The sequence below is a fragment of the Rhizobium sp. PL01 genome, from assembly GCF_033447125.1.
Classification (GTDB): domain Bacteria; phylum Pseudomonadota; class Alphaproteobacteria; order Rhizobiales; family Rhizobiaceae; genus Pararhizobium.
In genome coordinates this window covers 288,358-343,621 of sequence record NZ_JAWQUM010000008.1, presented here as the reverse complement: position 1 = coordinate 343,621, position 55,264 = coordinate 288,358, and the positions used below count along the sequence as shown (strand labels likewise).

40 protein-coding genes and 5 pseudogenes (1 of these 45 cut by a window edge) are annotated in these 55,264 nt (G+C 59.1%); 20 read left to right on the top strand and 25 right to left on the bottom strand.

Annotation, left to right across the window (positions count from 1 at the left end; all coding sequences use genetic code 11):
• Positions 1 to 720 (bottom strand): recombinase family protein (locus R6X40_RS20175; RefSeq protein WP_318415589.1); only part of this gene is annotated, 720 nt, incomplete at its 3' end.
• Entirely contained in the window at positions 707 to 886 is a 180-nt protein-coding gene (locus R6X40_RS20170; RefSeq protein WP_318415588.1) for a hypothetical protein, read from the bottom strand. The genes R6X40_RS20170 and R6X40_RS20175, both read right to left, overlap by 14 nt.
• Before the next feature lie 306 nt (positions 887 to 1,192).
• Between R6X40_RS20170 and R6X40_RS20165 the strand changes: the two are divergent.
• Positions 1,193 to 1,432 (top strand): annotated as a pseudogene (locus R6X40_RS20165) (transposase domain-containing protein); the annotation flags it as partial.
• Positions 1,433 to 1,471: 39 nt separating this feature from the next.
• On the opposite strand, the pseudogene R6X40_RS20160 reads toward R6X40_RS20165, so the two are convergent.
• The 8 genes and pseudogenes from R6X40_RS20160 to R6X40_RS20125 all read right to left on the bottom strand — a co-directional run.
• A pseudogene (locus R6X40_RS20160) lies at positions 1,472 to 1,795 on the bottom strand (transposase); the annotation flags it as partial.
• A 436-nt stretch (positions 1,796 to 2,231) separates the two neighbouring features.
• Positions 2,232 to 2,663 carry a type II toxin-antitoxin system VapC family toxin gene (locus tag R6X40_RS20155; protein WP_318415587.1) on the bottom strand — a complete coding sequence of 144 codons (432 nt, stop codon included), beginning with the start codon at positions 2,661 to 2,663 and terminating at the stop codon, positions 2,232 to 2,234.
• Entirely contained in the window at positions 2,663 to 2,962 is a 300-nt protein-coding gene (locus R6X40_RS20150) for a hypothetical protein (protein ID WP_318415586.1), read from the bottom strand. The genes R6X40_RS20155 and R6X40_RS20150 overlap by 1 nt, the downstream gene beginning before the upstream one ends.
• 389 nt (positions 2,963 to 3,351) lie before the next feature.
• Positions 3,352 to 3,534: a hypothetical protein gene (locus tag R6X40_RS31645; RefSeq protein ID WP_412178427.1), complete on the bottom strand. Its 183-nt coding sequence runs from the start codon at positions 3,532 to 3,534 to the stop codon at positions 3,352 to 3,354.
• Positions 3,535 to 3,821: 287 nt separating this feature from the next.
• The gene (gene kaiB, locus R6X40_RS20140; protein WP_318415604.1) at positions 3,822 to 4,106 is read right to left on the bottom strand and encodes a circadian clock protein KaiB; all 285 of its coding nucleotides are present in this window, start codon (positions 4,104 to 4,106) and stop codon (positions 3,822 to 3,824) included.
• Between the two features lie 62 nt (positions 4,107 to 4,168).
• Positions 4,169 to 5,878, bottom strand: a complete 1,710-nt coding sequence (kaiC, locus tag R6X40_RS20135; protein WP_318415583.1) for a circadian clock protein KaiC — start codon at positions 5,876 to 5,878, stop codon at positions 4,169 to 4,171.
• Positions 5,879 to 6,319: 441 nt separating this feature from the next.
• Positions 6,320 to 6,511 carry a CsbD family protein gene (locus tag R6X40_RS20130; RefSeq protein WP_318415582.1) on the bottom strand — a complete coding sequence of 64 codons (192 nt, stop codon included), beginning with the start codon at positions 6,509 to 6,511 and terminating at the stop codon, positions 6,320 to 6,322.
• A gap of 95 nt (positions 6,512 to 6,606) precedes the next feature.
• Positions 6,607 to 7,509, bottom strand: a complete 903-nt coding sequence (locus R6X40_RS20125; RefSeq protein ID WP_318415581.1) for a hypothetical protein — start codon at positions 7,507 to 7,509, stop codon at positions 6,607 to 6,609.
• Positions 7,510 to 7,642: 133 nt separating this feature from the next.
• Between R6X40_RS20125 and R6X40_RS20120 the strand changes: the two genes are divergently transcribed.
• Positions 7,643 to 8,542: a nucleotidyltransferase and HEPN domain-containing protein gene (locus R6X40_RS20120; RefSeq protein WP_318415580.1), complete on the top strand. Its 900-nt coding sequence runs from the start codon at positions 7,643 to 7,645 to the stop codon at positions 8,540 to 8,542.
• A 697-nt stretch (positions 8,543 to 9,239) separates the two neighbouring features.
• Here the strand turns inward: R6X40_RS20120 and R6X40_RS20115 are convergent.
• From R6X40_RS20115 to R6X40_RS20095, 5 genes are all read right to left on the bottom strand, one after another.
• The gene (locus tag R6X40_RS20115) at positions 9,240 to 10,205 is read right to left on the bottom strand and encodes a spore coat U domain-containing protein (protein WP_318415579.1); all 966 of its coding nucleotides are present in this window, start codon (positions 10,203 to 10,205) and stop codon (positions 9,240 to 9,242) included.
• Positions 10,202 to 12,487: a fimbria/pilus outer membrane usher protein gene (locus tag R6X40_RS20110; protein ID WP_318415578.1), complete on the bottom strand. Its 2,286-nt coding sequence runs from the start codon at positions 12,485 to 12,487 to the stop codon at positions 10,202 to 10,204. The genes R6X40_RS20115 and R6X40_RS20110 overlap by 4 nt, the downstream gene beginning before the upstream one ends.
• Before the next feature lie 115 nt (positions 12,488 to 12,602).
• Positions 12,603 to 13,322: a molecular chaperone gene (locus tag R6X40_RS20105; protein WP_318415577.1), complete on the bottom strand. Its 720-nt coding sequence runs from the start codon at positions 13,320 to 13,322 to the stop codon at positions 12,603 to 12,605.
• Positions 13,323 to 13,338: 16 nt separating this feature from the next.
• Positions 13,339 to 13,842: a spore coat U domain-containing protein gene (locus R6X40_RS20100; RefSeq protein WP_318415576.1), complete on the bottom strand. Its 504-nt coding sequence runs from the start codon at positions 13,840 to 13,842 to the stop codon at positions 13,339 to 13,341.
• A 502-nt stretch (positions 13,843 to 14,344) separates the two neighbouring features.
• A complete protein-coding gene (locus R6X40_RS20095) occupies positions 14,345 to 14,665 on the bottom strand; it encodes a ParA family protein (RefSeq protein ID WP_318415575.1) in 321 nt (106 codons plus the stop codon).
• A 477-nt stretch (positions 14,666 to 15,142) separates the two neighbouring features.
• Between R6X40_RS20095 and R6X40_RS20090 the strand changes: the two genes are divergently transcribed.
• A complete protein-coding gene (locus R6X40_RS20090) occupies positions 15,143 to 15,541 on the top strand; it encodes a plasmid mobilization protein (protein WP_318415574.1) in 399 nt (132 codons plus the stop codon).
• Positions 15,541 to 17,925: a conjugal transfer protein TraA gene (locus R6X40_RS20085; protein ID WP_318415573.1), complete on the top strand. Its 2,385-nt coding sequence runs from the start codon at positions 15,541 to 15,543 to the stop codon at positions 17,923 to 17,925. Before R6X40_RS20090 ends, R6X40_RS20085 begins: the two co-directional genes overlap by 1 nt.
• A gap of 443 nt (positions 17,926 to 18,368) precedes the next feature.
• On the opposite strand, the gene R6X40_RS20080 is transcribed toward R6X40_RS20085, so the two are convergent.
• Positions 18,369 to 18,527 (bottom strand): hypothetical protein, encoded by a 159-nt coding sequence (locus tag R6X40_RS20080; protein WP_318415572.1) that lies wholly within the window; start codon positions 18,525 to 18,527, stop codon positions 18,369 to 18,371.
• Here R6X40_RS20080 and R6X40_RS31640 point away from each other — a divergent pair.
• The 10 genes and pseudogenes from R6X40_RS31640 to R6X40_RS20025 all read left to right on the top strand — a co-directional run bounded on the left by R6X40_RS31640 (position 18,526) and on the right by R6X40_RS20025 (position 40,102).
• Positions 18,526 to 26,382 carry a DUF4082 domain-containing protein gene (locus R6X40_RS31640; RefSeq protein WP_412178423.1) on the top strand — a complete coding sequence of 2,619 codons (7,857 nt, stop codon included), beginning with the start codon at positions 18,526 to 18,528 and terminating at the stop codon, positions 26,380 to 26,382. The two genes, R6X40_RS20080 and R6X40_RS31640, sit on opposite strands and share 2 nt — an antisense overlap.
• A gap of 134 nt (positions 26,383 to 26,516) precedes the next feature.
• Positions 26,517 to 26,964: pseudogene (locus R6X40_RS20065) on the top strand (DDE-type integrase/transposase/recombinase); the annotation flags it as partial.
• 153 nt (positions 26,965 to 27,117) lie between these two features.
• Positions 27,118 to 29,907: a bifunctional aconitate hydratase 2/2-methylisocitrate dehydratase gene (locus R6X40_RS20060; protein WP_318415571.1), complete on the top strand. Its 2,790-nt coding sequence runs from the start codon at positions 27,118 to 27,120 to the stop codon at positions 29,905 to 29,907.
• A gap of 525 nt (positions 29,908 to 30,432) precedes the next feature.
• Complete coding sequence (locus R6X40_RS20055; RefSeq protein WP_318415570.1) at positions 30,433 to 31,704, top strand: ABC transporter substrate-binding protein; 1,272 nt, start codon at positions 30,433 to 30,435, stop codon at positions 31,702 to 31,704.
• Between the two features lie 17 nt (positions 31,705 to 31,721).
• A complete protein-coding gene (locus tag R6X40_RS20050) occupies positions 31,722 to 33,626 on the top strand; it encodes an ATP-binding protein (protein ID WP_318415569.1) in 1,905 nt (634 codons plus the stop codon).
• On the top strand, positions 33,623 to 34,951 hold the full coding sequence (locus R6X40_RS20045; RefSeq protein WP_318415568.1) for a sigma-54 dependent transcriptional regulator: 1,329 nt from the start codon (positions 33,623 to 33,625) through the stop codon (positions 34,949 to 34,951). The genes R6X40_RS20050 and R6X40_RS20045 overlap by 4 nt, the downstream gene beginning before the upstream one ends.
• A gap of 160 nt (positions 34,952 to 35,111) precedes the next feature.
• Positions 35,112 to 36,431 carry an ABC transporter substrate-binding protein gene (locus R6X40_RS20040; protein WP_318415567.1) on the top strand — a complete coding sequence of 440 codons (1,320 nt, stop codon included), beginning with the start codon at positions 35,112 to 35,114 and terminating at the stop codon, positions 36,429 to 36,431.
• 156 nt (positions 36,432 to 36,587) lie between these two features.
• Positions 36,588 to 38,264: an iron ABC transporter permease gene (locus R6X40_RS20035; RefSeq protein WP_318415603.1), complete on the top strand. Its 1,677-nt coding sequence runs from the start codon at positions 36,588 to 36,590 to the stop codon at positions 38,262 to 38,264.
• Between the two features lie 18 nt (positions 38,265 to 38,282).
• On the top strand, positions 38,283 to 39,383 hold the full coding sequence (locus tag R6X40_RS20030; RefSeq protein WP_318415566.1) for an ABC transporter ATP-binding protein: 1,101 nt from the start codon (positions 38,283 to 38,285) through the stop codon (positions 39,381 to 39,383).
• A gap of 59 nt (positions 39,384 to 39,442) precedes the next feature.
• A complete protein-coding gene (locus R6X40_RS20025) occupies positions 39,443 to 40,102 on the top strand; it encodes a histidine phosphatase family protein (RefSeq protein ID WP_318415565.1) in 660 nt (219 codons plus the stop codon).
• A 140-nt stretch (positions 40,103 to 40,242) separates the two neighbouring features.
• Here the strand turns inward: R6X40_RS20025 and R6X40_RS20020 are convergent, their stop codons facing one another.
• A complete protein-coding gene (locus tag R6X40_RS20020) occupies positions 40,243 to 40,710 on the bottom strand; it encodes a glycerate kinase (protein ID WP_318415602.1) in 468 nt (155 codons plus the stop codon).
• Positions 40,711 to 40,777: 67 nt separating this feature from the next.
• Between R6X40_RS20020 and R6X40_RS20015 the strand changes: the two genes are divergently transcribed.
• Positions 40,778 to 40,948 (top strand): hypothetical protein, encoded by a 171-nt coding sequence (locus tag R6X40_RS20015; RefSeq protein WP_318415564.1) that lies wholly within the window; start codon positions 40,778 to 40,780, stop codon positions 40,946 to 40,948.
• A gap of 106 nt (positions 40,949 to 41,054) precedes the next feature.
• Here R6X40_RS20015 and R6X40_RS20010 read toward each other — a convergent pair whose 3' ends face one another.
• The 5 genes from R6X40_RS20010 to cyoA form a co-directional block, all read right to left on the bottom strand.
• A complete protein-coding gene (locus R6X40_RS20010; RefSeq protein WP_318415601.1) occupies positions 41,055 to 41,732 on the bottom strand; it encodes an SURF1 family protein in 678 nt (225 codons plus the stop codon).
• Between the two features lie 87 nt (positions 41,733 to 41,819).
• Positions 41,820 to 42,221, bottom strand: a complete 402-nt coding sequence (gene cyoD / locus R6X40_RS20005; protein WP_318415563.1) for a cytochrome o ubiquinol oxidase subunit IV — start codon at positions 42,219 to 42,221, stop codon at positions 41,820 to 41,822.
• The gene (gene cyoC / locus R6X40_RS20000; RefSeq protein ID WP_318415562.1) at positions 42,218 to 42,841 is read right to left on the bottom strand and encodes a cytochrome o ubiquinol oxidase subunit III; all 624 of its coding nucleotides are present in this window, start codon (positions 42,839 to 42,841) and stop codon (positions 42,218 to 42,220) included. The genes cyoD and cyoC overlap by 4 nt, the downstream gene beginning before the upstream one ends.
• Positions 42,842 to 42,854: 13 nt before the next feature.
• Positions 42,855 to 44,855, bottom strand: a complete 2,001-nt coding sequence (gene cyoB, locus R6X40_RS19995) for a cytochrome o ubiquinol oxidase subunit I (RefSeq protein WP_318415561.1) — start codon at positions 44,853 to 44,855, stop codon at positions 42,855 to 42,857.
• Positions 44,856 to 44,885: 30 nt separating this feature from the next.
• Positions 44,886 to 46,043 (bottom strand): ubiquinol oxidase subunit II, encoded by a 1,158-nt coding sequence (gene cyoA / locus R6X40_RS19990; RefSeq protein WP_318415560.1) that lies wholly within the window; start codon positions 46,041 to 46,043, stop codon positions 44,886 to 44,888.
• Between the two features lie 306 nt (positions 46,044 to 46,349).
• On the opposite strand from cyoA, the gene R6X40_RS19985 reads away from it, so the two are divergent.
• Positions 46,350 to 47,717, top strand: coding sequence for an MFS transporter (locus R6X40_RS19985; RefSeq protein ID WP_318415559.1), 1,368 nt, complete (start codon positions 46,350 to 46,352; stop codon positions 47,715 to 47,717).
• Positions 47,718 to 48,211: 494 nt separating this feature from the next.
• Here the strand turns inward: R6X40_RS19985 and R6X40_RS19980 are convergent, their stop codons facing one another.
• The 3 genes from R6X40_RS19980 to R6X40_RS19970 all read right to left on the bottom strand — a co-directional run bounded on the left by R6X40_RS19980 (position 48,212) and on the right by R6X40_RS19970 (position 51,744).
• Complete coding sequence (locus R6X40_RS19980; protein WP_318415558.1) at positions 48,212 to 49,588, bottom strand: aspartate aminotransferase family protein; 1,377 nt, start codon at positions 49,586 to 49,588, stop codon at positions 48,212 to 48,214.
• Positions 49,589 to 49,631: 43 nt separating this feature from the next.
• Positions 49,632 to 51,128, bottom strand: a complete 1,497-nt coding sequence (locus tag R6X40_RS19975; RefSeq protein ID WP_318415557.1) for an NAD-dependent succinate-semialdehyde dehydrogenase — start codon at positions 51,126 to 51,128, stop codon at positions 49,632 to 49,634.
• 121 nt (positions 51,129 to 51,249) lie between these two features.
• On the bottom strand, positions 51,250 to 51,744 hold the full coding sequence (locus tag R6X40_RS19970) for an Lrp/AsnC family transcriptional regulator (RefSeq protein WP_318415556.1): 495 nt from the start codon (positions 51,742 to 51,744) through the stop codon (positions 51,250 to 51,252).
• 106 nt (positions 51,745 to 51,850) lie between these two features.
• Between R6X40_RS19970 and R6X40_RS19965 the strand changes: the two genes are divergently transcribed.
• The 4 genes and pseudogenes from R6X40_RS19965 to ehuC all read left to right on the top strand — a co-directional run.
• Positions 51,851 to 53,236 (top strand): PLP-dependent aminotransferase family protein, encoded by a 1,386-nt coding sequence (locus R6X40_RS19965; RefSeq protein WP_318415555.1) that lies wholly within the window; start codon positions 51,851 to 51,853, stop codon positions 53,234 to 53,236.
• Positions 53,237 to 53,357: 121 nt separating this feature from the next.
• Positions 53,358 to 54,143, top strand: a pseudogene (gene ehuA / locus R6X40_RS19960) (ectoine/hydroxyectoine ABC transporter ATP-binding protein EhuA).
• Positions 54,144 to 54,203: 60 nt separating this feature from the next.
• Positions 54,204 to 55,058 carry an ectoine/hydroxyectoine ABC transporter substrate-binding protein EhuB gene (gene ehuB / locus R6X40_RS19955; protein ID WP_318415554.1) on the top strand — a complete coding sequence of 285 codons (855 nt, stop codon included), beginning with the start codon at positions 54,204 to 54,206 and terminating at the stop codon, positions 55,056 to 55,058.
• Between the two features lie 96 nt (positions 55,059 to 55,154).
• Positions 55,155 to 55,264: pseudogene (ehuC, locus tag R6X40_RS19950) on the top strand (ectoine/hydroxyectoine ABC transporter permease subunit EhuC) (it continues 550 nt past the right edge of the window).

Genomic DNA, 55,264 nt, shown 5'->3' with positions numbered 1-55,264 from the left:
ATAACGGACTGGTGTCCAGACGAAGTTGGTCATGCGCCCTTCATCCGACGGCCGTGGGAAGTGAATCTGATCTTTTGTCATCGACAGCAGCACCTGACGCGCGCTTCCAAGCTCGTGGAAGCGGGCGAATATGGATCGGATCACGTCTTGGAGACGCAGATCGGGGTCCAGTCCAAGCCCCGCATCCCGATGCCAAATGTAGCCGAACGGAACGGAAAGTCGCAATTCGCCGCGTCGCGCTTTCGATCTGGCGGCATCGAGCATGCGGGCTCTCAGCACGCCCAGTTCGAACTCGCTGATACTGCCCTTCATTCCCAGCAGCAGACGATCATTGGGCCGACATGGATTGTAGATACCGTCGTGATCTATGACGCGGGCCTCAACCAGGCCGCATAGTTCAAGCAGATGGTGCCAGTCGCGACCGTTACGTGCGAGGCGTGAGGCGTCGAAGCACAAAACGGCACCAACTTTGCCGGCGCACAACAGGGCGACAAGGCGATCGAAGCCGGGGCGCGCGACCGTTCCGCTGGCAGAGCGTCCCAGGTCGTCGTCGATCACCTCAATGTCGCTGAAGCCGCGTTGTCGCGCCACGTCAACGAGATCATATTGTCGTCGCTGGCCTTCCAGATTGGTCATAACCTGCGACTGCGTAGATTGCCGCACATAAACGACGGCCTTGCGCGCGAGCAGCGCTGTCGGAATCAAATCAGTGCTGGTCATCGCTGATCTCCTCGACGACCAGACCGGCTGCCTGCATTAACAGGCAAGCCAGCGTTGATACCGTCTTCTTGCGATCCTTGTCGCTCAGTCCGTCGAGCGTCCGGGGTTTGAATATCAGGTCGAGCTGCCGGCCTGACGCCGGCACCAGCGTATTGCGGGATCTCATTGTCTTCCTCCTGAGTGATTCTACGTCCACCCAGGAAGAGTGCAGGCTTGTCGGCGCTGGTGACCAGCCTCTTCAACTCGACCAGCGTTGCAAGATCGACGCGTGCAAGACCCATGGTCATGCCGCCGCACACCACACGATCAATCATCCATTCCGAAATCGAGACCACGACACCTGAGGGCCCCAAAACCTTAAGAAACCGACCTGTCGCTCGTTCTTCAACGCGGCGAATGGAAACCTTTTGGCCGAAATAAGGATGCCAACGATAATGGACCTCGACTTCATCGCCGACATGGGCAGAATGAACGGGGCATTGGGATCGGCCGTAAGAACTGGCTCTTCGCCGGCTCGGACAAGGGTGGCGACCGCATCGCCAATATCCTGACCATCATCGAAACGGTCAAGCTACATGGCCATAATCCGGAAGTCTATCTGACCGACGTCATGACCCGGATCCAGGATCACCCCAACGATCGCCTTGAAGAGCTGCTGCCGTGGCGGTGGGCGCTGGCAAAAATCCCGCAGGTGGTCATCCGCCAAGCCTAATCTACGCGCCCACTTCAGTAAAAAATGACTTTGCCGTACGCTTACGATTGTCCGATAATCAGGTTTCAGATGGCGCAGCAGCCAGATCACCTCGATATTACGGCGGGTTTCTGCTTCCAGCTTTCGGCTCGAACGTACCCGATTCAGATATCCGTAGAGATAAAGTTTAAGCAGATCAGCCGGATCGTAGCCGGGGCGGCCCGTCTCTTTTGCCGTTACGCGGGAAAAGCCAGCGGCGACAAGATCAATGCTATCCACAAAAGCCTCTATGAGGCGAACCGGATTGTCCGATCCGACATAATCATCAACCGCTTCGGGGAGAAGCAGCAGCTGCGAGCGGTCTGAGCCAGATAAATGTGCCATGTAAACAACATACTACGGTTCGCTTGCCATAGGAATCCCGTGGAGTTTTTGCACAGTCTGGTTTTTGGTGGACACTTCATGCATCAGAGCACTGCTCTTCAGAAGGCGCATGGAAATTCGCGCTTACTCCGGGTCTACTGAATTGCCTTCTTCTTTGGCGACATGAAGGGAGACCGTTAGCTTTGAGTGGTCGTCCGGTTCTAACCCGGATCGCCAGGTGCCGGAGAGCGTCGCTTTTATTCGAAGCTTTATGGGGGCATTAGTGATGGATGGACTGGTTAGTTCTTCGCTGGTGGAAGGGCACTACCTCTTGGCTAGCAGCGCATTTTGCTCCTACCGTCTACAAGACCAAATTGGCCACTTTGTTGATAATTTGCGCGACTTGTTCCATAAATAGGCGTTACGCCACAAAGCCCAATTTACCGGTAGTAGTGCCTCAGTTAACGCCGGTGCGAAGAGGATTGATCAAATCAACGCCGTAAAAGTCTTTCTCATTATCGGTCACGACAATGCATCCGTTCGCCCGGGCAGTGGCAGCGATGATGGTATCGAGGCCGCTACGTGGTCGCACGCTTGCTTTTCCTTCAGCCATCAACTGCGCCCAAATTAGAGCCGCCGTTTCATCGAAGGGTAGGATACGATCGGCAAAAAGACGCTGCGGCCCATCATCACCTACAAACCACCTCTCGAGGGAGGTTCGCTTCTTACCGGCGGGCTTCTCCAGGATGCCTTTATGGATTTCAGCCACTGTGAGGGAAGCGATAAACAGATCTTCATCAGTCTGATCGGCCATCCATGTCATCAATTCGAAGGATGGCTCTGGCTTGGTAATGTTGCTCAGAATATTGGTATCTAGAAGGTAGCGCATTAAAGATCGATCTCACGACCTTCTTCGCGGCGACGGGCGATTTCGATCTCAGCGCCAACAAGCGGCGAACGGCGAAGTGCCGCGAGAATCCCGCCCTTCTTGGGCGGTTCACCATTGATCGTATCGTTCACAGCAGCGCGCAATCTTACTGACTCTGGGCCATTTTCTGCTAGGCGGCGTGCCAACAACCTGATGAGGTCACGATCGGCGTCACGGCCGAGGACCTCGAAACGAGCGAGCCCACGATCACTTAAGCGGGCTCTGTAGTTCTGAATTGCGCGGGTCTGTGAGCTGGACATTGTGTCCTCCTAAGTATTCCCGGTAATATAGCTGGAAAGATCTTGGTATACAAGGCCACCTCCGAGCTTTGCTAAGTTGGGTGCCGGACAATCTCCGGGTCGAGGTTTCGATACCCTTCAAGGCGTTAAGACGCAAAACGCCTAGTCAGATGTGGAAATTGATCCCGCATCCGAGCGGGAAGCATTTATCGGCGGAAATACGACCGACTTATGGTGTTGACGAAGCGCGGGGACACCCGAAAATGCAGGAAACCTCTCTGTTGCTGCCTTCAAACACTACCGAAACGACAAGCGTTCGCAACTTAATTGGATGCCGCTTGCGCAATGTTTGTTCGACTTCCTTGGGCAAGTGGGACGCATATCAGCCAGAGCTGGAACCCCGCATTTGGTTAGGCGCGACACGCTTTAGGGTGCAAGAATTCTTTCAAGAAGGAGATGGTCACTCTCAATCCTCCGCTTTCTATATTCCGGATTTCTACGGAAAGATCGTAGACTTCAGCAATGTCTTGAACGATCGCAAGACCAATACCAGTGCCTGGCGTCGTCGTGTCGAGGCGAACTCCGCGTTCCATCATCATCGCCAGGTCTTCAGGACGGACACCATGTTGATTAACGCCAGACTTTGAGCCACATTTTCAGCTCACGGTGATCCGCCTGAGCACTAGAAAGTTTTTTACGATCAACACCGTAGATAAAATCAAGTGGGCTGTGCGGAATGAAAAAGTGGAGCAAATTCTGCTGAAACTCAACATCGAGGATCTCGACGTTGCACCGGTCACGTATAATCGAAGCACATAGTTGGCCGGTTCCATGGCTCCGTCGGTTGCTTTGATCGGCACGCCGTCGCTGTGCATAAAGCCTATCCCTCTTTGCGAAGGTCGAGACCGACCAGCACGCGTTCGGAATCAGACAGATTGCCGATAATCCTCTTCAGGGGAGGCGGCAGGCGCCTGACAAGTGTCGGCACCGCAAGGATCTGATCGCCGGCAGCAAGCTGCGGGTTTTCGAGAAGGTCAACCACCTCGATGCGATATCGCCCGGCAAGATGCTCTTCACAGATTTTCTGCAGGTTGTTGAGGGCAGCGATTGATTTTGGCGTTTTGCCGGCAACGTATAGGCGCAGGTTGTAAAGGCCATCATCCATGGCTTCGCTTTCTTCTCCGCCCGCGAGAAGCGCTGCGTCGAAAGCGTCGGATCCGCTCTGTTTCATTCTGCCGCTCCTCTGCGTGTCGCCATGTTATCTCTGTCGTTGAGATAGGATATTTCCCGCGCATCATCTTGAGTCAGCCACTCTGACACTTCGTCTTCGTCGGCGTCGAGAGAGGCCTGCAATTCCGCGATCTGCCGTTGCACTGCTGCCCGCCTGCGCTCCATGTCCCGGCGTCTCCGATTACTCTCCTGTGTACGACGCAGGTCATTGGCCGTGTCTGCAGCCTCTTGGGCGACCCTTGCCGATCCGGTAAGAACGCCGCTGGAGCCAAGGTAGGCCCGCAAAAGTTGCAAGCCTTTGGTGGTAATTTCGAACTCGCGGACCTGGTTAGAGTGGCTCATTCCACGTGACTTGAGGACATAGAGGCCGCGGTTGCGCTCGCCATTCGTTTCAAGGTGAACAAGCGAGAGCCAAGTATCCATCAACGAAGACATGCCGACATCTGTCGCGTCGGTATTGTGGCCGCCGGAGATCAAATTGGTCAAAAAAGCGGTGGTGCCTCTGCTTTTTAGCAGATCGATGACCCGAAGGAGCGCGGAATGAACCTCGCCCTCTTCGCCTCGCAGCGAGGAAATTGGATCGAGGACAACTGCGTCCGGTTTGAAATTTTCGATTTCCCGGTGCATTTTCGCCAGATGCATTTCGAGGCCGAACAGGCTTGGCCGTGCGGCTTCGAACCGCAACAGTCCAGAGGCAATCCACGGCTCAAGGTCAATGCCAATCGAGCGCATGTTCCGGACGATCTGCGCGGGCGATTCCTCGAATGCGAAATAGAGACACTTTTCGCCACGACGGCATGCAGCATCAACGAAATGGTTGGCAAGGCTGGTTTTGCCGGTACCAGCCGTGCCCGATACCAGAATGCTCGAGCCACGATAAAAACCGCCTTTGCCAAGCATCCCGTCAAGGCTCTTGACGCCCGTCGAAACGGCTTCGTCGTTTGTCGTGTGCGAAAGACCAGCCGACGTGATCGGAAGGACCGAAATGCCCTGATCATCGATCAGGAACGGGTATTCGTTGGTGCCATGCGCGGATCCGCGATATTTGACGACGCGGATGCGGCGGGTGGTGATCTGGTTCTCGACTCTGTTGTCGAGCAACAGCACGCAGTCAGAAATGTATTCTTCGAGTCCGTTACGCGTTAGGGATCCTTCGCCACGTTCGGCAGTAATGATTGCGGTTACGTTTTTTTCCTTCAACCACGCAAAAAGGCGGCGCAATTCAGCCCGCAGAATATCGGTATTGCCGAGTCCGGCGAACAGCACTTCGAGCGTATCCAGGACGACCCGTTTGGCGCCGACCTGATCGATCGCGTACCCGAGGCGCACGAAAAGGCCGTCAAGATCGTACTCGCCCGATTCTTCTATCTCGCTTTTCTCAACGCGGACGTAGTCCATCGCAATGCGTTTCTGATCGACGAGGTCTTGAACGTCGTAACCAAGCGATACGACGTTCTGGATCAGATCCTCACTGGCTTCCTCGAAGCTCATAAAGACCCCCGGTTCATCGAACTGCGTCGCACCGTTGACGAGAAACGTCATCGCGAAAAGCGTCTTTCCGCATCCGGGACCGCCGCACACGAGTGTGGGCCGCCCATCTGGCAGACCACCGAGGGTAACGTCGTCAAAACCTGAAATTCCTGTCGCTGCCTTGGGCAGCGGAGACCCGGTGGAGCCGTGCGCCGCACCAGCTGTCGTCTTCGCCATTTTCAGATTTATCCCCTTTGAGAGTTTTTGAGTGGCAGACTCGCGCTCTGCGGTTCTGCGCCAGCGGGGCGCAGCCGCTCCTTGAGCGCTGTCGCTATGTAGTTGGTCAAGGTGCGGTTCTCCCGCTCAGCTCCGATGCGAACTGCTTCCAGAAGATCGGGATCCAGTCTCACTGTGATAGCTGTCTTCATGTGGCCTCGCCGTCCAAACTTAGATGACGAACTAGTGCCGGCGATGCAAATTGCAATACACGCGAAACAGAACACTGCTAGGGCCTCTTTGAGATAAGTCTGGAGCAGGAGAAAGATCTGCGTATGTGCCGTCGTGGGTATTCTGGAGGTACTCAACGCGCAGTTCACGATCGGCAAACGGCGGTTCCGTGGCCTACCGCAACAAAAAAAGCCCGCTTTTAAGCGGGCTTTCGCGATCATGTCGGTCGGATCATGTACGATCGACCACATTCTTGATCGCTTCCTTGGCGTTACCCTTTGCCTGTTGGGCATCGCCCTTTGCCTCTTGAAGCACGCCCTTCGCTTCCATTTCCTTGTTGCCGACGGCATCGCCCATGGCCTGCCGTGCCTTGCCGGCGAGTTCGTTGGCCTTGCCGGAAATTTTATCGGATGTGCTACCCATGGTGAAACTCCTTATGAAGACTTGATGCCTCATTGAGTGAACGGCAGCGTAGACGTTTAGTTCCCTGCACATGAGCTATTACGTGCCATCGAAATTCAAACCTCGACGGGCTTGGACAATCTCTGACGCGGTCGGCTCACTTTTCTTGGCACGACCGTGAGCGCGATCGGAGTGGATGCGGTCAGAGCGGATCGTGCCGCTTCACCGAGGGATGTTGCAACGAAGTCCGCGTTTATTTCAGCCGCGTCAATTGTGGTTGAACCGTCCCCACTCGCTGCCGGAATGAGTATGCCGACGCGAACTGACGGCTTGCGGCGTTTGAGCCGTCGTACGACCTGTCTGGCATGCGATTTAGAGCCTGCATTGAGAAATGTGACGATCACGGTGTCGGTACCAACCATCGAGATTTCAAGCGCTGCCCTCCCTGAGAAATCGGAATGCGCTGCAGTCACGACCGTAGCGCCCTGAACCTCCAGCACCTGTGACAGCATTGCAGCAGCGGCGTCGTCGATGGCTCCGCGGCCACCGATACTCATCACCGAATGTCCATTGCCGTCAGGCAGTTCCATCTCGCGGTCAGAGGAGCGTACTTCCTCAGCGTCAGCATTGTCGTCCTCCCGATCCTCCTCGTCGGCGATGTCGGAAAGGTTTTCTACCAACGTCATCGAACTGGCGGAGAAAAGCGTTACCTGCGCTTCGGACATGACACCGCGCTGCCTGTCCATCGCTCCCAGCAACAATGCGGGAAGGCCGACCTTGTCGTAGTAGTCAACGAGATATTCGTCCTCGAGAAACTCTTCGGCGTTGTCTGTGGCCTCATTCGGATCGCCCGCGAGCAGGCGTTGGTAGAGCTTCTCGTGCGGTTCCAGAACGGGTTCGTTGCCGAGCAGAGCATCAAGGAAGCTGAACTGTGGCACGGCGGAATTCAGCGAAATTGATGAACAAGTAGGCCGCCTTTTTGATTTAGCATGTTGCCGAGCTTCAAAACGGGATTTCACAACTGGCGGCCACGGTGTGTGAAGACATCTTTGCAAACCCTTCGTTGAAATACGTCCCGCCTTCCGGCACTGTCTGTTGTGTCGTAAACCAAATCGGTGGTTCGAATCGCAACCGAAGGGTTTTTAAGTGTTGATGAAGACGAGCCTCGAACATCTACCACCGGTCAAGCAATACGAGCTAGGCCGCGTGATCGAGGTTGTCCTGGAGGAGTTCGAGGACGCGATAAAAGGGGCTTCAGCAGAGTTCAAGAAGCGTGGACGCGTCTTGAAAATCATCCTGTTCGGCTCCTATGCTCGTGGCACCTTCGTCGATGAGCCGCACACAAAAAAGGGTTACCGGTCCGATTTCGACCTTCTCATCGTTGTCAACAATCGCAAGTTCACGGATTTTTCCACTTACTGGAACAAGGCCGCCGACCGGTTGATGCGCGATCCAAAAGTCAGCACGCCTGTTTCGCTGATTGTGCATTCCCTGCGCGAGGTGAACACCGAACTTCGACAGGGGCGGTATTTCTTCACCGACATTCGCCGTGATGGTCTGGCGCTTTACGAGCTTGACGCCGAACCGTTGGCGATGCCGGGCGAGATCAGCGCAGAAGAAGCATGGCAGATCGCTTCCGGATATTTTGCGGAACGACTACCGAGCGCAAGCTCGTACTTGGACGCTGCAACGTACCTCGCAGGCAAGGGGCAGAACAAGCAAGCTGCATTTATTCTTCACCAAGCCTTGGAGCAGGCATACTCGACGGTGTTGCTGGTGCTGACAAACTACAGTCCGCCATCTCACAATGCCCGCTTTCTCCGAGGACTTGCTGAAGGTCAAGCCTCTGATCTGATCAGCATTTGGCCGAACGATCAGCAGCGATACATCGCATGGTTCAATATTCTCAATGAGGCCTATGTGAAGGCGCGCTACTCGCCCCATTTTGAGATTTCAAAGGAGGCCTTGGAATGGCTTATCGAAAGGACGGGATTGTTGATCTCGGCGGTTGAAAAAACCTGCCGGGACCATCTCGAAACAAGCCGTAAATAGGTGCTCAAATTCGTCGACCGGAGATTGATCTCGGTAAAGCCGGTCTGAGTTAAGACTATTTACACAGAGCTGGCTCGCATGATTAGTTCTGGCGCGATAGTCACATTAGTCAGCTTGCCGGAACCACCGAGAATATCGAGGATCAATTCTCCCGTTTTTTGGCCGATGCTCTCGGGAGCGGGCATCGATCGTCGTCAGAGGCGGTACGTAGATGCCGCTGATTTCGTAATTGCCAAAGCCGCCGTGGCGATTTTTTGGGAACCGCTACGCCTAACCGCTGGGATTCGGTGAGTGCGCCGAACGCGGAAAGGTCCGAGACGCATGTGACTGCATCGTTTCGATGAAGCCAAGTCGACGGTCGCTACCGCGGGTGTCACCGCCGATGAAGCCCATGCGACGATAGCCGACAGTTACGAAATGATAGGCCATGACCTGCACTGTTGCTGCATTGGCAACGCCTACATATAATAGCCGATCGGTTGTTCTGGAACGTCCCAGGTCTCTATTACCGGGATATCAGCATTCTCAAGTAGTTTCCTGCCGCTTGGCGTGTGACGGCCGCCCGTGACGACGGTGCACTATGGCAGCACAGATGCCGGGGTAGGAGACCGTCACTCTATCAGAACCAAGGCGAAGCTACTCTCATCACATCGGCTCCTGTATGCATATGTAGATCAGAACGGTATTCGCCTGTGGCCTAATATGTCACCGTTACCACAACCGTATCGGTATACGTGCCCGTGGACGGCGTATTTTGAGGTGCGACGCGTCCGTAGACTGGGATGTTTTGCTGCGCGCCGGAACCGGTTCCGGACACGGTCTCTCCTGCAGCACTTCCCCAGGGCTGATTGCGAGCGTTGTTTTTGTAGAGGCCATAGACGATAGCTTCTGCTCCCTTGGTCATCTTGCGCTGCGTCGGGAGCGTGTTGCTAAGGCCGCCGTTGAGTGAAATCGAGTAGGGTAGAGTCAGAGTGCAGGTGACTGACAATTGTCCCGCGGCATCGACATTCGAGGTGATCAGGCCATGATTGCCGAAATTGACGCCCTGGGCGGTCACGTCGCAGGTGCGATTGACATTGGCCTGTACATCGAAATTTACCTGTGTCGGGTTTTGCGTCATTGCTGCACAGGATTGCGGGAACAGGACATAGGACGCATAGGAGAACCGCGTCTGGGCGCCGGCAAAGCTGGCGAGATAGGCACCTCCGCCTGCGGTTTGCTGGTTTGCCAGAATGCGGGCGTAAATCGGAACGTGAACCGTGGTTGTCGTCAAGGGAAGGGACAGGAAGTCAATTGGCGGCGGTGCACCGATGGTTGGCTGATCGACAGAGCCCCATGGGATGGTTCGCCCTGCATCCTGATAGAGTTGGAAGCCAAGTGCCTGACCGGACGGACCGATCATCTGTCGCGCCGAACCGTTGAGGCCGCCTGACCCCGCTCCAATATTGGGGCAGACGCGCATCGAAAGACCGATCGTCAATGTGTTTCGGCAGACAATGTCCAAGGTGGCCGAACTGTCGACCGCCGCTCCGCTGAGAAGTGTGACGCTACCGAAATTGATGTTCGATATGCTGAAATCACATCCATCGGCTGCTTTCGCGGGCTGCTCCAATATGAACATCATCAACACGAAGAAGATCGGCAGAAACAGCACTCTCGTCATGACGGGCTCCGGCAAATTGCGACGCGGGCAGAAGCAACTGCCGCTGCCAAAGCGGCGAGGTTAAGATCGGCGACGCAGCGTCCCTTGCTCGGCTGGTCGACGATCAACCGGTTATTCGTGTCGAGTCCGGTGAGATAGGCTTGGCCGTCATAACCGACGACGATCGGTTGTTCGGCGCCATCGAGCATCGCGGAGGAACCGGCTTCGACGAATGCGCCGCTTTCATCCTGAAGAATCACCAGCAGGGCTTTGACATCCGTCCTGACACCGAGATCGATGACGACACCGCTGCGATCGCGAGGTGTGACAAAAGCCCGTGTCGTTTCGATCTGGGTATCGAGGGAAAGGTTGTCGGGGTTGATGCTGATTGCATTTTTATCGTAGGCGTTCAGGCCCGTGACAAGGAGCTTTCCGTTCCATCCGGTGCGCCCTGCCGGCCGGTTTTCCAGTTCGACCGCGACATCCGGCGCGCCGGCGTCCACGATGCCAAAAGCATCGTCGATCCGGTTGCTTAAGAAGACCCCGCCGCCTGCAACCGCGACCGCGCCATCCAATTGAACATGTGTCGAAAGCTGGTGCCGTCCGTTGTCGACACCTGCCTCGATGCGGCCAATGGCGCTGCGGTAGCTTCCGGAGGCGGCGATGCTTCTGTGTGCACCTTCGACGCCACGCAAGCGCCAGCCCGTACTGTCAAGTCCGCCCTGCTCGGCCTTGGTAATATCGGCGGAAGCGGTAAAGCCGTCCGCATCTACAGAAATTCCGGTACCTGCGGAAATATCGTCGCCAAAACTCCAGGAAAGCCCGGCAAAAACGCCGAAGACATCGCGATTTTCGACATCGGCATAGGCAGTCACAAAAACGTTGCCGCGTTCACCCAAGGCGCGGTTGGCAGTGATGCCGAGCAGTCGCGAGCGAATCTCGTCTGTCGTTTCCAATTGGGTGTAACTGACATTGAGCGATGTCATGTCCAGAACGGATGGCAGCGAAACGGATATCTGGTCGAGCACTCGCGGCGCGCGTGCACTGGCGAGCGGGATGCCGTCCGCAATGAAATCGGGGTTAGCGGTGACCGAAGCAATGTCATCATAATCGCCGAACGTGCGCTGCGTGCGCGCAAAGACGTGCAGGTTCATGATATCCGCCTCGACTCTTGCAGAGAGCAAGAAACCACTTTTCCCGTGATGTTGGCTGACGGCGCCTGCCACCGATGCAATGCCGAACGGGCCGATATTGAAGACGCCGCCGCCGCCGCCATTGAGCAGATCAGCACCACCCTCTGCATGGGCTTCCAGCGTAAGCCAATCGGTGGCACCAATCCGAGCCGTCGCCGACAGCATCGGCTGCTCGTCATAATCGAACGATTCCGTCGCATAGGAGCGGCGGGCAAAACCAGCTTCGCCTGAAACATCCCACAATCCCGGGGCCAGAAGATCGGCAGACACGTAAAACGGCGTCTCGCTGACGGTCTCGCGTCCAAGCGCATCGTGCACGACAAGCCGGGCATTTCCCGCACCTGTGATAAACGGAAGATTAGTAATCGAAAACGGCCCTGCCGGAACATCGGTCGTCAAGCGGCGGGCATTGTCGACATAGACGTCCACCGTCGAGGGAACAACCGCCGAGCCGGACAGAAGCGGCAGCGGCATGGTGACGAGATCTGGCCTCAGCGCAAAATTACGCTGAATCTGTATGCCGCCGAGGCGGACCGGCCGGGTCCAGCCAAGACTTCCGGTCGTGATGTCACCCATGCGATAGGTCACCATCTGGCTCTCGCTGGAATAGGACCAAGTGGTATCGAGCCGGACGCCGTTAAACAGTTCCGCGTCGGAGGTGCTGACGATCTGGGACGACGTCAAAACGCCGGCAGGGCTGAAGAACCGCGCTTCCAGTGCGGCGGATAGCCCCTGGAAATCGGTGATGTCGCCGACATCCTGCCCTCCCGACGAGCCATAGAGTGTGTAGTTCATCAGAGCACCGGTTCCGGTCTGGGCTGTCGCTGGCTCACTGGGATCGTCGCTGCTGTTTTGGGCCGCCTCGTCACCTGCGTTGATAGTGCGTTCCACGAGGGCCGAATTCTCCACCGTAAAATGGATGGTCTGCTCCGCCTCGTCATAGGTGTAGGACACACCTGGCAGTTTCGACACGTCGATGAAGCCGTCGGGTTGGCGGGCGTCTGCTACGGGTAAAAGGCCTATGTTGCGCAGCTGTTCGGGATCGATCACCAGCCTGTCTAAACTACTGCGCGAGAACGCCGCGATCATCTGCGTCGATGTGCCATTCACGAAGACCTCCAACTGCAAACCGGCAAGCGAAACCGACGCGGCCGTGGGGGGAGGGATATCCTGACCCCGTGCGCAGACGGGCGTGCCGAACGCGAGTAAGAGCCCCAGAACGGCCTTAACTCTTGGTGAGGCGCGCGGTCGCATCAAGGGGGCCTGCCTCGCTCTGCGCCTTCACATTGATGGCAGAGCCGCGGCGGTCGTTGCCGGCGGATGGCACGAACCAGCGCGCATCCGACTGGCCAAGAACATATCCAACCAGACCATCATGCCGGGCGATGACGTTGCGGCCGTCGCTGAGCGTCAGGTTGGAGACCTTGAGGCGCTTGCCACCTCTATTACTGACGGACACCTCGTAACCGCCTTTGACCACACGAACACGCCATGTCGGTGCAGCATCTGAGATTTCCGTGGGAGCGAAGAATACAGGGATGGACTGGCGCACGACCAGCATGACGACCCCGGCCTTGCGCCCGCCCGATGGCGGCAGTTCATCGACGATCAGACGGTAGCTTTCCTCCGAAAGTGGATTTTTCTTCGTGATGCGCACGACGCGAACGATATTCTCGGCCCCTGGCTTCAGTGTCGTCATGGGTGGGCTGACAACCACGCCGTCGGCCGGCAGGTAGATGTCCTTGCCGTCCTCCTGCCGCCACCGGAAGACACGGATTTGGACGTTCACAGGCTTACTGCCATCGTTCCATATCCGTACGTTCGAAGTGGCGGTCGCTCCGCTGAGATCCAGAATGACCGGCGCGACACGCAGCGATGCCGCTTCGTAAGGCGCAGAGAATTGCAGGGCGGTGGCAAAGGCCACCGCCGTCATCAGCTTCCACATGGGCGTTCCTCGCTTGCTAGTAGGTAAGTGTTACCGTCACGGTGTCCGCATAGGCTCCCGGTGTCGGCGCATTCTGGGGCGGAACGCGGCCATAAACCGTGTACGTCTGAGCGGCGCCGCTGCCGGTTGCAGCCTTTGTGTTGGTGCCGATGGTGTTGCCCCAGACGATACCTCGCGCTGCATCCGTGTAGAGAGAGTAGGACACGGTTTCCGCGTTCGGGCCGGTCATCTTGCGCACCGCAGTGGTGGCGCCGGAGCCGATGCCGGCGTCAAGCCCGACATTGTAGGATGTCCCGTTCGTGCACTGAACCACCAGGTTGCTCGACGCGTCGAGATTGGTGCTGATGATGCCGACCGAACCGAAGTTGAGGTTGGCTGCAGAGTTGATCTTGCATTCGCCTGTGATGGTGATCTGGACGTTAAACTGTGTCGTTGCCGTTTGCGAGGACGCCGTCCAGGGCAGAAAAACAACGAGAGCGCAGCCCCCGATTACGCTCGTCAGTATCCTATGATTCTTCATGGGTACACCTAAGCTGGCTGTGTGCGTGACTAAGGTCACGTCGCGGTTTCTGTCCGTATCACTAATCGGTGAGACACTATACCGGCGGCCTGCCCACGGGGTCGATCTATTGGCCGATGGAGGCTACCAGTCGTTTTTGCCGACAATCATTATTCGTCCGTTACGCTAACCGAGGTGTGTGTCTCGATTTAATACAATTAATGATTGTGGTTAACGAAGCATGAATAGACGATAAAGGGCCCGTAAAAAACCTCCAAAACGCGACGATACGCGAAACCGCGTTGGGAAAGGTTGGTCTGCCCCGTTTGGTAGCGAGCTTTTGAGAAGCATTTGAGCTTTCGCAGGGCGGGTGAAGTAACGCCCCCGGCCCTCCTTTGCGCGGCACGCAATGATCGCTGGCCCTGATGTTTCCGCCTGATCCGATCCCAGTCACATTGTCCCGGGCTCTTCTTTTCATGCGCGGTCTACTCCACTTTCGCTGTCACATCATACGATCGTCACTTCACCAACTTTCTGCCGCAGAGGGCAACGCTCGTGCGGTAATCCATTTTTCAGTGTGCGCTTGAATTTTCGTTGCCTCGCTCTCTTCGTTGCAGCCACTGCATCCCAAAACCGTGAGGTCGCTGGCTTCGGAACACGCGACGGCAGCTTTCCCCATCTCGGCGGCGTTTCTTTTCCACTCGATGGAAGGATTCTGCCGATTGTCCGCATCGATCAACAGCACACGGTCCCCACGCAGTGCATATTCACCACCGAGCAAAGTGACGAGCGTGGTCTTTCCAGCGCCGCCCTTGTTGCTCACGGCCGCATAGGTTCGGGTCATGTGATCGTTTCCGCTCCTTCTGTTGCGTGGAGATTGTGCTTCGAACCCAAGGGGCATGCAAGCAAAAAAAGAATATGTCTTGTTCATATCAGACGAAGGTATTTCAAAGGAACACGGTCCGCCTGCACAGTGTGGAATATATTCCACACGCCCCAAATGCTCGCCATTTCGATGGTGTAGCGATGTAGTTGTCATATGTAGAGAGCCTTTAAGTATCGTTATAAAGCAGTTGTTTCGCTTGGATGTCTAAAGTGAGATTCGGTGCTCGCACTTGGCGTGTTCGTGACGAGCGTGCTGGCGTCGAAACGGGTATCTAAACGCGATCTCCGGTGTTTTCTGATTATCAAATGGCTTGAAAGAATGTTACCGAAACGGTATTGTCTTTTTGGCAGGATACGCAAATTTGTGATACAAATTTGCTGACGATCGACGGACCAGCCGTCGATGAGGCCTGCAGCCGGCCGAAGGGAAGGTCCGATGAAGCTGCCTGCACTCAATGACCCGACAAAAGAACGCAGGCGCGAAGTCCTGCATGCGCGGTTCAGCAAGGCTGAGATCGAGCGCATTGGGTATGCTGCAAAAGATGCCGGGATGACGGTCTCGGGTTTCCTGCGGTCTCTGAGCCTGGAAGGCGCCGGCGTGCGTCCGTTCTTCACGGACACGGATCGGGCGGTGCTTTCGCTGCTTCTGTTTGACGTCAAGGCTGTCGGTGTGAACCTCAATCAGTTGACGCGGGCGCGAAACAGGGGTGACAACGGCCGGTCGCAGGAGGAGAGGGCGGTGATCGATGATGTTCACCGCGTCGTTGCCATCGTCCTGTTTGAACTGCGGTCCTTTTCCAAGCGCGGCGCTCGCCGGCATGTGGGGAGCGTTTGATGGAGATCTTTCTCGGCGCGTTCACGACTGAATGGGAGCAACGCAAGGCGGCGTTTCTCCATGATCTGACGCTCGGGGGACGTTCCCAGCCGGAGGAAGAGCGTCGCCGTCGGGGTGGCGCCGTCCCGCCTGCGCGCCCGGCGGATAACGCGAAGATATCAGGTTTTCAGTCTCGGGCGGGAGGGAGGCGCGGGCTGGACACCGTCCACCGGCGTGCCGACCGGCCGATGCGCGCCCGCTTTGCGGGGCTTGCCTCGGGCAGCCAGCCGGCCGTTGTCAAAGTGGCGTCGTTTGGCGGCGGGTCGAGGGTGGGCGCGATGATCAACTATGTCTCCCGCAATGGCGCCGTCGTGGTCGAGAACGAGCGCGGCGATCAGCTTGCCGGTCGTGAGACGCTTTCGTCTATCGGCGGCGAATGGGATCACCTGTTCAAAAACCGGGCTGAGAGCCGGGACATCGGCCTGTTCAAGATCTCTGTCACTGAGAGTGGAGGCGCGAGTGGACGCGCGGACGACACCCTCTTTGATCGCGCCCGGGAGATTGTGAAGCACGGACTGGGCGACCGCTCATTTGCGTTTGCGGTGACCGCGCGGGCGGATGGAAGCGGGTTCGACATTGACGGTGTAGCGGTTTTGAGAAACTCGGGCGGTGAGCGTCTTACGGCCGACGACAAAGCCGCAGCGATTGTGCAGGGACGGATGGATGCCACGGAAAGCATCGAAAGCGCAGCGTTTCGGTTTGCAGGCCACGGCAACGGCACGGACTATGGCACCACCCAGGTGCGCGCGCTGGTGGCGATGCATAGGGGCAGTGTCCAGGACGAGAAAGGGCGCGCAATGACGGATGCCAAGCAGGCGGGCGATCTCGTCCAACTCGAATGGCGAGACCAGCTTCACAGCCGCAAGCCGCGCGACGTCATGCACCTGATCCTCTCGGCCCGCGCAGGAACGGACACGGCCGCGTTTCAAAATGCCGCGCGGGATTTTCTGGGCGAACAGTTCACAGGCCACCGGTACGTGTTCTCGATGCACGATGCAGGCAGTGATCCAAAAGCGGAGGCGACAGGAGGCAAGCGTCCGCACGTTCACGTGCACGCCATTATCGCGATGCGATCGGATGCCGGTGGCCGCGTCGAGACGAGCATTCCAGCGTTTCGTCAGTGGCGTCTTGTCATGGCCGAAAAGGCGCGGGCGCATGGTATCACTATGGAGATGACCGACCGCCGTGACCGCGCCAGCGCCCCCGCTTACTTGAAGAACCAAGTGCGTCCGGTGAACATGATCGGTCGCACCAGACATGAGGGCACAAGCGCTGCGGCGGATCGGCGTTACGAGGCCAAGCGTGCCGATTTTCCCAGTCGTGCGGCAACAGCGCGAAGTCAGGCCTACGAGCATCGGGCCCATGAGGAGTGGCGAGAAACAAAGAGCGATATGGATCGTGGAGCGCAACACGACTTCATCCGCTCGCAAATGGTCCGGCTGGAAGAACCCAGCGTCGCAGCCGAACGACGGACCATGGCGAGCGGCGAAACGACAGATCCCAGCTCGCAATCTCGAACATATTTGGTAAAGTTGGCAGAGCTCGTTTTTGAGGGGGACAATATGCGCCACATGACGCGACCTGAATTCGAGGCCTATGAGAAGCGCGTTGAGACAGCGCTGTTTCAAGCGGAGAAAATCATGCCGCCGCAGGAGCGCAAGGATTTCGAGGAGATCGCCCAGGCCGCGCGTGAACACGTCAATGTTCGCCGTGAGATCGTCGAGCCGATTGAGGAGCGATCGACGGCCAAGGATCCGGATCAACTGTCTCACGGACCGGGCAGCAACACCCCGCATGATGACAAACAGCGGTGGGACGCCGCCGTTGCGCGACATGGTCTCGCTGCCACCGATGAAGCCAACACAGTTCTCCTCGACATCGAGCGAACCCGGGAAGCGATCGAGCGGGTCACCGCGGAGCGGCCAGACGATGTTCGTGCTTTGCAGAAAGAACTGTGCACCCATATCTCCAAGGCAGCCGAGCTTGCCATTTCTGGAAACGCCATTGTTCGTGAGGTTGCAGAAATCGATCAGGATTTGAAAGCTGTGCTTCAGGCACTTGAACGCGATCGTCAAAAGATCCTGCAGCAGAAAACGACGACAAGGGCTCATTCGACCGAGGCGGCGACCACTGGCCGCGGCACGCCCCACGGTGAGCAGGTGCGGATGCCGGTTGACGGGTTTGAAACCGAAACTGAAGGTGCTTCGAAGGACACCGCTGCAAAGCGGGAAGCGGGCGATACGACAAAAAGTGAACCTGTGAAACAGCACGGTTCCCGATTGGAGGAAATTCAGCGCGACGCAAACCAGCAAAACGGACGGGACCAAGATGAGCGGGAACGATAGGAGGCGCTCTGATGCGTGAGACAGTACGATAATCGGGGTCGAGGAGGAGCGAAAAAGCGGCGGTGGCGTCGCTGGAGTGTCCGGCGGTTTACTTTTTTGTTCTCATCACCCTCTCACTGGTCGATCGCGGCAGCCGACAAACAATGCGCTGGCACCCTCGATATAGGCGTTGTTCCGATCCGGCCAGCCACCGCGCTTACTAGCGTTCTGTATCAAACCACCGGTCACGTCCTTCGCCATCCGGTCGCGTCTCCTTTCAGAGACTGTGTGGCCGTTCGCGAAAGACCACGTCTGTCACCAGCCCGATGCTCTCCCACCGAAGTTCCTCAACGATGGGTTTAAGCCCGGATGCCCCCGCAACCCATCATCACATTGGAGTACGGACCCTTGCCACTCTTACCACCTTAGGAAGTGTCGCGCAGACCGATTGCTAAGGTTTACGGTCACGTGAAAGCTGGCAGGATCGGTGTTTGTAGAAACGTGATCTGGGCGGCAAATTTGAACTGCGTTAGTTCGTTAACCGGGCGGCGTGAAAAATCCAAACGGTCGTCAAGATTAGCCAAGGCCTCCAGCATCGAACCAAATTGTCGGGGAACTTTCATGAGCCATTTTCGCGAGATCGCTTTCATCGACCCCGCCGTCGCGGATTTCGAGAAGCTGGTTGGCGGGCTCCGGCCGGATGTCGAACCAGTCCTGCTCTCGCCAAATGAGCCGGCCATGGCTCAAATGGCACGAATACTGGAGTATCGCACCAACCTCGACGCAATCCACGTGATCGCGCATGGCCGGCCCGGCGAAGTAAACTTCGCGTCGGGCGCAGTGTCGTGCCAGACGATGGACGACAAATCGACCGGACTTTCTGGTTTCTGCGCAGCACTTGGAACGGACAGTGCCCTGCTGATCTGGGCTTGCGAGAGCGGCGCTGGTGAACGAGGTGCGGCATTCGTCGATGCGCTTGCGGCAAGGACAGGCGTTCGCATCGCGGCGGCGAGCGGCATTGTCGGCGCGGAATCCCGCGGCGGAACTTGGTCACTGGATCGCGGTGCTGGGCCTAGCCGTGCGCCGCTCACACCGGAAGGCATGAGGGCATATACAGGGATCATGGCGACATTCACAGGTACCACCGGTAACGACACCGCGAATGCGACGACGGGAACGCTGACCGGCTTCTCCGGCGGCACTGTTGCTCAGCTTCAAGACGCCATAGGTGATACCTTCAATGGTGGCAATGGCGCAGACGCGATCGTCGCTGGCAGCGGCGACGACACAATAAACCTGGGCAGCGGCCAGTTCGTTGCCGGCGAGTCGATCCAGGGCGGCGCCAATAGCGCCAGCGGCATACGCGACCAGCTCGTGCTAACGGCCAGCGGTACGTTCAATCTTTCGCTTGGCGTGGTTTCCGGCATCGAGACGCTGACCGGAAGTAGCGGCAGCGACACTGTAACGATGACCGCGTCGCAATGGGCAGGATTCGTCACACTGGATCTCGGCAGCGGCCTATTGACCACCGATGTCCTGAATGTCCTGGCGAGCGGCAATATCTCGGCGCTCACCATCCCGACGGTCAGCAGTGTCGAAGTGGGCAACCTCATTGGCACTACCGGCACCGACACGGTGACACTCAGCGGCGCCCAGCTCAATGCGATCCTCATTGGCACGGGTACTATCAATCTCGGCGACGGTAATGGCGATACGATCAATCTGACCTCAACCTCGTCCGACCTCAATAGCCTCGGAACGACGAATGCATCTATTCAAGGTGTCGAGGCAATCTCGGCTTCGGGCGCAGCGGCCGGTGTGACAATCACACTGAGTGGTCAAACTGAAGCGTTCGCTCTCACCGGCAGCAACCAAGCAGATACGATCACCGGCGGATCCGGTGCCGACACGATTGTTGGCGGTGCCGGTGCTGACACGCTGAATGGCGGCGCAGGCAACGACATAATCACCTATGACGGCTTGGATATTTCGATCGCCGGTGGAACCAACACCGACACGCTGACGGTCAACGGCGCGGCAACGATCAACCTGTCGTCCGTGGACCAGAGCTCCGGCGATGCTGCCAACGTCACCGGCTTCGAAAATGTGAATGCCAGCGGATCGAGCGTCGCCGTCAGCCTCACCGGCGATGGCAATGCCAATGTGCTCACGGGTGGATCGGCTGCCGACACGCTTGTCGGCGGCACAGGCGCCGACACGCTAAGCGGCGGAGCGGGCAACGATACGATCACCTATGACGGCTCGGATGTCTCGATCGCCGGCGCGGCGGATATCGATACGCTGCTGGTCAATGGTGCAGCGACGATCAACCTGTCGTCTGCCGACCAGAGCTCCGGCGACACGGCAGTCGTCTCTGGCTTTGAGAACGTGAATGCCAGCGGATCGAGCGTGGCCGTCAGCCTCTCCGGCGATAGCAATGCCAATGTACTCACCGGTGGATCCGGTGCCGACACGATTGTTGGCGGTGCAGGGGCCGACACGCTGAATGGCGGCGCAGGCAACGACACGATTACCTATGACGGCTTGGATATTTCGATCGCTGGTGGAACCAACACCGACACGCTAACGGTCAACGGCGCGGCAACGATCAACCTGTCGTCCGTGGACCAAAGCTCCGGCGACGCTGCCAACGTCACCGGCTTCGAAAATGTGAATGCCAGCGGATCGAGCGTCGCCGTCAGCCTCACTGGCGATGGCAATGCCAATGTGCTCACGGGTGGATTGGCTGCCGACACGCTTGTCGGCGGCACAGGCGCCGACACGCTAAACGGCGGAGCGGGCAACGATACGATCACCTATGACGGCTCGGATGTCTCGATCGCCGGCGCGGCGGATATCGATACGCTGCTGGTCAATGGTGCAGCGACGATCAACCTGTCGTCTGCCGACCAGAGCTCCGGCGACACGGCAGTCGTCTCTGGCTTTGAAAACGTGAATGCCAGCGGATCGATCGTAGCCGTCAGCCTTACCGGCGATGGCAATGCCAACGTACTCACCGGCGGATCCGGTGCCGACACGCTAAATGGCGGGGCCGGGAACGACACCATCACCTATAACGGCTCGGCCGTCCTGATCGCGGGTGGAGCGGATATCGATACTTTGCTGGTCAGTGGTGCAGCGACGATCAACCTGTCGTCTGCCGACCAGAGCTTCGGGGACACGGCAGTTGTCACCGGCTTCGAAAATGTGAATGCCAGTGTATCGAGCATAGCCGTCAGCCTTCTCGGCGATGGCAATGCCAATGTGCTCACCGGTGGGCTGGCCGCCGACACGCTTGTCGGTGGCGCAGGCGCCGACACGCTAAGCGGTGGAGCGGGCAACGACATAATCACCTATGACGGCTCGGATGTATCGATCGCCGGCGGGGCGGATATCGATACGCTGTTGGTCAATGGTGCAGCAACGATCAACCTGTCGCTTGCCGACCAGAGTTCCGGGGATGCGGCGAACACATCCGGTTTCGAAAATGTGAATGCCAGCGGATCGATTGCAGCGGTCAGCCTGACCGGCAACAATAGCGTGAACGTCCTCACCGGTGGGTCCGCAAACGACACGCTCAACGGCGGCGGCGGCAATGATGCGATCGATGGCGGCGGCGGAACTGGCGACACCGCAGTCTTCAGCGGGGCATTCACGAATTATACGATCACCCTTTCAGGGGCCATCTACACGGTTGCCGACAACCGCGGCGGCTCGCCGGACGGTACCGATACCGTCACCGGTGTCGAAAATTTCCAGTTCTCCGACGGAACGCGCACCGCAAGCCAGCTCACCCCGCCGCCAACCACGCAAAACAAGATCGTCCTGGAGAACCTGAAGCAGGGCAACCCCGTTAGCGAATGGGGTATCGACGGCGACGGCGACGGCAACATCCAGGGGTTTGCAACAGAGATCAGCACCAATATCGGCCAGACGGTCAGTTTCAAGATCGCGACCGACTCCGCCAATTACCGGATCGAGATCTACCGGCTCGGCTATTACGGTGGCGATGGTGCCCGCAAGGTGGCGACCGTCGACGTGAACCTCGCATCCGCGCAGGTCCAGCCGCATCCGATCGTCGATATGTCGCGCGGCCTCATCGACGCGGGCAACTGGGCGGTGTCGGCGAGTTGGGCCATTCCGCAAGATATGGTTTCCGGGGTCTACATCGCCAAGCTCGTGCGCGAGGACGGTACGGCAGGCCAGAGTCACATCCCCTTCATCGTTCGCGACGACAATGCGGCCAGCGATATCGTCTTCCAGACCTCCGACACCACCTGGCAGGCCTACAATGCCTGGGGCGGCGCCAGCTTGTATTATGGTGAGGTGCCGGTCGACCCTAACGATATGATTGGCTACATGCCGCCTAACTGCAGTTGCGGCCTGACTTCGATCGGTCGAGCCACAGCGGTCAGCTACAATCGCCCAATCATCACCAACACCAGCCCTATCGGCGGCACGCACGATTTCATATTCGGCGTCGAACATTCGGCGATCCGCTGGCTCGAGCAGAACGGCTACGACGTCTCCTATATCTCTGGTGTCGATGCGACGCGAAGCGGCAGCTTGTTGCTTAATCACGAAGCTTATCTTTCGGTCGGCCATGACGAGTACTGGTCGGCTGAACAGCGAACCAACGTCGAGGCGGCGCGCGACGCTGGCGTTAACCTTGCCTTCTGGAGCGGTAATGAAGTCTACTGGAAGGTTCGCTGGGAAACCAGCATTGACGGCAATGGTACGCCGTATCGGACGATGGTCACCTACAAGGAAACCTGGGGCGGAACCCCCGATCCGAGCTCCACCGCGACCGGCACCTGGCGAGACCCAAGGTTTGCCGATCCCGGACAGGAGCCGGAGAATTCGCTGACGGGTACCATGTTCTCGGTGGACGGTTACCGGCTGGACACGATCACCATCCCCTACGACTATTCCAATCTTCGTTTCTGGCGCAACACGGACGTCTCCGAGCTGCAGCCGGGCCAGACCTACTCCCTGGTCCAGAACCTGCTTGGCTATGAGTGGGATTCCGACGTCGAAAACGGCTACCGGCCCGCCGGGCTGATCAACATGTCGCTGTCGACGGTTTCGGTCGACACCTATCTGCGCGACTACGGCACTTCGGTCGGTTCTGCGACTGTAAACCACAGCCTGACCATGTACCGGGCCGAGAGCGGCGCGCTCGTCTTCGGCGCGGGGACCGTCTTCTGGTCCTGGGGCCTTGATTCGAACCATGAAGGGGCGGCCACACCAACCGATCCGAATGTCCAGCAGGCTATGGTCAACATGTTCGCCGACATGGGCATTCAGCCCGGGACGCTCGACGCAAGCCTGATCCTGGCGACACAATCGACCGATACGATCAAGCCGACCTCGACCATCACATCTCCGACCCTGGGCGCGAGCTTCGTCGAGGGACAGAAGGTAACGGTCACTGGTAGCGCACAAGATCTCGGCGGCGGCATTGTCGCGGGTGTTGAGGTGTCCCTTGACGGCGGCCAAAGCTGGTGGAAAGCGACAGGCCGCGAGGCCTGGAGCTACAGCTGGGTCGTGCAGGCGTCCGGGACCTACAACATCATGTCGCGCGCCGTGGACGACAGCCTTAATCTCGGCAACCCGTCCGCGAGTACTCAGGTCACGGTCAATCTGCCGTCTACATCGAGCCTCTGGACCCTTGCCAGCAAACCACAAGTAGAAACCAATCTCGACCGGGAGGGCATCGAGTTGGGCGTCCGCTTCCAGGCGGAAACGGACGGCGTTGTCAACGCCATTCGGTTCTACAAGGGTTTCTACAATGTTGGCCAGCATGTCGTAAGTCTGTGGACAACTACAGGCACGCGGTTAGCCACCGGCACGTCCTCCGTCGAACCCATAACGGGCTGGCAGACAGTAACGTTCGCCAATCCAGTGCGTCTTACTCCCGGAACGAGCTATGTCGCATCCTATCACACCGGAGGATATTGGTCATCGAGCAACAATTATTTCGCGTCGAGCTACACAAATGGCATGCTCACAGCTCAGGGCGGCGTCTACGCATATTCCAGCGACAGCAACGGCGTGTTCCCGAGCAATAATTTCACCTCAAACTATTGGGTCGATGTCGTATTCGCGCCCGATCCCAACCTCGCTCCGACGGCCGCGAACGATTCGGGGTTCTCGGTCGGAAAGAACGGGACGCTGCCAATATCCTTTGCCGCACTGGTGGCCAACGACAGCGATCCGAACAACGATTCGCTGACTGTCAGCGCAGTCAGCAACGCAACCAATGGGACCGTGACGCTCGACACCCAGACTGGCAATGTCATCTACACGCCGAACCTTGATTATAGCGGCCCGGCAAGCTTCTCCTACACGGCTTCGGACGGGCGCGGCGGAACGGCGACTGCGACTGTGTCCATGACGGTTCAACAGAACCCTGCCGGCGTGTCGTTGTTTCAACGGGTCGAAGGGCCAACGGGGCCTGCGATCAGTGATACCCAGTCATTAGAGCTCGGAATGAAGTTCACAGCCTCCACGGCCGGGACGATCAGTGGCATAAGCTTCTACAAGCCTGCAAGCGCCAGCGGTGTTCACACCGGCTCACTGTGGTCTTCGACGGGCACACTGCTTGCCACCGTTACTTTTACCAACGAATCCACTAGCGGCTGGCAGACGGCAACCTTCTCCAATCCCATTTCGATCACGGCGGGGACGACTTATGTCGCCTCCTACCATACGGCGGGGGTCTATGCTGCCACTGCCAACTATTTCGCAACCTCGAAGGCCAATGGGGCGCTGACGGCCCCTTCATCAGCGACCAGCGCGGGAAATGGCCTCTATGTCTCTTCGTCGGGCACCGCATTTCCAACGGCCAGCTTTCAGGCCACCAATTATTGGGTCGATGTCGTCTACAACCGATCAACCGTCAACACCGTGCCGATTGCCGGCAACGACAACGGCTTTACGGTCTCCAATAACAACTCGATTTCGATTGCCGCATCGCTACTGCTTGCGAATGACAGTGATTCCGATGGCGATCCTTTGACGATCACAACGGTAGGCGGCGCGACAAACGGTATGGTGGCATACAACAGCCAAACCAGCACGGTCACGTTCACGCCGACGTCGGGTTATATTGGGCCAGCAAGCTTCTCCTACGGCATATCGGATGGCCGGGGTGGAACGGCGTCTGGCGTCGTAAGCCTGACTGTGGGCCAATCTGCAACCACGCTAAACCTGTTTTCTTCAACCAATGCCCCGAGCACAGCGTCCGCGAATGACCCCGATTCCGTGGAACTGGGTGTAAAATTCGCTGCCTCCTCTGCCGGTTTAATAACCGGGCTGCGTTACTACAAGAGCAGCTTGGACACCGGCACACACACCGGCTCCTTATGGACCGGCGGCGGAAATCTGCTCGCCAGTGCAACCTTCACAAATGAGAGTGCCACCGGCTGGCAGACGGTCACGTTTACACAACCGGTTTCGATCTCAGCGGGGGCAACCTATGTCGCCAGCTATCATTCAAATGGCTTCTACGGGTCAACGCCGAACTTTTTTGTAACCGGCTACACGAACGGCCCTTTGTCGGCGCCATCCAGCGCGGGGAGCGGCGGAAACGGTGTCTTTGCCTATGGTACAGCCAGTCTTTTCCCGACGGCCACCTACAATGCAACGAACTATTGGGTGGATGTCCTTTACGAGCAATCAACCGGAAACCTGAGCCCTGTGGCGCTCGACGATTCCGGATTCTCGACGCCATACAACACTGCGCTCTCGCTACAGGCGAGCACACTGCTTGCCAATGACAGCGACTCCAATGGCGATCCGTTGGCTATCACCAGCGCCGGAAACGCGGTGAACGGCACCGTTGCTTTCGACAGCCAGTCCAATGCCGTCACCTTCACCCCGACGAGCGGCTACTCCGGTCCGGCGAGCTTTACATATTCTATCTCTGATGGTCAGGGCGGAAGCGCCACGGGAAACGTATCGCTCACCATCGTTCCCCAAGGCGAGCAGACACTGTTTTCGTCAGCCGACACGCCGGCGAACGTGACAGTCAACGACCCCGGCGATGTCAATCTCGGGATGAAGTTCCAGGCGGATGTGGCAGGCGCAATTACCGGGATACGCTTTTACAAAGGCGCGAGCAACACGGGTTCTCATACCGGCTACCTCTGGACGGCGACCGGCACCCTTCTCGGAAGCGCCACCTTCACCAACGAGAGCACGAGCGGCTGGCAGTCGACAAGCCTGGTTCAGCAGGTCGATATACAGGCAAATACAACCTACGTAGTCTCCTACAGCACCGATGGCTTCTATTCGGCGACAGGCAACTTCTTTGGTTCCGAGGTCTCGAACAACAATCTGCATGCGCTTTCGTCGGCACTCAGTGGAGGCAACGGCGTGTACGCCTATGGCGCGTCCGGGCTTTTTCCGACGAGCAGCTTCAACAACACCAACTACTATGTGGATGTCGCGTTCAAACCGCAGCTGGCGGCATAGCCGCGGGCTTGATGTGAACCCGGCAGCCGCGCGATAGATGGAGTATACGGCGAACAACAAATTCTAGACGGATGGCATCGGTGAGGGGCGTCGCCTTAACCGATCGGTGCTGATCGGATTGGTGTTCGACCGTCATGACCGATGTCCGTATCTATCGCTACCGGCGCCATCGTTTTCCTGCCAAAATTATCGTCACGCGTGGCTCTATTATCGCTTCCGGCTGAGCGTGCGTGACGTTGAAGATCCGCTTGCCAGCTCCGGCGGCGGTCGCGAGGTAAGTTTGCCGACAAATGGCAACTCGACGAGATGGCGGCATCGATCAAGCGAAGAAATATCGGCTGTGGCGCGCCGTCGATCCCAACGGTTATATTCTCGACACTATCCTGCAAAGTCGCGGCTCCTTGCCTAATGCGTAAGCTGCTCAAGGGTCAGGGTGTCACACAGCGGGTGTTGGTGACGGACAAGCCCCGCTCTTGCTCTACCGCAAAGGCCATGTTGATCCTGGGCGTGGAGCATCGCTCGCACAAAGGCCTCAACAATCGGGCAGAGAATTCTCACCTTTCTGTTTTTAACCGGTCAAAGTTGAATACGAAAGACCACTTTTTACTGAAATGCGGTATCTTGCCAGTCGGTCCTGGTTGACGTAATCGAAACCCATGAGGCCTGAGGCCGATTAACGATACCGTTGGGGGCGCTGCGTTTCAGCGCCATACACCTTAAGACGTTGGGATTACGATGAACCTTTACTTGGATTACCTGGCTGAGATCAAAAGCAGAGAAACTCAAGGGCTCGCTCCCAAGCCGATTGACGACGGCGCACTTGTTGCTGAAATCATCACACTGATTGAGGATGCCCGTAGCGAGCACCGCACAAGTGCGTTGAATTTCTTCATCTACAATACGCTGCCGGGCACGACCAGCGCGGCTGGCGTCAAGGCCGCGTTCCTGAAGAAGATCATCGTCGGTGAAACGCTCGTCCCGGAGATCACTCCAGAATTCGCCCTCAAACTGCTGTCGCACATGAAGGGTGGCCCCTCGGTCGACGTGTTGCTCGACATTGCGCTCAGCGATGACGCGGCGATTGCCGGGCCGGCCGGCGAGGTGCTTAAGACCCAGGTCTTCCTCTATGACGCCGACATGTTCCGGCTGCGGGATGCCTTCACCGCGGGCAATGCCGTCGCCAAGGGCGTGCTCGAGAGTTATGCCAAGGCAGAATTCTTCACCAAGCTTCCCGAGGTTGAGGACGAGATCAAGGTCGTGACCTTCATCGCCGCCGAAGGTGATATCTCGACGGACCTTTTGTCCCCCGGCAATCAGGCGCATTCGCGCTCGGACCGTGAGCTGCACGGCCAGTGCATGATGACGCTTGAAGCGCAGCAGGAAATCGTGGCGCTGCAGAAGCAGCACCCGGACAAGCGCGTGATGATGATCGCCGAGAAGGGCACGATGGGCGTGGGTTCGTCGCGCATGTCGGGCGTGAACAACGTCGCACTGTGGACCGGCAAGCAATCCAGCCCCTATGTGCCTTTCGTCAATTTCGCCCCTGTTGTCGCGGGCACCAACGGCATCTCGCCGATCTTTGCGACCACCGTCGACGTGACCGGCGGCATCGGCATCAACCTGAAGAACTGGGTCAAGAAAACAGGCGAAGACGGCAAGCCGATCATCAACAACGACGGCAACCCGATTCTTGAGCAGAAATTCTCGGTCGAGACCGGCACCGTCCTGAAGATCGACGCGAAGAACAAGAAGCTCCGCGACGAGAACGGCGAGGAGCTGGTGGATATCGCTAGCGCCTTCACGCCCCAGAAGGTGGAGTTCATGAAGGCCGGCAGCTCCTATGCCATCGTCTTTGGCAAGAAGCTCCAGACGTTCGCCGCCCAGACCCTCGGCGTCGAGCCGACCCCGGTTTTCGCCCCGAACAAGGAAATCACCATCGAAGGCCAAGGCCTGACGGCGGTCGAGAAGATCTTTAACCGCAACGCCGTTGGCGTGACACCGGGCAAGGTGTTGCATGCAGGCTCGGACGTGCGCGTCATTGTGAACATCGTAGGTTCGCAGGACACGACTGGCCTGATGACCGCGCAGGAGCTTGAGGCGATGGCGGCCACCGTCATCTCCCCGCTCGTTGACGGTGCCTATCAGTCCGGCTGTCACACTGCATCGGTCTGGGACAAGAAGGCGCAGGCGAATATTCCGAAGCTCATGTCTTTCATGAACAACTTTGGCCTGATCACCGCCCGCGACCCCAAGGGCGCCTATCATTCGATGACGGATGTTATCCACAAGGTGCTGAACGACATCACCGTGGATGACTGGGCGATCATCATCGGCGGCGACAGCCACACCCGCATGTCCAAGGGCGTGGCCTTCGGCGCCGATAGCGGCACCGTGGCGCTGGCGCTGGCCACCGGCGAGGCGACCATGCCAATCCCGCAATCGGTCAAGGTGACGTTTAGGGGTGCGATGCAGCCCTATATGGACTTCCGCGACGTGGTGCATGCAACCCAGGCGCAGATGCTCCAGCAACACGGCGACAACGTCTTCCAGGGCCGCATCATTGAAGTCCATATCGGTACGCTGCTCGCCGACCAGGCCTTCACTTTCACCGACTGGACGGCCGAGATGAAGGCCAAGGCCTCGATCTGCATTTCGCAGGACGAGACGCTGATCGAATCGCTGGAGATCGCCAAGTCCCGCATCCAGATCATGATCGACAAGGGCATGGAGAACACCGCCGAGACCCTGCAGGGCCTGATCGATAAGGCCGATGCCCGGATCGCCGAGATCCGCTCGGGTGCGAAGCCCGCACTTGCCCCTGATGACAATGCGAAATACTTCGCCGAGGTCGTCGTGGATCTGGACCTGATCGACGAGCCGATGATCGCCGACCCCGACGTCAATAACGCCGATGTGTCCAAGCGCTACACCCACGACACGATCCGCCCGGTTTCGTATTACGGTGGCACCAAGAAGGTTGACCTCGGTTTCGTGGGCTCGTGCATGGTGCACAAGGGCGACATGAAGATCGTCGCGCAGATGCTCAAGAACATCGAGAAGGCCGAAGGCAAGGTCGAGTTCAAGGCGCCGCTTGTCGTCGCCGCTCCGACCTACAACATCATCGACGAGCTCAAGGCCGAAGGGGATTGGGAAATCCTCCAGAAGTATTCCGGCTACGAATTCGATGACGTAAAGCCGAAGACGGCCAACCGGACAGAGTACGAGAACATCCTCTATCTTGAACGTCCGGGCTGCAACCTGTGCATGGGCAATCAGGAGAAGGCCGAGCGGGGCGACACGGTTCTCGCCACCTCCACCCGCCTGTTCCAGGGCCGGGTCGTCGAGGACACGGCCGAGAAGAAGGGCGAGTCGCTGCTGGCTTCGACCCCGGTCGTGGTGCTGTCGGCGATCCTTGGCCGTACCCCCAACATCGAAGAGTATCGGACCGCCGTGGAAGGCATAGACCTGACAAGGTTTGCCCCGCCGAAATCGGCTCCGATCGATCCCTTGGCCCGCCATTACTAAAGCGTGTCGCGATTTCCCTGGTTTATGATTACGTCATTTTCAGATTTATGATTCACTTGCCCATGGAAGAAGATATCCATGGGCAAGCCACATCCCGTAGCTTTGCGTGAGCGTGCTATCGCGTTTCTCGAAGAAGGCCACACGGTCATCGAGAGGCTGACCGGCATTTCCGGGGATTGCCACGGTTCGTGAACAACATGGTGATCCTGAAGCGTGCGTCTGGTGCTCTTGCGCCCGCAAGGCAGGCGCATATAGGCGGCAAGCTGCCGGAACGTGCCGCATGGCGTTGAGCAGTTTGCCCAAAACGGCGATCCGACGCGCCATGACCTCTGCGTCGCCCGACCCTGACTCCACTCGATAACGTATGGTTTATGTGGCGACGCCGCCGTGGACGGTAGACATCACGGCGCTGGATGGGCATTGTTGTCCGGTGTCGGCGCCGTGGAGGCGGGTGCCATGCGGAGGTAGATAATTTTGCTGGGTCAGGGGTTTCAACGCTGGGCGCGCGCGCTCCTGGTGCTCGCCATGCTGCTTTTCTGCGATTTTCGGGGAGCACTTGCGGCGGAGCTCTCGATCATCACCTCCTACCCGCCCTCCTTCTACGAGCCATTCCGGAAAGCCTTCGAGGTGCGCAATCCGGATATCCGCCTCACGATCGTCCAGCGCAATACGGGCAGCGCCAGCCGCTTCATCCTCGAAAAACCTGATGTCGCCGCCGATATCTTCTGGGCTTCGGCTGCGGATGCTTTCGAGTTGCTGAAGCGCCGGGGAGCGCTTCGAGCAATCAGGCCTCGGCAAACCGGGGCGCCAGAGCGGGTGCTCGGTTATCCGGTGAATGACCCGGACGGTTTCTATCTCGGCTTCGCATTGTCCGGCTACGGCCTCGTCTACAACCCTGCCTACCTCTCGCAATACGACCTGCCGGTGCCGCAAAGCTGGCAGGATTTGCTGAAACCGATCTATTCCGGCCATATCGGCATCACCTCGCCATCGCGCTCCGGCACGACGCATCTGATCGTCGAAGCCCTGTTGCAGAGCTATGGCTGGGAGCGGGGCTGGGCGTTGTTGTCGGAGATTGGCGGCAATCTGTCGACCGTTACGGCGCGCAGTTTCGGCGTCGCCTCGGGCGTGGCGCAGCGCCGCTTCGGCATTGGCGTCACGATCGATTTCCTCGCCAAGGCGCCGGATATTTCGGGCAGCGAAAACGTCTTCGTGCTGACACCCGACCCGATCTATGTACCGGCCAATATCGCCATCCTGTCACGGGCGAAAAACCTCGACGCAGCCGAGCGCTTCGTCGATTTTCTGTTTTCCACGGAAGGGCAGTGCATCCTGCTGCAACCCGCCATCGGGCGCATTCCCGTCCGGGCGGAGTTGAACGCCGGTCTTGTGCCAATGGAAAATACCGGTGGACTTCTGACCGCGCACGGGTTCGATGCGCGCCTTTCAGCGGAACGCTACGGCATCGTCAACCTGATCTTCGACGACTATATCGTGCGCCGCCGCGCGATGCTGGCGCGGCTCTGGACGCGACTGAGGGTGCTTGAGGGCAGGGCGGGCGACGATGCGACGCGGCGCAGCACCCTTGCGCTCGTCCGTCGGTTACTCGGCACGCCGCCGCTCCCGGCAGGTGGCGTACAAAAGCTTCCGGACGCACTGAAGGGGGAATGGCCGCGCGGCATAACCCGCACTGCTGAGCAACAGGCCTTTGCCCGCGATATCCGCGGCATCATCGAACAGAACCTGACGCGGGCCGAAGGCCTTCTCGTCTCCGTCTCGACCCCGGGCGGGCGGTAGTGATAGAAGCCGCCGCAATGAACACGCGTGACAGATTACCATCAGGACGGTCGAACCGCTGGCGCTTTGGCATCGGGGCACGCCTCGCTGCGTCCTTCGTTGTCATCGTTGGACTTGCCGTTTGTGCCAGTCTCGTCGGGTGGTTTTCCTATCGTGAGCTGTCGGGCGAGCTTTCGCGCATCGCCGAAGTGCAGATGCCGCAGCTCGCCTTTGCATCGCGGCTTTCAAAGGCCGGTGCCGATATCGGTTCGGTCACTGCGGCCCTGACGGGGGCCGAGACGCGGGCGGAATATGACGATACCCGGCGCGTCTATGCAGGGCGATTAGCGGCGTTGCAAGCGCTGCTGGAAAACCACGAACCCGAGCCTTCAGTGCAGGCGTTGCTGCCGCTCGCGAAGGCGATCAATGACAACTTGGCACAGATCGATCTCGCCGCTGGAAAGCGATTCACGTTGGCCGAGGCGATGCGTGCCGACGTCGACGAATTGCGCTGGGTACAGGCCGACCTGATCGAGGAGGCTGATCCGCTCGTCGACGACATCCGCTTCAACATCGAGGCAGAGACCCGAAACGGCCGCAGCACGGCAGCACTTGCCGAACAGCGGCGCAGCGAGGCTTTGTTGACTGCGGTTTCACAGGCCAACCTCGCGACGGGGTTGATCGCCCGGCTCGTCAGCAGCTCGACGGCCGAGGAAGTGCAGGAGGCCAATGCCTTTCTCGGCGATAGCGCCGACGAGCTTGCTGCTCGTTTGACGACGCTCGAAGGTTGGCCGGACAGTCTGACTGTACGCCAGCTCGCGAGGCGAATCCTGACACAGTCCGATCCGGCGACCGGCACCCCGAACCGGAAACGGTCGGAAATGCGGGAGGCCGGTCGGCTTGGCGAGCTGGCGAAGGAAAACGGCCGTCTCGTTGCGGACCTCGGTCAGCGCATCGAGGCCGAGGTTGTGGCAATCGAGGCAAGCGCCGGTGCCGCTGCCCAACGGGCGGCGGCGGCCATTGACCTCGGGCGCAAGTTGCTCGCGGCCATCGCCGTTCTCGCTGTCGTCGTCGCCCTTGTCATTGGCGTCTTCTATGTTCATCGCAGCCTGCTCGTGCGCATCGACCAGCTCGCCCATGCGGCTACGGCGATCAGCGAGGGCAATCCCGCCGTACCGATCCCGGCGGGCGGTGACGACGAGCTTGCCGATCTTGCCCGTGCGCTGACGCTCTTCCGCCAGACACGCGATGAACTTGTGCAGTCCGCGAAGCTCGCAGCGCTCGGGCAGATGGCAGCCGGCATCGGTCATGAGTTGAATCAGCCACTCGCGGCGATCCGCGCGCATATCCACAGCGGCTCCACGCTGATCGCCCGCGGCAAAAGCGAGCAGGCGCTCAACAATTTCGAGAAGATTCGCGCATTGACGGGCCGCATGGCCGACCAGATCAGCCATATTCGCCGCTTCGCGCGCCGGCCGGATGCAAAGCTGTATCCCGTCGATCTCGCCGCAGTCGTCCACGAGGCTCTCAGTCTGCTTGAACACCGATTTGATGAGGAAGGCGCCACCCTCACGCTTTCGCTGTCGCTAGACGTGCCAAAAGTCATGGCCGAACCGGTGAGACTGGAACAGGTCGTGGTGAACCTCGTCGCCAATGCGCTCGATGCCGTTGCCGACGGGCCGGAGCGGGTGGTTCGTGTGACGACGGCACTGAGCGACGAGGGCGCGATATTGACGATTGCGGATACCGGGACGGGCATCGCGGCGGCGGATCGCGATGCCGTGTTCGATCCGTTCTTCACCACGAAACCGGTCGGCACAGGGCTTGGGCTCGGCCTTTCCATATCCTACAACATCATCAAGGATTTCGGCGCGAGCATTGCTGTGCTGGAAACCGGACCGGGTGGCACGAGCTTTGTCGTGTCGCTGAAAGGAGCGGTATGACTGCAGATATCATCCTCATCGACGACGACGTCAACGTGCTCGATGCCTGCCGCGAGGTGCTGGAACTCGAGGGCTTCAGCGTGTCACCGCACGCCTCGGTCGCCTCGGCGCTCATGGATCTCAGGGCAGATAGCGAATCGATTGTCGTCTCCGACGTGCGTATGCCGCAACAGGATGGCTTCGATCTCCTGGCGAACGTGCGTGCAATAGACCGGGAGATCCCGATCGTGCTGATGTCCGGCCATGGCGACATTCCGATGGCGCTGCGGGCCATGCGCGACGGCGCCTGGGATTTTCTCGAAAAGCCCGCAGATCCTGTGCACCTCATCGAGACGGCGCGTCGCGCGCTCGACCATCGCCGGCTGCTGACCGAAAACCGGCGGCTTCGGCTGTCGATCGCTGCCGATGGGTGGGAAGCGCGGCTGATCGGCCATTCTGCGCCGATGGTCACGCTGCGCGAGCGGCTAAAACGCATCGCGGGTGCAGCGACCGACATTCTGGTTCTCGGCGAGACCGGCACCGGCAAGGAGGTGACTGCGCGCGCCCTGCATGATTTCAGCGGACGCAAGGGACGCTTCGTCGCCATCAACTGCGGGGCGATCCCTGAGACTATGCTGGAATCCGAGTTGTTCGGCCATGAGGCCGGGGCATTTACCGGCGCGCGGGAAAAACGCGTCGGCAAGATCGAACATGCGCATAATGGCACTCTGTTTCTCGATGAGATCGAATCCATGCCGCTTTCAGCGCAGGTGCGGTTGTTGCGTGTGCTTCAGGAGCGGATCATTGAGCGGCTCGGCTCCAACGACGAAGTGCCGGTCGATCTCCAGGTCGTCGCCGCGACGAAGGCGGACCTGCATCAGCTTGCCCGGCAGGGGAAATTCCGCGAGGACCTTGCCTATCGTCTCGACATCGCCCGCGTCGAAATCCCGCCGCTTTCGGCGCGCAGGGGAGACATCGGTTTGCTGTTCCGCCACTTTCTCGACCTTGCCTCGCGCCGTCAGAGCCGCGCCGCGCCGCGGGTCGACGCGACGTTCCTTGCCGATCTCGACCGGCGGAACTGGCCCGGCAATGTACGGGAACTCCGCAACGTTGCGGAACGCTACGTGCTCGGTCTCGAGGACATGCCGGCCGGTGCTGGAGCCCATGCCGGTGAGACGTTGGAGGCGCGCATGGATAGCGTGGAGCGGGCGATTCTGCTTGATAGCCTTGCCGAGCAGGACGGCCGCATCGGCGCCACGGCCGATGCACTCGGCATCTCGCGCAAGACGCTATACCTCAAGATGCGCAAGCATGCGCTCGGTGGGGACAGCGATGAGGGGGCGTGAGGTTACCGATCTTACCCCATGCGGCAGGCCTGATGTTACCTTTCTTTCCCATTTTTCCTGAAGGAATCCCGGTTTTCCGGCATTCCTCCAACTGGCACGGGGCTTGCTAACTTCCTGATGGCCGCCGAATTGCCGGTGGTGCCATTGGGAGGAAACCAATATGTTAAAGACCATTGCCGCGGCGATGCTGATATCGGCTGCCATGATCGTCACCGTTCAGGCCCAGGACGGTGGAAAAGTCACCGTCATTACGTCCTTCTCCAAGGATGTCACCGATCCGTTCAAGGCCGGCTTTGAGGCAGCCAATCCGAGCTTTACGCTCGACGTGCAGAACAAGAGCACGAGCGCCGGCGTCAAATTCGTCGACGAGACAAAGGGTAACAACCAGATCGACCTGTTTTGGGCCTCCGCTCCGGATGCGTTCGAGAACCTGAAGGGCCGCGAGTTGCTGGCCAAGTTCACGCCTTCCGTCACCGGCCTGCCGGAAAAGGTCGGCTCTTATCCGGTCAACGATCCGCAGGGCTACTATTTCGGCTTCGCCGCGTCCGGCTACGGTATCATGTCGAACGACCGCTATCTGGAGGCCAACAACCTGCCGAAGCCGATCGAATGGGGTGATCTCCTCAAACCCGAATACCATGACCATATCGCGATCGCCGCGCCCTCGCGCTCCGGCACGACACACCTGACGATCGAAACCATTCTCCAGGGCGAAGGTTGGGAAAAAGGCTGGGCGACGCTGACCGGCGTAGGCGGCAATCTCCAGCAGGTGACCGAGCGCTCGTTCGGCGTTCCGGATGCCGTCAACTCGGGCCAGACTGGCATTGGTATCGTCATCGACTTCTTCGCCTTCTCGGCGCAGGCCAGCGGCTTTCCGGTGAGCTTCAGCTATCCGTCGGTGACAACAGTGGTGCCGGCCAATATCGGCATCATCACCAACGCACCAAACCAGAAGGGCGCCGAAGCCTTCGTGAACTATCTGCTGTCTGAAAAGGGCCAGGCCGTCTTGTTGGAGCCGGCGATCCGCCGCTTGCCAATCAACCCGGCGCTCTACGCCACGGCACCAGAAGGTTTCCCTAACCCCTTCAAGGATCCGCGCTTCCAGTCGATGATCAAGTTTGATTCCGACATCTCCAAGAAGCGTACGGACGTTGTCGATGCTCTCTTCGACCAGCTGATCACGTTCCAGCTCGACAGCCTGCGGAACGCGACCAAGGCAATCCACGAGGCCGACAAGGCACTTGCCGCCAACGATCAGGCCGAAGCCCGTGCTTTGATCGACGAAGCGCGCAAGCTGATCTCCGCCATGCCGGTTACCGCGGACGAAGCGGCGAGCGACGAGACTCGCGCAGCCTTTACCGGTGGCGAGCAGAAGACGGCGCGTCAGGCCGAGCTCGAGCAGAAATGGGCCGCTTTCGCCAGCGAGAAATACGCCGCTGCCAAGGTGAAGGCCGAGCAGGCACTCGACCTGATCGACTGACGATAGCGCCCTTTGGCCGTCCGCACACAAAGCGGGCGGCCTCTTCCAATCCCATGTTCTCGCTGCCCTTGGCGCCGATCGGCCGCCGGGCCGGCCGACCTCATTCCGGAGACTGCCGTCATGGCTTTCGCACTCTCATCCAACCCGATCCGGCGCATGACCGCCCGGCCCGGGCAGGTCCTGGCGGTGACGCTGATCGCGTTGTTCCTGGCGATCTTCCTCATTATTCCAGCAGGCACCGTTATCTACATCGCCTTCACGGAGAAGGGCACCGGCGCGCTGACGGCGGTGAACTTTATCGACTTCTTCAACACCGATCTCTTCCGCCGCTCCTTCTTCAACTCTGTCTATGTATCTGCCATGTCGGTGGTCTGGGCGACGTTGATCGCGCTGCCGCTTGCCGTGTTGACGACCCGTTTCGAATTTCGCGGGGCACTCGTCATACAGACACTCGGCTTCGTGCCGCTGATCATGCCGCCCTTCGTCGGCGCTGTGGCGATGCAACTGCTCTTCGGCCGCAATGGCACCGTCAACCTGCTGTTGAACGATTGGCTCGGTATCCGCATTCCCTTCATGGAAGGGCTGAACGGCGTCATCTTCGTGCAGTCGCTGCACTACTTTCCCTTCATCCTGATCAACCTGTCGACCAGTCTACGTAATATCGACCGGTCGATGGAAGAGGCGGCGCAAAATCTCGGTTCGTCCGGTTTGCGGCTTTTCCGCCGGATCGTCTTCCCGCTCGCCATGCCGGGTTATCTGGCTGGCGCCTCGCTCGTCTTCGTCAAGGTCTTCGACGACCTTGCAACGCCGCTGCTTCTCAACGTCAAGGATATGCTGGCGCCGCAGGCCTATCTGCGTGTCACTTCGGTCGGCCTGACGGACCCGATGGGTTATGTCATCTCGGTTATCCTCATCGTCGTGTCCATCTTCGCCATGTGGCTTTCAGCCGTCGCCATGCGTGGCAAGGACTATTCCACCGCCCAGCGCGGCGGGGGCGGTCTGGCGCGCCGCAAGCTCGGCTTTGGCGAGAGCATCGTCGCCTATAGCGTGGTGGGCCTTATTCTGCTGCTCGTGCTGTCACCGCATATCGGCCTGCTGCTGCTTTCCTTCGCCACGGTCTGGTCGTTCAGCCCGCTGCCGGATGCCGTCACGGTTGCTCACTACAGCCGGGTGTTCGATGACAGCTCGATCTACATCAAGAACACGCTGATCTATGCCAGCCTCGCCGGCCTGATCGACGTGTTGGTCGGCGGCGCCATCGCCTATCTCGTGCTGCGCACCAAGATTATCGGCCGCCGCTGGCTCGACTGGGCGGCGACGTCGGCGCTTGCCATTCCCGGCGTCGTGCTCGGTATCGGCTATCTGCGTACGTTCTACGGTGTCACGCTGCCGGACGGCACGCCGCTCGCCACGCTCTGGGTCATGGTCGTGCTGGCGCTCGCCATCCGCCGTCTGCCCTACGCGTTGCGTGCCTGCTACGCCGCCCTGCAACAGGTCTCGGAATCGCTGGAAGAAGCAGCAGAAAACCTCGGCGCAACCAAGCAGCGGACAATCCGCCGCATCGTGCTGCCACTGATGACGGGCGGCCTTCTCGCCGGTTTCGTCACCAGCTTCTCCACCGCCGCCGTCGAGCTTTCGGCGACGCTGATGCTGATCCAGAGCAACTCCGACGCGCCGCTCGCCTATGGCCTCTACGTCTTCATGCAGTCGCCCGCCGGCCGTGGGCCAGGTGCCGCACTTGGCGTCATCGCTGTCGTCATGGTCGCTCTCTGCACGCTGCTGTCGCACTACGTCATCGAGCGCCGGCAGAAGGCGCTGGGAATGTCGAAATAGAATTTGGGAGGAACAAGAATGACTATCACCATCAACAAGGCCGAACTGGCCGTCAGCCCCGCAAAGGCGATCAGTATCCAGGACGTGAACCTCTACTACGGTTCGCTGCGCGTGCTGAAGGACATCAATCTCGAAATACAGCCGGGCGAGTTCTTCGCCTTTCTCGGCCCGTCCGGGTGTGGAAAGACGACGCTGCTGCGCCTCATTGCCGGTTTCAACAATGCCCAGACCGGGCGGGTGGTCGTCGGCGGACAGGACGTGCTCGATATGCCGCCGTGGAAGCGTGACATCGGCATGGTGTTCCAGTCCTATGCGCTCTGGCCACACATGACGGTCGCTCGCAACGTCGCCTTCGGCCTAGAGGAGCGGCGCATGCCGCGCGCCGAGGTGGAAAAGCGTGTGGCGGCAGCATTGGCACTCGTCGGTCTGTCGCATCTGGCGGAGCGGCGGCCTTCGCAGCTTTCCGGCGGCCAGCAGCAGCGCGTGGCGCTCGCCCGCACCATTGCCATCGAACCGAAAGTACTCTTGCTCGATGAACCGCTGTCGAACCTCGATGCCAAGATGCGCGTCGAAGTTCGCCGCGAACTGCGCGAACTCCAGCAGCGCCTGAAGCTCACCACCATCTTCGTCACGCACGACCTGGAAGAGGCCAACACCGTTTGCGACCGCATCGCGGTGTTCAACGAGGGGAGTATCCAGCAGGTCGGAACGCCGATGGATCTCTACGAAAAGCCGGCCAACCTCTTCGTCGCCAACTTCCTCGGAACAGCCAACATTCTGAATGGCAAGGTTAGCGGCACGGGTGCTGCACGCAGCTTCGATGTCGAGGGCGGCGGCAGCATTCCGGTGCCGGCCGGCGTCGAGGTTCCGGCCGGCGCAAAGCTGGTCTTCCGTCCGCAATATGCGACGATCGGCACGGTGGAGCCCGATGCCGTGCCGCTCAACGGCACGATCGCGCACCGGGAATTCCTCGGCGCGACAGTACGGTACGGCGTGGAGGTTGGTACGGGCACGGTGCTCGTCGATGCGCCTTTCCATTCCGGCAATGCGTTGCTTTCCCCCGGCAGCCAGACGGTGCTGGGGATCAAGCCCGGTTCCGTACTCTGGCTCGCCAATTGAATGATACGACCTTCGCCGCCTGGCGGCGAAGGTCTTCTTCCGTATTAAGGTTCGATGATATGACATCTTTTCTGCCGCCCCTCCTCGTCATCCGCCACGGGGAGACCCAATGGAATGTTGCCGGCCGTCTGCAAGGCCGCCGCGACACGCCGCTGACGGCGAACGGTATGCGCCAGGCGCTCGCTGTGGCAGCGCGGCTCGCAGAGACGGTGGCGGGCCTCGATGATGCGGCTTTCTGGGTCAGTCCGCTTGGCCGTGCAAGGCAGACAGCCTCCATCCTCGCCGACATCTGGTCTCTGCCTTTCGAGCAGTTTTCCGAGGCAACGATGCTCGCCGAGCGTGGCTATGGCGTTTGGGAAGGGTGGTCACATAGCGATATAGAGCGGGATTTTCCGGATCAGTATGGCGCCCATGCGGCAGACCCATGGGACTATTGCATGCCGGGCGGAGAAAGCCGGACAGCGCTGACTGCACGGCTCAGCGCGTGGATCGCAACCCTCGACGGCACCCGGCCGCATGTCGTCGTAACCCACAGCGGTTGCCTGCGCGCCTTGCGCGGCATCTACACGCGCGCTTCGCGTGCGGACATCCTGGCCTATAGCGAGCCGCAGACGGCTGCGTTTCTGCTGACGGAGGGCAATGAGGCTCTGCTCGGGGTCGCGCCAGCATTGCTGCGCGCAATCGGATGTGAGAGCGAAGGCCGGACGGTCTGGATATAAGGCACGGCGGCGTCTCCAAGAGCACCTCGCTGCCCAAGGGGCCATTCCTGACGCAAAAATAAGAAAGAGACTGAATGGGAACTGCGGGGGGAGATGCCCCCCGCTGCAGATAAATTCCATTTGCGTCGTGCCCATCGCAATCAGGCAGCCTTGCGCCATCTTGCCCCGAGCTTCATGCCCACCATAACCATGCGCGCTGCATCCTCCGCCGCCCGGGACAGCAGTTTCGGCGCGCCGGAGATGGCGTCTTCCAATGAGCAAGGCTTACTGCGGATCGAGGCAAAGGCATCTATGCCATGCTCGAAATTGAGACGGACGCCTTTGCCGATGGTACAGGCGAGCGCGATGACGGGCACACCGGCAAGTTTTGCCCGCGCGGCCACTTCGTCGGGCACCTTTCCAAGTGGGGTTTGCCCGTCAAGGCTGCCCTCCGCGGTGACGACCAGATCGGCCTCCGTGATGAAGCGGTCGAGTTCCAGATACTGCATGATGATTTCGTAGCGTGGATGCATCCTGCCACCGAGGAGGCCCATCACCGCAGCACCGAGTCCGCCGGACGCGCCGGACCGAGGCGCCATGCCGACATCGATGCCTGCGGTGTTCCGAATGGCCTTTGCATAGGGCGGTCACTGTCAGGTGGTGAAGCGTTCCGCTGGTTGCCCTGACGGCTGCCTTATGCTTATTGCCAGCGAGCCGGATATGTCGCTTGAATGTCTGGAGGCAAAGATAAGACAATTTATCGATGACATTGGAGAGCCCGGGAAAGACCGGGTGTTCGGATGGGGGCTTCTCAACGCAAGCAAGCTTTGCGAAGGCAACAACGACATCAAACCATCGGCGCTGTGAGTTCGGCAATCGCCGTGATGGCCCCATCCTGTCCTCGCGGGCCTTCCACTTGCCGGAAACGACGGGCTCAGGCTTTGTGTCTTATCGCCTATCAAAGCTGCCGCAGTCAGATCAGGCGGCGGCGGCGAAGGATAATGGTCGCAGCGGCTGTCATGATCGCAAGGGCATACCAGGTCAGTGCATAAACAAGATGGCTGTTGCGGAAGTGGACCACAGTCAGGCCGCCGGCCGGAAAGCCACCGGGATTGGGCGTGGCATCGGCGTCGATGAAATAGGGTGCGACCGAGGAACCAAGGTCTTTGGTGCGCGCTATGGCGGCGACGTCGCGGGAGTACCAGCGGTCATTGGCCGGATCGTTCGAGCGCAAGAAGGCGCCGCCGGGTTCGCTGATGCGCAGGAGGCCGGTGACCGTGACAGGCCCGGCGACGATCTCGCTCGCCGCGCGCGCAGCGGAATCGCTGTGGCTGGTGGGCAGGAAGCCACGGTTTATCAGGACCGTCGACGAGTCCGAGAGGTGCATAGGTGTCAGCAGCCAGAAACCGCCGCCGCGCTCCGTCACGGCCTGAACGAGGACCGACTTGCCATGTTCAAGGGTGCCAGTCGCCACGATGTGCCGATACTCGTCCTTTTCTGTGCTCATGGCAGCCCATTCCGCGGGTGCTGGTGCCTGCACCGGGTTGGCGTCGACACGCGCTTCGACGCGGGCGATGAGATCCAGCTTCCAGAACAGCCGCTGGACCTGCCACGTACCGAGCCCAATGAAGAGCGTTGTCAACGCCAGCATAGCACTGATGAAAACCAGGCGGGCTCGGCGAGGATGGCGGGTGACGCCGGTCGTCACGGTATCTTCTGCGGTCACCGTGATCAACCGTCAGGGCATGTTCTTCATCATCTCGGGCGACATGGGCATCATGTTCGTATTGAGATGGTGCATAACCCAAAGCGAGCCTGCGAGCGTGATACCGACGATGACGAGCGTAAAGATCAGCGCCATCATCGTCCAGCCGCCTTCAGAGCGCGTGCTCATATGCAGGAAGTAGATCATGTGGACAACGATCTGGACGACTGCAAGCGCCATCACGAGGAAGGCCGTGAGCACCTTGCTGTCGAAGACGCCGCCCATGACGAGTGCAAACGGGATGGCGGTCAGGACCACGGAAAGGCCGAAGCCGATCATGTACCCCTTGAGCGAACCGTGTCCAGCCTCGTGGCCATGGCCATGATGAGTGTTGGCAGCATCTTCGTGCGCCGGGCCGTGCGAGTGTGCGCTCATCCGAGGACTCCCATCAGATAGACAAAGGAGAAGACGCCGATCCAGACGACGTCGAGGAAGTGCCAGAACATCGACAGGCACATCAGCCGGCGGCGGTTTTCCGGGATCAGGCCACGCTTGGAGACCTGAACCATCAGCGTGATCAACCAGATGATGCCGAAGGTGACATGCAGGCCGTGGGTACCGACCAGCGTGAAGAAGGACGACAGAAAGGCGCTGCGGGTCGGGCCGGCACCTTCGTTGATCAGGTGCGCGAACTCATAGAGTTCAAGGCCGAGGAAGGCTAAACCGAACAGGCCGGTCACGGCGAGCCAGAAAAGCGTTTCCGCCTTGGCGTTTCTCTCCATCTGCAGCATGGCAAAGCCATAGGTGATGGACGAAAACAGCAGCATCGCCGTATTGATCGCCACCAACGGCAGATCGAACAGGTCAGCGGGGGAGGGGCCGGCGGCGTAGTTGCGGCCGAGCACGCCATGGGTTGCGAATAGCACTGCGAAGATCAGGCAGTCGCTCATCAGATAGAGCCAGAAGCCCAGATTGGTGCTGCCTTCCGGATGGTGATCTTCCGTCAGGTAGAAGACCGGCTTTTCGCCGTCTTGCGTTTGGATGTCGTGTGCCATGCCTGTTGCCATGTCAGATCCGCTCCGCGAGCAGTTTCGAACGCGCATCTTCCGTTGCAGAGACGGTGTCTGCGGGGATGTAGAAGTCGCGGTTATAGTTGAACGTATGGCCGATCGCCACAGTGAGGAGGCCGATGAAGGAGACGATCGCCAGCCACCAGATGTACCAGATCATCGCAAAGGCAAACGCGATGCTGATGACTGCAAGGATGACACCGGTGCCGGTATTCCTTGGCATGTGGATCTGCCTGAATCCGGTAAGCGGACGCTCGTAGCCACGGTTCTTCATATCATACCAGCTGTCATGATCATGCACGACCGGGGTAAAGGCAAAATTGTATTCCGGCGGTGGCGACGAGGTCGACCATTCGAGTGTGCGGGCATCCCAGGGATCGCCGCCACAGCGCAGCTGGTCGCGCCTGAGATAGCTGACCACGAGCTGGATGACAAAAGAAGCAATTCCGACCGCGATCAGCGCGGCCCCGAAGGCTGCGATGATGAACCAGATCTGCAGCGAAGGATCCTCGAACTGCGAGACGCGGCGTGTCACGCCCATCAGACCGAGCACATAGAGCGGCATGAAGGCGAAGAAGAAGCCGATCTGCCAGAACCAGAAGCTCATCAAGCCCCAGAACCGGTCAAGCTTATACCCGAAGGCCTTTGGCCACCAGTAGACGATCCCTGCCATCAATCCAAACAGCACGCCGCCGATAATGACGTTGTGGAAATGGGCGATGAGGAACAGCGAATTGTGCAGGACGAAATCTGCTGGCGGAACAGCGAGCAGAACGCCGGTCATGCCGCCGATGACGAACGTGATCATGAAACCGATCGTCCAGTACATCGGCAGTTCGTAGCGAATGCGGCCGCGATACATCGTGAACAGCCAGTTGAACATCTTTGCCCCGGTCGGGATCGAGATGATCATCGTCGTGATGCCGAAGAAGGCGTTGACCGAGGCGCCCGAACCCATCGTGAAGAAATGGTGCAGCCAGACCAGATACGAGAGGATCATGATCACGCAGGTCGCATACACCATCGAAGCGTAGCCGAAGAGGCGCTTGCCGCAGAAGGTCGCGACGACTTCGGAAAAAATGCCGAAGGCCGGCAGGATGAGAATGTAGACTTCCGGGTGGCCCCAGATCCAGATGAGGTTGATATACATCATCGGATTGCCGCCGAGATCATTCGTGAAGAAGTTCGTGCCGGCGTAACGGTCGAGCGTCAGAAGTGCGAGTGTCGCGGTCAGGACCGGAAAGGTAGCAACGATCAGGATGTTCGTGCAGAGCGAGGTCCAGGTAAAGATCGGCATCTTCATGAATGTCATGCCTGGGGCACGCATCTTGACGATGGTGGCGATCAGGTTGATGCCTGACAGTGTCGTTCCCACACCGGCGACCTGAAGGCCCCAGATGTAATAGTCGACCCCGACACCTGGACTGTAATCCGATCCGGACAGCGGCGGATAGGCAAGCCAGCCGGTCCGCGCGAATTCACCGACGAACAGCGACATCATGATGATGATCGCGCCGGCCGTGGTCATCCAGAACGAGAAATTGTTGAGGAATGGGAAGGAGACGTCGCGCGCCCCGATCTGCAGCGGCACGACATAGTTCATGAAGCCGGTGACAAACGGCATCGCCACGAAGAAGATCATGATCACGCCATGCGCGGTGAAGATCTGGTCGTAGTGATGCGGATTGAGGTAACCCTCATTGCCGTTGAAGGCGATCGCCTGCTGGACACGCATCATGATCGCATCGGCAAAGCCGCGCAGCAGCATGATGATGGCCAGGATGATGTACATGATGCCGATCTTTTTGTGATCAACACTGGTGAACCATTCCGTCCAGAGATAGCCCCAGAGCTTGAACTTGGTGATGAGGGCGAGGACCGCAAGGCCCCCGATCGCCACGCCGATGAAGGTCACCACGAGAATGGGCTCATGATAGGGGATGGCTTCCAAGGTGAGCCGCCCGAAGATGAATTCCGTCAAAGTATTATAGCCGAACATGGTTTTGTCCAAAATGTCGCGGGCGCGGCCTTACGGCTGCGTCGTGCTGTTGGTGTTCAGTTGCGCCGGAGCAGGGCTGTTCTGATCGTTTTCGGGCATGGAGTGGCCCTGGTGCATGTCGTGGTTCATCGGCTGCTGGTCGTCCACGCCTTCGGCAGGCTGTTCGCTGCGTGCAGGGTTGCCGGTTGCCGGGAAGGTTGCTGCCGGCGCTTCTTCGGTCGTGTGGCGGGTGTCATATTCGAGACGCGTCCGGTTCTCGTGGCTTTCCACGCCGGCGCCGCCCATCATATCGATATGCATCATCTCGCTCATGCACATCTTGCCGGGATGGGCGCACATGTTGAGCACGGAGTCATAGAGCCCATCAGCGACGGTCGCATAATAGCGCACCGGCTCCTTGGTGCTCGGCTTTTCGAGTTTCAGATAGGCGTCGCGGTTGAGGGCAGTGCCCTGCGCCTTGACCCGTGAGACCCACTGGTCGAAGCCTTCCTGCTGCAGGCCGTGGAACTTGAAGCGCATATGTGAGAAACCATCGCCGGAATAATTGGCGGACAGGCCTTCATATTCGCCTTCCTTGTTGATCACGGCATGAAGGCGCGTCTGCATGCCCGGCATGGCGTAGATCATACCGGCAAGAGCCGGCACATAGAAGGAATTCATGACCGAGGATGATGTGATCTTGAAGTTGATCGGCACATCGACGGGTGCCGCCATCTCGTTGACAGTGGCGATGCCATAGTCCGGGTAGAAGAACAGCCATTTCCAGTCCATTGCGACCACTTCGACCGTAATCGGCTTCACGTCGGCAGGTAGGGCGCGTTCCGCGTCAATCCTGTCGAGCGGACGATAGGGGTCGAGCTTGTGGGTGCTGATCCAGGTGACAGCACCGAGCGCAATGATGATGATCAGCGGCGCAGACCAGATGACCACTTCAAGGGCCGTCGAATGATGCCACTCGGGGTCGTACTTGGCGCTGGTATTGGAAACGCGGTACCGCCAGGCGAAAAACACCGTCAGGAACAGCACGGGCACGATGATCAAAAGCATCAGCACCGTCGAGATGATGATGAGGTCCCTTTGCTGCATGGCGATATCGCCAGATGGGGCCATGACAACCAAGTTGCACCCGGCCAGAGCCAGAAGAGGCAACAGAGCGAGAAAGCGGCTGGCGGTTTTCCATTTGGACATAGCGGGCTCGAGTTTTTGCGTTCCGTGGGTCCCGCACTAACGAAGCACCTCTTGTAACGGAATGAGGCGTGTCGCCGCAGTGCAGCAATTTGTCGCGTTGCAAAAAGTATGGCTGCGATCGAAGTCGAATGTCTGACTGAGCTAAGGTATAAACGGTCTTTGGTTGAGGTCAAAGCATCTGTGGCATTCATGAGCGGTAGGATCGTTTATAGGATGGACCGCAGCGGTTTTGCACCATATTCTTGATCAAAGCCCGGCCTGGGTTCACATTGTGATGAAATCGGAATCCTGCGAGGAGAAAAGATTATGGGCGTGGCTGGAAATCCTTCGTCATCGGGCCTGGAACAGGACGCCCGGCGCATGCATGGCGACAAGCCGCTGTCGGCCGGTAGCATTGCGCTTGGTGTGATCATCGGCCGCATGTCGGAGTTTTTCGACTTCTTCGTCTACGGCCTTGCTTCCGTCCTGGTCTTCCCGCGGCTGATCTTTTCGTTTGCGCCCAATCCGGTGGCAGCGACGATGATGTCCTTTGCGGTGTTCTCGCTGGCTTTCTTGGCGCGCCCGGTTGGTTCCTTCGTCTTCATGTGGATCGACCGCAATTACGGACGTGGCACGAAACTGACGATTGCGCTGTTCATCCTCGGCGGCTCCACGGCCTCCATCGCATTTTTGCCGGGTTATGAAACCGTCGGATACTGGTCAGTGGCGCTTTTGGCGCTGTTCCGGCTCGGCCAGGGATTTGCGCTCGGCGGCGCGTGGGATGGCCTTGCGTCCCTGCTCAATCTCAACGCACCGCCAAACCGCCGTGGCTGGTACGCGATGATCCCGCAACTCGGTGCGCCCATCGGATTTGCACTGGCCAGCACGCTGTTCGGCTATTTCGTCGCCAATCTGTCCGACGCGGACTTCCTGTCCTGGGGTTGGCGATATCCGTTCTTCGTCGCCTTCGCGATCAACGTGGTCGCCTTGTTTGCCCGGCTGCGCATCGTTGCCAGCCAGGAATTCGGTTCGGCGCTGGAAAACAACGAACTGCAGGCCCGTCCGGTTTTCGAAATGCTGAGCAAACACTCATCCGATGTCCTGCTCGGAGCGTTCGCGCCGCTGGCGAGCTTTGCCATGTTCCACCTCGTCACGATCTTCCCGCTGAGCTGGGTGACGCTGTTCGGCGGCCAGTCTGCGGCACAGTTCCTGTGGGTGCAGGTAGCCGGCGCTGCGGTCGGTTTTGTGGCCATTATTCTATCCGGCGTGATTGCTGACCGGATCGGGCGCCGCAACCAGTTGATGATCGGCGCCATCATCATCGCCATCTTCTCGTTCTCGGCTCCGTTCTTGCTCGATGCTGGCCGCACGGGCCAGGATGCTTTCATTATCATTGGCTTCGGTATTCTCGGCCTGTCCTTCGGCCAGGCATCCGGCGCCGTCTCGTCGCGGTTCGATCAATACTACCGCTATACCGGCGCAGCACTGACCTCCGATCTTGCCTGGTTGATTGGTGCCGGTTTTGCGCCTCTGGTCGCGCTTGGCCTGGCCAGCAATTTCGGCATTATCTTCATCGGCGGCTACCTGATCTCCGGCGCGATCTGCACCATCGTGGCGCTGAGCGTTACCCGGGCGCTGGATATGAGCGGCGAACCGGACGCAAAATCAGAGGCGCCGTTGAACGGTAAGAGATAAACGCAACGCGCATCCCTGTTGTCAGGCTTGGCTTTGGTAGAGCAATACCTTGGTGAAGGCATGCTGGCCAAGCCGACTTCCACGTAAAGCGGGACGCGCGCAACCGGTGGCCGTCTTGCCGAAACCAGGGCCGCGCCGACATCCAGGCGGTCGTTTCACGCGCACTTCCCAAATTGCATTCACGTCTTCGCAAATCCTGTCGAAGGAGATGGCTTCGTGCTGCAGCTCGCTCATCGGCGCTGCAGCCGCTGTCGTGATAATGGTTGTCTCAGCTCCTTCATCGCGAGCGGCTCCGGTGCAGACGGCCTCCCAATATTCCAGGCTGGAAAATCCGGTCGGCGCGTGTGTGTGGGGCGTCGCGCGCACCGCATCGTTACCTATTTCGTTCAGGTGATTAGTCCCGGCAGTATTGGCAACATATCAGGTTGATAGACTGCCGGGCCTTCATAAGCGCACGGCAGTCATCGTTTCACAGTCACGCCGCTGTTCTACCCTCAGCCGCCCAAGACGGCTTCGATGGCGCCGGCTGTGGCCTTCACGACGATATCGGCTTCCGCGCGGGTCAGGCAGAGTGGAGGGGCAAAGCCGAGGATATCGCCCTGGGGCATGGCACGGCCGATGACGCCGCGTTCCAGCAGCGCGGCTGATACTTGAGGGCCAATCTTCTTTGACGCATCGAAGAATTTCCGGTCGTCCCTGTCTTCGACGAATTCGATCGCTGCCATCAGTCCGTCGCCCCGCACCTCGCCGACATTCCTGTGGCTGGAGACTGCCTTTGCCAGTTCGGTACGGAAATAGGCGCCCGTGGAGCCGGCATTGTCGACGAGGCCGAGTTCATCGACGAGTTCCAGATTGGCAACGCCGGCTGCGGCGCAGATCGGATGGGCTGAGTAGGTCCAGCCATGGCCGATGGCGCCCATCTTGTCGGAGCCCTCGACGAGCACCTGCCACATTCTGTCCGAGACGATAGAGCCGGAGAGTGGGGCATAGGCAGACGTCAGGCCCTTGGCAATGGTGATCAGATCCGGCTTCATATCGTAGTGACCGGATCCGAACATCGAGCCGAGGCGGCCGAAACCGGTGACAACCTCGTCGGCAACCAGCAGGATGTCGTATTTTTCAAGCACGGCCTGGATCTTCTGCCAGTAGCCGGCGGGTGGCGGCACGATGCCGCCGGTCCCAAGGATCGGTTCGCCGATGAAGGCGGCAATCGTCTCCGGGCCTTCCGCCAAGATCATCTCTTCCAGCTTGTCGGCGCAGTGTTGCGAGAACTGCTCTTCGCTCATCGACCGGTCGGCGCGGCGAAAATAGTAAGGTGCTTCCGTGTGCAGGATCGGTGCACGCGGCAGGTCGAACAGATTGTGAAACAGGTCGAGACCGGTCAGGCTTCCAGTCATGACGCCTGAACCGTGATATCCGCGCCAGCGCGAAATGATTTTCTTCTTTTCGGGACGGCCGAGAATGTTGTTGTAGTACCAGATCAGCTTGATGTTGGTCTCGTTGGCATCCGAGCCCGACAGCCCGAAATAGACGCGGCTCATATGCGAGGGCGCCCTGTCGATGATCATCTTCGACAGCGTGATCGAAGCCTCCGTGCCGTGTCCTACATAGGCGTGATAATAGGCAAGGTTCTTCGCCTGCTCGGCAATGGCATCGGAAATCTTCTGGCGGCCATAACCGACATTGACGCAATAGAGGCCGGCGAAGGCGTCAAGGCTGGTGCGGCCGTTGGTGTCGGTAATGTAGACCCCTTCACCGCCAGCAATTATCCTCGTCGGGGTCTCTCCGCGTGCATGCATGCCCATATGGGTGGACGGATGGAAGAAGTGGTCGCGGTCCCAGGCGGTCATTTCGTTGCTGTGGTCGGACATAGGCAGGTTCCTTGGGTCGGTGTTCAAAAGATGGGTCGTGCCGTCAGGCAGCCGTGTCGATGCAGAGATATTTGAGCTCGGTAAAAGCTTCGATCCCGTGGCGTGAGCCTTCGCGCCCGATGCCGGAGTGTTTCCAGCCGCCAAAGGGAATAGGTCCGCCGGTGATTTTCACCCGATTGATCGCAATCATACCGTATTCGAGTGCTCGGCCGAGCCGCATCTGACGTGCGCCGTTTTCGGTGACGACATAGGCGACTAGGCCGTATTCCGTATCATTGGCGCGGGCGATTACCTCGTCCTCGGTGTCGAAAACGGTAACGGCCGCGACTGGCCCGAACGTTTCCTCGGACATGATCAGCGCATCGTCGGGCACGCCGATTAGCAGCGTCGGAGTATAGAATAACGGGCCGCTCCCGTGACGTTTACCACCAGTGAGGCAACGCGCGCCGCGCTGAACTGCGTCAGCCACATGCGCGTCTGCCTTCGCGACAGCCCGCTCATGCATCAGTGGACCGATATCCACATTTGCCTCCAGGCCACTACCGACCTTCAGCGCTTCAATGCGGGCCTTGAAGGCGTCATTGAAAGCTTCGAAGATATGGCGCTGGACGAAGATGCGGTTGGCGGCAAGGCAATCCTGTCCGGATGTCGCGAACTTGGCATTGATGGCAATATCGACCGCTTTGTCGATGTTGGCGTCATCGAAGACGATCAGCGGCGCATGGCCGCCGAGTTCCATCACCAGCCGTTTCAAGGTCGGCGCGCATTGCGCGGCGATAAGCTTGCCGATTTCGGTAGACCCGGTGAAGCTGACGGCGCGGATACGGCTGTCGTCGCACAGACGGCCGACAATGGTCGCCGCGTCGCCGGTAACGACGTTGAAGACGCCCGCCGGCATGCCCGCCCGTTCGCCAAGCTCCGCGAGCGCGAGGGCTGAGAGAGGGGTTTCGGAAGAGGGGTGTGCAACGATTGTGCAGCCCGCAGCAAGTGCTGCTGCTGCCTTGCGGGTGATCATGGCGGCGGGGAAATTCCAAGGTGTGACGATGCCGACGACACCCAGCGCCTCGCGACGCACGATCATCTCTGCGCCGGGAAGATGGCTGGTGACGTTCTCCGCGTTCAGCCGCTTGCCCTCTTCCGCATACCATTCGATGAAGGATGCGGCGTAGTCGATTTCGCCCCGGGATTCTGCCAGCGACTTGCCCTGCTCCAGCGTCATGATCAAAGCGAGATCGTCCTTGGCGGCGAGCATCAGTTCATACCAGCGGCGAAGGATTTTCGCACGTTCCTGCGGCAAGAGTGTACGCCATTTTGAAAAGGCACCTGTGGCAGCGTCGATGGCCTTTGTTGTCTCACTCGCGTCCAGCCCGGAAACCCAGGCAAGCGGCACCGACGTTGCGGGATCGCGAACTTCGAAGGTGCGGTTTGCATTATTGGCAACCCAGCGCCCGCCCACGTAGGCGAGTGATTTCAACAGATGTTTGTCGTTCAGCCGCGCAATAGCGTCGTGACAGGCGGGTTTTGCGAATACAGCGTTCATCTGCGGCTCCTCATACTTCGATTTGCATGGAGTCTGACAGCTTTGAAGGGAGAGATGGTCTGTTGGGCGGGGCGACAGAAGAGGATTTGTCCAAATGAAAGGGCCGCCGCAGAGGAATTGCCTAGCTGTTCGTTGTTTCAGTTTCCGACAGCAGTATTGACAGGGGCAGGACGATCTCCTCCTTTACCGTTTTGGTCACGATGTAAGTGAAATAACGTGCAATGCCGATGTCCCGATCAAGCAAAGCATCCACCAGCCGTTGATAGGCATCGATGTCAGACGCCATGATTTTCAGGATATAATCCACGCCACCGCCGACTGACCAGCAGGCGACAATTTCGGGAACGGCCGTGACCGCACGCTCGAAACGATCGAAATCAACCTGCCGGTGATTGCCGAGCGTGACTTCCATCATCACGCTGGCAACAGGAGCCACACGGCGCACCGCAACACGGGCGTGATAGCCAGAGACGATGCCGGCCTTTTCGAGCTTTCGCAGCCGTACCCAGCAAGGGGTCGGCGACAGGCCGACTTCCTCTGCCAGCGCCACCTTGGTGATGCGGCCGTCCCGTTGGACGGCTTCGAGAATGCGCAGGTCGATGGCGTCAAGTTTCATTCGGACGGGTATCCTGGCGTGAATATCATGGCGAATGCTATGAAATCGAGAGGGTGAATGCAATTTTTGGATTGTCAATTGACCTGAATTTTATCACTGTCAAATCATGACAAATTGGCGCCCCGATCCGTTTCAGCTTCGTCGTCCGGCCTATCTCTCACTTGCCGAGCAGATTGCCAATGCAATTCATGACGGCAAGCTGGTCAATGGCGAACGCTTGCCGACGCACAGAAGGCTCGCGGAAGATCTGAAACTCTCGATCCAGACAGTGAGCCGCGCCTATGACGAGTTGATACGTCGCGGCATGATCGCCGGCGAAGTCGGACGCGGGAGTTTCGTGCAAACCCAGCCGAAAGAGCCGGAGCCGCCTTATCTGCCGGAGCGGCTGGGCGAACTCATTGATCTTTCGATCCTGAAGCCGGTCTGCGAGCAGATCCATCTGGACCGGATGCGCGAGGCCTTCGGATGGCTGGCAGAGAACCTGCCGTCGAGTTCGGCGCTGTCGTTTCGGCCGAACATGGTGTTTCCGCGTCATCGGGCGGTGGCAACCGAGTGGCTGGCGCAATGCGGGCTTGAGGTTTCCCCGCTCAACGTCAATCTGACGAATGGAGCCACCTCGGGCATGACCGTGGCGCTGATGAGCGTTGCGCCGCCTGGATCGACTGTGGCAACCGAGGCGATCAGTCACCACACGCTGGTTCCGCTCTCGACCTATCTTGGCATTCATTTGGAAGGCTTGGCCATTGACGAAGATGGCATGATTCCGGAAGCCTTGGATGAAGCCTGCCGAAAGGGGCCGATCCGTGCCGTCTTCCTCCAGCCTTCGGTGGTTAATCCGACAGCAACGTTGATGAGTGCTGATAGGCGGCAGTCGCTGGCAGCGGTTGCGGCCCGGCATGATATAGCGATCATCGAGAATGATATCCTTGGTCCATTGGTCGCAAATCGGCCGCCCCCGGTCCAGACCTTTGCGCCGGAACGCACGCTCTACGTCACGAGCTTCACCAAGATCACCGTACCAGGCCTGCGCATCGGCTACCTCGTTGCGCCAGACCGCTATGTCGCGGCCGTCGCCAACCGCCACCTCGTATCGAACTGGATGGCGACGCCGGCGATCGCCGAGATTGCCACGCGCTGGGTTAGCAATGGTACGGCCATGGAATTGGTCAATTGGCAGCGCGGGGCACTGGCGCGGCGTCATGAAATCGCGACGGAAGCGCTGGGCGCGCTCGTCTATCATTCCCATCCGCAGAGCCTGCATGTGTGGCTGCCGCTGACCTGCCAGCATACCGAGGACGGGTTTGTGGCACAGGCCCGTCTGCGTGGCGTGGCGATCGCGCCGGGCATATCCTTCCAGACGGCAGATCATGGCCGCGCACCCGCCGTGCGTATTTCACTTGGCTCGACATCCGAGGCGGAGTTGCGGACGGGGCTCAGCATCGTTGCATCGCTGGCGCACGGAAATCCGGAAGCACTGTTGCTTGCAATTTGACGATTTCGCCTGGCAAATGAGCAGACAAAGAATAATTGTCATGAGATTATTTAGACAATTGACATGATTTAGTGTCCTCGTCATCGTTAGGCATCGCTCGTCTCAACAGGAAGAGATCTGGATGCCTTCGCCCATTATTCGCATCGACAACATCACCAAGACCTACGGGCCACTAACGGTACTCGACGGTTTGTCGATGGATGTCATGCCAGGTGAGAAGCTGGCACTGATCGGCCCCTCGGGCTCGGGCAAGACGACGATCCTGCGCATCCTCATGACGCTGGAAAAGATTAACGGCGGCCATATCGAGATCGATGGCGATCAGCTTTAGCACATGCAGAAGGCTGGCAGACTTGCCGCTGCTGACGAAAAACACTTGCAGAAGATGCGCGAGAAGATCGGCATGGTCTTCCAGCATTTCAATCTCTTCCCGCACAAATGTGTGCTCGACAATATTACGCTTGCGCCGATGCTGACCAAGGGCGAGACAAAAGCGTCCGCCGAGGCGCGGGCGATGGAACTTCTCGAAATGGTCGGCATGGCCGAAAAGGCCAGAAACATGCCCGCACAACTGTCCGGCGGACAGAAGCAACGCGTTGCTATTGCCCGGGCGCTCGCCCTTTCCCCGAAAATCATGCTGTTCGACGAGGTGACGTCGGCGCTCGATCCGGAGTTGGTCGAGGAGGTGTTGAATGTCATGCGCAGACTCGCGGTCGACACCGATATGACCATGCTGCTTGTCACCCATGAAATGGGCTTTGCCCATGACTTCGCTGATCGCGTCCTGTTCTTCGACAAGGGACGGATCATCGAGGAAGGTAAGCCAGACGACATATTTCGGAATCCCAGGCAGGAACGCACGCAGAGTTTCCTGCGCAAGATAATCGCGGCGGGGCACCGCGTCTGATTGCAACTGCGATCGGGCAATGCCTTGATAAGAAAGAAAAAATTCAGAGGAGTTGGAACAATGAGATCGAAATATTTCATGACGATGGCAGTCGGCGCCACGGCGATGATGGCTGTTCTCGCGGCAGCCCCGGCAAGTGCCGACGATGCCAAGCTGGAGGCACTAAAGGCGCAGGGCTTTGCCCGCATTGCGATTGCCGACGAGCCGCCGTTCACGGCAGTCGGTGCCGATGGCAAGGTTTCCGGTGCAGCGCCCGACGTCGCACGCGAAGTCTTCAAGCGCCTCGGCGTGCCGGATGTCGTGGCTTCGATTTCGGAATATGGCGCAATGATCCCGGGCCTGCAGGCCGGCCGGCATGATGCGGTCACCGCCGGTCTGTTCATGAAGCCGGAGCGCTGCGCAGCCGTCGCCTACTCCGAGCCGGTTTTGTGCGATGCAGAAGCGATGCTGGTCAAGAAGGGCAATCCCAAGGGCTTCAAGAGCTATGCTGATGTGGCCAACGACCAGTCCGCCACCATCGGTGCGCCGGGCGGCGGCACGGAAGAAAAGCTGGCGTTGGAAGCTGGCGTACCGCGCGACCGCGTGATTGTTGTACCGGACGGCCAGAGCGGCCTGAAGATGCTGCAGGACGGCCGCATCGACGCCTATTCGCTGCCGGTTCTGTCAATCAATGATCTTGTCAAGAAGGCCAACGATCCAAACCTCGAGGTCATCGCTCCGGTTCAGGGCGCGCCGGTGTATTGCGATGGCGCGGCCTTCAAGAAAGGCGATGAGGCATTGCGCGATGCCTTTGATGTGGAGCTGGCCAAGCTGAAGGAATCCGGCGAATTCGCCAAGCTGATCGAGCCTTACGGTTTCTCGGCCGCGGCGGCGATGTCGACGACCCGCGAGAAACTTTGCGCGGCAGCTCAGTGAGATCAACGAGGGAAGGGGCGCTGCTCCTTTCCTCCCCACGCGCCGCTGGCTGGCAACGAAGTTCTAAAAAACACTTGAAATGGCAGAGAAAGCAAGATGATCGACTGGTCCGGCTACATAGGACTGATACTGCAAGGCGCGTTGGTGACCATCGAACTGACGGTCATGGGCTCGGCGCTCGCGCTGGTGATGGCCTTCGTCGCAGG

What these genes read in the sequence shown, in the direction of transcription:
- R6X40_RS20170 (WP_318415588.1), bottom strand. Translation starts at nt 886, where the DNA reads ATGAGATCCCGCAATACGCTGGTGCCGGCGTCAGGCCGGCAGCTCGAC.
- R6X40_RS20155 (WP_318415587.1), bottom strand. Translation starts at nt 2,663, where the DNA reads ATGCGCTACCTTCTAGATACCAATATTCTGAGCAACATTACCAAGCCA.
- R6X40_RS20150 (WP_318415586.1), bottom strand. Translation starts at nt 2,962, where the DNA reads ATGTCCAGCTCACAGACCCGCGCAATTCAGAACTACAGAGCCCGCTTA.
- R6X40_RS31645 (WP_412178427.1), bottom strand. Translation starts at nt 3,534, where the DNA reads ATGGAACGCGGAGTTCGCCTCGACACGACGACGCCAGGCACTGGTATT.
- kaiB (WP_318415604.1), bottom strand. Translation starts at nt 4,106, where the DNA reads ATGGATGATGGCCTTTACAACCTGCGCCTATACGTTGCCGGCAAAACG.
- kaiC (WP_318415583.1), bottom strand. Translation starts at nt 5,878, where the DNA reads ATGGCGAAGACGACAGCTGGTGCGGCGCACGGCTCCACCGGGTCTCCG.
- R6X40_RS20130 (WP_318415582.1), bottom strand. Translation starts at nt 6,511, where the DNA reads ATGGGTAGCACATCCGATAAAATTTCCGGCAAGGCCAACGAACTCGCC.
- R6X40_RS20120 (WP_318415580.1), top strand. Translation starts at nt 7,643, where the DNA reads ATGAAGACGAGCCTCGAACATCTACCACCGGTCAAGCAATACGAGCTA.
- R6X40_RS20115 (WP_318415579.1), bottom strand. Translation starts at nt 10,205, where the DNA reads ATGACGAGAGTGCTGTTTCTGCCGATCTTCTTCGTGTTGATGATGTTC.
- R6X40_RS20105 (WP_318415577.1), bottom strand. Translation starts at nt 13,322, where the DNA reads ATGTGGAAGCTGATGACGGCGGTGGCCTTTGCCACCGCCCTGCAATTC.
- R6X40_RS20100 (WP_318415576.1), bottom strand. Translation starts at nt 13,842, where the DNA reads ATGAAGAATCATAGGATACTGACGAGCGTAATCGGGGGCTGCGCTCTC.
- R6X40_RS20095 (WP_318415575.1), bottom strand. Translation starts at nt 14,665, where the DNA reads ATGACCCGAACCTATGCGGCCGTGAGCAACAAGGGCGGCGCTGGAAAG.
- R6X40_RS20090 (WP_318415574.1), top strand. Translation starts at nt 15,143, where the DNA reads ATGAAGCTGCCTGCACTCAATGACCCGACAAAAGAACGCAGGCGCGAA.
- R6X40_RS20085 (WP_318415573.1), top strand. Translation starts at nt 15,541, where the DNA reads ATGGAGATCTTTCTCGGCGCGTTCACGACTGAATGGGAGCAACGCAAG.
- R6X40_RS31640 (WP_412178423.1), top strand. Translation starts at nt 18,526, where the DNA reads ATGAGCCATTTTCGCGAGATCGCTTTCATCGACCCCGCCGTCGCGGAT.
- R6X40_RS20080 (WP_318415572.1), bottom strand. Translation starts at nt 18,527, where the DNA reads ATGAAAGTTCCCCGACAATTTGGTTCGATGCTGGAGGCCTTGGCTAAT.
- R6X40_RS20060 (WP_318415571.1), top strand. Translation starts at nt 27,118, where the DNA reads ATGAACCTTTACTTGGATTACCTGGCTGAGATCAAAAGCAGAGAAACT.
- R6X40_RS20055 (WP_318415570.1), top strand. Translation starts at nt 30,433, where the DNA reads ATGCTGCTTTTCTGCGATTTTCGGGGAGCACTTGCGGCGGAGCTCTCG.
- R6X40_RS20050 (WP_318415569.1), top strand. Translation starts at nt 31,722, where the DNA reads ATGAACACGCGTGACAGATTACCATCAGGACGGTCGAACCGCTGGCGC.
- R6X40_RS20045 (WP_318415568.1), top strand. Translation starts at nt 33,623, where the DNA reads ATGACTGCAGATATCATCCTCATCGACGACGACGTCAACGTGCTCGAT.
- R6X40_RS20040 (WP_318415567.1), top strand. Translation starts at nt 35,112, where the DNA reads ATGTTAAAGACCATTGCCGCGGCGATGCTGATATCGGCTGCCATGATC.
- R6X40_RS20035 (WP_318415603.1), top strand. Translation starts at nt 36,588, where the DNA reads ATGACCGCCCGGCCCGGGCAGGTCCTGGCGGTGACGCTGATCGCGTTG.
- R6X40_RS20030 (WP_318415566.1), top strand. Translation starts at nt 38,283, where the DNA reads ATGACTATCACCATCAACAAGGCCGAACTGGCCGTCAGCCCCGCAAAG.
- R6X40_RS20025 (WP_318415565.1), top strand. Translation starts at nt 39,443, where the DNA reads ATGACATCTTTTCTGCCGCCCCTCCTCGTCATCCGCCACGGGGAGACC.
- R6X40_RS20015 (WP_318415564.1), top strand. Translation starts at nt 40,778, where the DNA reads ATGCTTATTGCCAGCGAGCCGGATATGTCGCTTGAATGTCTGGAGGCA.
- R6X40_RS20010 (WP_318415601.1), bottom strand. Translation starts at nt 41,732, where the DNA reads ATGCTGGCGTTGACAACGCTCTTCATTGGGCTCGGTACGTGGCAGGTC.
- cyoD (WP_318415563.1), bottom strand. Translation starts at nt 42,221, where the DNA reads ATGAGCGCACACTCGCACGGCCCGGCGCACGAAGATGCTGCCAACACT.
- cyoC (WP_318415562.1), bottom strand. Translation starts at nt 42,841, where the DNA reads ATGGCACACGACATCCAAACGCAAGACGGCGAAAAGCCGGTCTTCTAC.
- cyoB (WP_318415561.1), bottom strand. Translation starts at nt 44,855, where the DNA reads ATGTTCGGCTATAATACTTTGACGGAATTCATCTTCGGGCGGCTCACC.
- cyoA (WP_318415560.1), bottom strand. Translation starts at nt 46,043, where the DNA reads ATGTCCAAATGGAAAACCGCCAGCCGCTTTCTCGCTCTGTTGCCTCTT.
- R6X40_RS19985 (WP_318415559.1), top strand. Translation starts at nt 46,350, where the DNA reads ATGGGCGTGGCTGGAAATCCTTCGTCATCGGGCCTGGAACAGGACGCC.
- R6X40_RS19980 (WP_318415558.1), bottom strand. Translation starts at nt 49,588, where the DNA reads ATGTCCGACCACAGCAACGAAATGACCGCCTGGGACCGCGACCACTTC.
- R6X40_RS19975 (WP_318415557.1), bottom strand. Translation starts at nt 51,128, where the DNA reads ATGAACGCTGTATTCGCAAAACCCGCCTGTCACGACGCTATTGCGCGG.
- R6X40_RS19970 (WP_318415556.1), bottom strand. Translation starts at nt 51,744, where the DNA reads ATGAAACTTGACGCCATCGACCTGCGCATTCTCGAAGCCGTCCAACGG.
- R6X40_RS19965 (WP_318415555.1), top strand. Translation starts at nt 51,851, where the DNA reads ATGACAAATTGGCGCCCCGATCCGTTTCAGCTTCGTCGTCCGGCCTAT.
- ehuB (WP_318415554.1), top strand. Translation starts at nt 54,204, where the DNA reads ATGAGATCGAAATATTTCATGACGATGGCAGTCGGCGCCACGGCGATG.